54 protein-coding genes and 2 pseudogenes (2 of these 56 cut by a window edge) are annotated in these 54,962 nt (G+C 71.8%); 26 read left to right on the top strand and 30 right to left on the bottom strand.

The annotated features are described in order from the left end of the window. A protein-coding gene (locus RFN52_RS17230; protein ID WP_184847501.1) for a FadD3 family acyl-CoA ligase crosses the window boundary here: on the top strand, positions 1-36 show its final stretch. Its footprint begins 1,572 nt before the window's first position; the window shows 36 of its 1,608 coding nt (coding positions 1,573-1,608); its start codon lies off the left edge, out of view; the stop codon is at positions 34-36. Here the strand turns inward: RFN52_RS17230 and RFN52_RS17225 are convergent. Continuing rightward, positions 26-952 (bottom strand): SMP-30/gluconolactonase/LRE family protein, encoded by a 927-nt coding sequence (locus RFN52_RS17225; protein ID WP_184847499.1) that lies wholly within the window; start codon positions 950-952, stop codon positions 26-28. The two genes, RFN52_RS17230 and RFN52_RS17225, sit on opposite strands and share 11 nt — an antisense overlap. Positions 953-1,061: 109 nt before the next feature. On the opposite strand from RFN52_RS17225, the gene RFN52_RS17220 reads away from it, so the two are divergent. Continuing rightward, entirely contained in the window at positions 1,062-1,343 is a 282-nt protein-coding gene (locus RFN52_RS17220) for a hypothetical protein (RefSeq protein WP_107457184.1), read from the top strand. 2 nt (positions 1,344-1,345) lie between these two features. Beyond that, a complete protein-coding gene (locus RFN52_RS17215; protein WP_345615237.1) occupies positions 1,346-1,738 on the top strand; it encodes a PIN domain-containing protein in 393 nt (130 codons plus the stop codon). Positions 1,739-1,823: 85 nt separating this feature from the next. On the opposite strand, the gene RFN52_RS17210 is transcribed toward RFN52_RS17215, so the two are convergent. After that, on the bottom strand, positions 1,824-2,000 hold the full coding sequence (locus RFN52_RS17210) for a hypothetical protein (RefSeq protein ID WP_158756538.1): 177 nt from the start codon (positions 1,998-2,000) through the stop codon (positions 1,824-1,826). Positions 2,001-2,218: 218 nt separating this feature from the next. Further along, the gene (gene afsR, locus RFN52_RS17205; RefSeq protein ID WP_184847495.1) at positions 2,219-5,230 is read right to left on the bottom strand and encodes an SARP-family global regulator AfsR; all 3,012 of its coding nucleotides are present in this window, start codon (positions 5,228-5,230) and stop codon (positions 2,219-2,221) included. Between the two features lie 226 nt (positions 5,231-5,456). On the opposite strand from afsR, the gene RFN52_RS17200 reads away from it, so the two are divergent. The 6 genes from RFN52_RS17200 to RFN52_RS17175 all read left to right on the top strand — a co-directional run bounded on the left by RFN52_RS17200 (position 5,457) and on the right by RFN52_RS17175 (position 12,903). Then, the gene (locus tag RFN52_RS17200) at positions 5,457-6,704 is read left to right on the top strand and encodes an amidohydrolase family protein (RefSeq protein WP_184847493.1); all 1,248 of its coding nucleotides are present in this window, start codon (positions 5,457-5,459) and stop codon (positions 6,702-6,704) included. 14 nt (positions 6,705-6,718) lie between these two features. Beyond that, on the top strand, positions 6,719-7,621 hold the full coding sequence (locus RFN52_RS17195) for a TIGR03619 family F420-dependent LLM class oxidoreductase (protein ID WP_184853926.1): 903 nt from the start codon (positions 6,719-6,721) through the stop codon (positions 7,619-7,621). Positions 7,622-7,630: 9 nt separating this feature from the next. After that, the gene (locus RFN52_RS17190; protein WP_184847491.1) at positions 7,631-8,401 is read left to right on the top strand and encodes an SDR family NAD(P)-dependent oxidoreductase; all 771 of its coding nucleotides are present in this window, start codon (positions 7,631-7,633) and stop codon (positions 8,399-8,401) included. A gap of 110 nt (positions 8,402-8,511) precedes the next feature. Next, positions 8,512-9,630, top strand: a complete 1,119-nt coding sequence (locus tag RFN52_RS17185) for an LLM class flavin-dependent oxidoreductase (RefSeq protein WP_184847489.1) — start codon at positions 8,512-8,514, stop codon at positions 9,628-9,630. A 94-nt stretch (positions 9,631-9,724) separates the two neighbouring features. Continuing rightward, on the top strand, positions 9,725-11,455 hold the full coding sequence (locus RFN52_RS17180) for an N-acyl-D-amino-acid deacylase family protein (RefSeq protein ID WP_184847488.1): 1,731 nt from the start codon (positions 9,725-9,727) through the stop codon (positions 11,453-11,455). Then, positions 11,452-12,903, top strand: coding sequence for an aldehyde dehydrogenase family protein (locus tag RFN52_RS17175; RefSeq protein ID WP_184847486.1), 1,452 nt, complete (start codon positions 11,452-11,454; stop codon positions 12,901-12,903). The genes RFN52_RS17180 and RFN52_RS17175 overlap by 4 nt, the downstream gene beginning before the upstream one ends. A gap of 57 nt (positions 12,904-12,960) precedes the next feature. Here the strand turns inward: RFN52_RS17175 and RFN52_RS17170 are convergent, their stop codons facing one another. Then, positions 12,961-13,353 carry a nitroreductase/quinone reductase family protein gene (locus RFN52_RS17170; RefSeq protein WP_033312871.1) on the bottom strand — a complete coding sequence of 131 codons (393 nt, stop codon included), beginning with the start codon at positions 13,351-13,353 and terminating at the stop codon, positions 12,961-12,963. Between the two features lie 99 nt (positions 13,354-13,452). On the opposite strand from RFN52_RS17170, the gene RFN52_RS17165 reads away from it, so the two are divergent. Continuing rightward, positions 13,453-14,277 carry an endonuclease/exonuclease/phosphatase family protein gene (locus RFN52_RS17165; RefSeq protein ID WP_184847484.1) on the top strand — a complete coding sequence of 275 codons (825 nt, stop codon included), beginning with the start codon at positions 13,453-13,455 and terminating at the stop codon, positions 14,275-14,277. On the opposite strand, the gene RFN52_RS17160 is transcribed toward RFN52_RS17165, so the two are convergent. Further along, positions 14,274-15,782, bottom strand: a complete 1,509-nt coding sequence (locus RFN52_RS17160) for a CehA/McbA family metallohydrolase (protein WP_184847482.1) — start codon at positions 15,780-15,782, stop codon at positions 14,274-14,276. The genes RFN52_RS17165 and RFN52_RS17160 overlap by 4 nt on opposite strands. Positions 15,783-15,957: 175 nt before the next feature. On the opposite strand from RFN52_RS17160, the gene RFN52_RS17155 reads away from it, so the two are divergent. The 3 genes from RFN52_RS17155 (at position 15,958) to RFN52_RS17145 (ending at position 19,716) form a co-directional block, all read left to right on the top strand. Next, complete coding sequence (locus RFN52_RS17155) at positions 15,958-16,803, top strand: LLM class F420-dependent oxidoreductase (protein ID WP_184847480.1); 846 nt, start codon at positions 15,958-15,960, stop codon at positions 16,801-16,803. A gap of 73 nt (positions 16,804-16,876) precedes the next feature. Further along, positions 16,877-17,086, top strand: a complete 210-nt coding sequence (locus RFN52_RS17150; protein WP_229856731.1) for a hypothetical protein — start codon at positions 16,877-16,879, stop codon at positions 17,084-17,086. Between the two features lie 44 nt (positions 17,087-17,130). Continuing rightward, a complete protein-coding gene (locus RFN52_RS17145; protein WP_184847478.1) occupies positions 17,131-19,716 on the top strand; it encodes a bifunctional FO biosynthesis protein CofGH in 2,586 nt (861 codons plus the stop codon). Between the two features lie 4 nt (positions 19,717-19,720). On the opposite strand, the gene RFN52_RS17140 is transcribed toward RFN52_RS17145, so the two are convergent. Together RFN52_RS17140 and RFN52_RS17135 are read right to left on the bottom strand one after the other, a co-directional pair. Further along, entirely contained in the window at positions 19,721-21,130 is a 1,410-nt protein-coding gene (locus tag RFN52_RS17140; RefSeq protein ID WP_184847476.1) for a hypothetical protein, read from the bottom strand. Positions 21,131-21,148: 18 nt separating this feature from the next. Continuing rightward, positions 21,149-21,619 (bottom strand): GtrA family protein, encoded by a 471-nt coding sequence (locus RFN52_RS17135; protein ID WP_184847474.1) that lies wholly within the window; start codon positions 21,617-21,619, stop codon positions 21,149-21,151. 149 nt (positions 21,620-21,768) lie between these two features. Between RFN52_RS17135 and RFN52_RS17130 the strand changes: the two genes are divergently transcribed. Beyond that, a complete protein-coding gene (locus RFN52_RS17130) occupies positions 21,769-22,770 on the top strand; it encodes a glycosyltransferase family 2 protein (RefSeq protein WP_184847472.1) in 1,002 nt (333 codons plus the stop codon). Between the two features lie 85 nt (positions 22,771-22,855). Next, on the top strand, positions 22,856-23,410 hold the full coding sequence (locus RFN52_RS17125) for a hypothetical protein (RefSeq protein WP_184847471.1): 555 nt from the start codon (positions 22,856-22,858) through the stop codon (positions 23,408-23,410). A gap of 109 nt (positions 23,411-23,519) precedes the next feature. Here RFN52_RS17125 and RFN52_RS17120 read toward each other — a convergent pair whose 3' ends face one another. Beyond that, the gene (locus tag RFN52_RS17120; protein ID WP_184847469.1) at positions 23,520-24,431 is read right to left on the bottom strand and encodes an alpha/beta fold hydrolase; all 912 of its coding nucleotides are present in this window, start codon (positions 24,429-24,431) and stop codon (positions 23,520-23,522) included. Between the two features lie 113 nt (positions 24,432-24,544). Here RFN52_RS17120 and RFN52_RS17115 point away from each other — a divergent pair, with 113 nt between their 5' ends. Beyond that, entirely contained in the window at positions 24,545-25,165 is a 621-nt protein-coding gene (locus tag RFN52_RS17115; protein WP_184847467.1) for a TetR/AcrR family transcriptional regulator, read from the top strand. Next, positions 25,162-25,710 carry a GNAT family N-acetyltransferase gene (locus RFN52_RS17110; protein ID WP_184847465.1) on the top strand — a complete coding sequence of 183 codons (549 nt, stop codon included), beginning with the start codon at positions 25,162-25,164 and terminating at the stop codon, positions 25,708-25,710. Before RFN52_RS17115 ends, RFN52_RS17110 begins: the two co-directional genes overlap by 4 nt. A 19-nt stretch (positions 25,711-25,729) precedes the next feature. Here RFN52_RS17110 and RFN52_RS17105 read toward each other — a convergent pair whose 3' ends face one another. Both RFN52_RS17105 and RFN52_RS40070 read right to left on the bottom strand, forming a co-directional pair. Further along, positions 25,730-26,248 carry a DUF2165 domain-containing protein gene (locus tag RFN52_RS17105; protein ID WP_184847463.1) on the bottom strand — a complete coding sequence of 173 codons (519 nt, stop codon included), beginning with the start codon at positions 26,246-26,248 and terminating at the stop codon, positions 25,730-25,732. Positions 26,249-26,293: 45 nt separating this feature from the next. Next, positions 26,294-26,536 (bottom strand): DUF397 domain-containing protein, encoded by a 243-nt coding sequence (locus RFN52_RS40070; protein WP_184847462.1) that lies wholly within the window; start codon positions 26,534-26,536, stop codon positions 26,294-26,296. 104 nt (positions 26,537-26,640) lie between these two features. Here RFN52_RS40070 and RFN52_RS17095 point away from each other — a divergent pair, with 104 nt between their 5' ends. Next, positions 26,641-27,249, top strand: coding sequence for a hypothetical protein (locus tag RFN52_RS17095; protein WP_184847460.1), 609 nt, complete (start codon positions 26,641-26,643; stop codon positions 27,247-27,249). A 29-nt stretch (positions 27,250-27,278) separates the two neighbouring features. Here RFN52_RS17095 and RFN52_RS17090 read toward each other — a convergent pair whose 3' ends face one another. Beyond that, positions 27,279-28,118: a hypothetical protein gene (locus tag RFN52_RS17090; RefSeq protein ID WP_184847458.1), complete on the bottom strand. Its 840-nt coding sequence runs from the start codon at positions 28,116-28,118 to the stop codon at positions 27,279-27,281. An 85-nt stretch (positions 28,119-28,203) separates the two neighbouring features. Between RFN52_RS17090 and RFN52_RS17085 the strand changes: the two genes are divergently transcribed. Continuing rightward, positions 28,204-28,989 (top strand): SDR family oxidoreductase, encoded by a 786-nt coding sequence (locus tag RFN52_RS17085; RefSeq protein ID WP_184847456.1) that lies wholly within the window; start codon positions 28,204-28,206, stop codon positions 28,987-28,989. A gap of 172 nt (positions 28,990-29,161) precedes the next feature. Next, complete coding sequence (locus RFN52_RS17080; protein WP_184847455.1) at positions 29,162-30,736, top strand: sodium:solute symporter family protein; 1,575 nt, start codon at positions 29,162-29,164, stop codon at positions 30,734-30,736. A 63-nt stretch (positions 30,737-30,799) separates the two neighbouring features. Here RFN52_RS17080 and RFN52_RS17075 read toward each other — a convergent pair whose 3' ends face one another. From RFN52_RS17075 to RFN52_RS17060, 4 genes and pseudogenes are all read right to left on the bottom strand, one after another. Continuing rightward, entirely contained in the window at positions 30,800-32,098 is a 1,299-nt protein-coding gene (locus RFN52_RS17075) for a phytase (protein WP_184853924.1), read from the bottom strand. A gap of 171 nt (positions 32,099-32,269) precedes the next feature. Beyond that, a pseudogene (locus tag RFN52_RS17070) lies at positions 32,270-33,390 on the bottom strand (ADP-ribosylglycohydrolase family protein). 100 nt (positions 33,391-33,490) lie between these two features. Continuing rightward, complete coding sequence (locus RFN52_RS17065; RefSeq protein WP_184847451.1) at positions 33,491-35,446, bottom strand: DUF8823 domain-containing protein; 1,956 nt, start codon at positions 35,444-35,446, stop codon at positions 33,491-33,493. A 132-nt stretch (positions 35,447-35,578) separates the two neighbouring features. Continuing rightward, positions 35,579-38,242 (bottom strand): D-alanyl-D-alanine carboxypeptidase, encoded by a 2,664-nt coding sequence (locus tag RFN52_RS17060; RefSeq protein ID WP_311240978.1) that lies wholly within the window; start codon positions 38,240-38,242, stop codon positions 35,579-35,581. 235 nt (positions 38,243-38,477) lie between these two features. Between RFN52_RS17060 and RFN52_RS17055 the strand changes: the two genes are divergently transcribed. From RFN52_RS17055 to RFN52_RS17045, 3 genes are all read left to right on the top strand, one after another. Next, positions 38,478-39,233, top strand: coding sequence for a GOLPH3/VPS74 family protein (locus tag RFN52_RS17055; RefSeq protein WP_184847447.1), 756 nt, complete (start codon positions 38,478-38,480; stop codon positions 39,231-39,233). A 265-nt stretch (positions 39,234-39,498) separates the two neighbouring features. Next, complete coding sequence (locus RFN52_RS17050; protein ID WP_184847445.1) at positions 39,499-40,356, top strand: helix-turn-helix domain-containing protein; 858 nt, start codon at positions 39,499-39,501, stop codon at positions 40,354-40,356. 195 nt (positions 40,357-40,551) lie between these two features. Continuing rightward, positions 40,552-40,743: a DUF397 domain-containing protein gene (locus RFN52_RS17045; protein WP_033312893.1), complete on the top strand. Its 192-nt coding sequence runs from the start codon at positions 40,552-40,554 to the stop codon at positions 40,741-40,743. 115 nt (positions 40,744-40,858) lie between these two features. Here RFN52_RS17045 and RFN52_RS17040 read toward each other — a convergent pair whose 3' ends face one another. The 3 genes from RFN52_RS17040 to RFN52_RS17030 all read right to left on the bottom strand — a co-directional run bounded on the left by RFN52_RS17040 (position 40,859) and on the right by RFN52_RS17030 (position 43,336). After that, positions 40,859-41,743 (bottom strand): MerR family transcriptional regulator, encoded by an 885-nt coding sequence (locus tag RFN52_RS17040; RefSeq protein ID WP_184847442.1) that lies wholly within the window; start codon positions 41,741-41,743, stop codon positions 40,859-40,861. 69 nt (positions 41,744-41,812) lie between these two features. After that, the gene (locus RFN52_RS17035) at positions 41,813-42,316 is read right to left on the bottom strand and encodes a glutathione peroxidase (protein ID WP_229856735.1); all 504 of its coding nucleotides are present in this window, start codon (positions 42,314-42,316) and stop codon (positions 41,813-41,815) included. Between the two features lie 3 nt (positions 42,317-42,319). Beyond that, positions 42,320-43,336 carry an ArsR/SmtB family transcription factor gene (locus RFN52_RS17030; protein WP_184847440.1) on the bottom strand — a complete coding sequence of 339 codons (1,017 nt, stop codon included), beginning with the start codon at positions 43,334-43,336 and terminating at the stop codon, positions 42,320-42,322. A 76-nt stretch (positions 43,337-43,412) separates the two neighbouring features. On the opposite strand from RFN52_RS17030, the gene RFN52_RS17025 reads away from it, so the two are divergent. Further along, on the top strand, positions 43,413-44,591 hold the full coding sequence (locus tag RFN52_RS17025; protein ID WP_184847438.1) for an MFS transporter: 1,179 nt from the start codon (positions 43,413-43,415) through the stop codon (positions 44,589-44,591). A 7-nt stretch (positions 44,592-44,598) separates the two neighbouring features. Here RFN52_RS17025 and RFN52_RS17020 read toward each other — a convergent pair whose 3' ends face one another. From RFN52_RS17020 to RFN52_RS17005, 4 genes are all read right to left on the bottom strand, one after another. Next, positions 44,599-45,090, bottom strand: coding sequence for a MarR family winged helix-turn-helix transcriptional regulator (locus RFN52_RS17020; protein WP_184847436.1), 492 nt, complete (start codon positions 45,088-45,090; stop codon positions 44,599-44,601). 38 nt (positions 45,091-45,128) lie between these two features. Further along, entirely contained in the window at positions 45,129-45,812 is a 684-nt protein-coding gene (locus RFN52_RS17015) for a hypothetical protein (protein ID WP_184847434.1), read from the bottom strand. Between the two features lie 209 nt (positions 45,813-46,021). Continuing rightward, a complete protein-coding gene (locus RFN52_RS17010; RefSeq protein WP_184847432.1) occupies positions 46,022-46,825 on the bottom strand; it encodes an SAM-dependent methyltransferase in 804 nt (267 codons plus the stop codon). A gap of 177 nt (positions 46,826-47,002) precedes the next feature. Further along, positions 47,003-47,485, bottom strand: a complete 483-nt coding sequence (locus RFN52_RS17005; protein WP_184847430.1) for a hypothetical protein — start codon at positions 47,483-47,485, stop codon at positions 47,003-47,005. 124 nt (positions 47,486-47,609) lie between these two features. Here RFN52_RS17005 and RFN52_RS17000 point away from each other — a divergent pair, with 124 nt between their 5' ends. Continuing rightward, entirely contained in the window at positions 47,610-48,851 is a 1,242-nt protein-coding gene (locus RFN52_RS17000) for an HNH endonuclease (RefSeq protein ID WP_184847428.1), read from the top strand. 47 nt (positions 48,852-48,898) lie between these two features. Here RFN52_RS17000 and RFN52_RS16995 read toward each other — a convergent pair whose 3' ends face one another. The 3 genes from RFN52_RS16995 to RFN52_RS16985 all read right to left on the bottom strand — a co-directional run bounded on the left by RFN52_RS16995 (position 48,899) and on the right by RFN52_RS16985 (position 51,072). Beyond that, positions 48,899-49,582 (bottom strand): polysaccharide deacetylase family protein, encoded by a 684-nt coding sequence (locus RFN52_RS16995; protein ID WP_184853922.1) that lies wholly within the window; start codon positions 49,580-49,582, stop codon positions 48,899-48,901. After that, complete coding sequence (xynA, locus tag RFN52_RS16990; protein WP_184847426.1) at positions 49,576-50,253, bottom strand: endo-1,4-beta-xylanase XynA; 678 nt, start codon at positions 50,251-50,253, stop codon at positions 49,576-49,578. The genes RFN52_RS16995 and xynA overlap by 7 nt, the downstream gene beginning before the upstream one ends. Positions 50,254-50,691: 438 nt before the next feature. Next, entirely contained in the window at positions 50,692-51,072 is a 381-nt protein-coding gene (locus tag RFN52_RS16985) for an outer membrane protein assembly factor BamB family protein (RefSeq protein WP_184847424.1), read from the bottom strand. Positions 51,073-51,107: 35 nt separating this feature from the next. On the opposite strand from RFN52_RS16985, the gene RFN52_RS16980 reads away from it, so the two are divergent. Beyond that, the gene (locus tag RFN52_RS16980; protein WP_184847422.1) at positions 51,108-51,509 is read left to right on the top strand and encodes a DUF6336 family protein; all 402 of its coding nucleotides are present in this window, start codon (positions 51,108-51,110) and stop codon (positions 51,507-51,509) included. 26 nt (positions 51,510-51,535) lie between these two features. Here the strand turns inward: RFN52_RS16980 and RFN52_RS16975 are convergent, their stop codons facing one another. The 5 genes and pseudogenes from RFN52_RS16975 to RFN52_RS16955 all read right to left on the bottom strand — a co-directional run. Further along, positions 51,536-52,009 carry a hypothetical protein gene (locus tag RFN52_RS16975; RefSeq protein WP_184847420.1) on the bottom strand — a complete coding sequence of 158 codons (474 nt, stop codon included), beginning with the start codon at positions 52,007-52,009 and terminating at the stop codon, positions 51,536-51,538. 121 nt (positions 52,010-52,130) lie between these two features. Then, positions 52,131-52,383 (bottom strand): annotated as a pseudogene (locus tag RFN52_RS16970) (GNAT family N-acetyltransferase); the annotation flags it as partial. A gap of 142 nt (positions 52,384-52,525) precedes the next feature. After that, positions 52,526-52,870, bottom strand: a complete 345-nt coding sequence (locus RFN52_RS16965; RefSeq protein WP_184847418.1) for a deoxyxylulose-5-phosphate synthase — start codon at positions 52,868-52,870, stop codon at positions 52,526-52,528. 380 nt (positions 52,871-53,250) lie between these two features. Then, positions 53,251-54,012, bottom strand: coding sequence for a hypothetical protein (locus tag RFN52_RS16960; RefSeq protein WP_184847416.1), 762 nt, complete (start codon positions 54,010-54,012; stop codon positions 53,251-53,253). A gap of 391 nt (positions 54,013-54,403) precedes the next feature. Further along, positions 54,404-54,962, bottom strand: the 3' portion of a protein-coding gene (locus RFN52_RS16955) for a response regulator (RefSeq protein ID WP_184847414.1). It continues 83 nt past the right edge of the window; 559 of the gene's 642 nt are visible here — the last part of the coding sequence; its start codon lies off the right edge, out of view; it ends in the stop codon at positions 54,404-54,406.

Below are 54,962 nucleotides of genomic sequence, written 5' to 3'. Positions count from 1 at the left end.
GTGAAGGGCGCCCTTCGGGATCCGGTCACCGGCTGACCGGCAGGGCCGGGGTGCCGGTGACCGACATCATCAGGGAGTACAGGGTGGTGTCGGCCGCGATGAACAGGCGATTGCGCCGGGCGCCGCCGAAGCGGACGTTGGCGACCGTGCCGGGCACCAGGATGCGGCCGATCAGCGTGCCGTCGGGGTCGTAGCAGTGCACGCCGCCGGCCATCGCGGCGGCCCAGAGCCGCCCCCGGTCGTCGAACCGGATGTTGTCGAAGTTGCCGTTCGCGCACGCGACGAAGACATCGCCGCCGGACAGGCCGGTGCCGTCCTCGCCGACGTCGAAGACGCGGATGTGGTTGGCGACGCTGTCCGACACGTACAACTGCCGCTCGTCCGGCGAGAAGACCAGCCCGTTGGGCCCCTGGAACCCGTCGGCGACCAGCCGCACCTCGCCGGTCGCGGGGTCGACGCGGTAGACGTTCCGGGCGCCGATCTCGCTCTCGGCGCGATGCCCCTCGTAGTCGGTGGCGATCCCGAACTCGGGGTCGGAGAACCACACCGAGCCGTCCGACTTCACGACGGCGTCGTTCGGGCTGTTGAGCCGTTTGCCCCGGAACCGCTCGGCCAGCACGGTGACCGAGCCGTCGTGCTCGGTCCGGGTCACCCGCCGGTTGCCCTGCTCGCAGGTGACGAGACGGCCCTGGCCGTCCAGGGTGCTGCCGTTCGGGTACCCGGCGGGGGAGCGGAACACCCCGACGGCCCCGGTGGTCTCGTCCCACCGCAGCAGCCGGTCGTTCGGGATGTCGCTCCACAGGAGGTACCGCCCGGCGGGCACGTACACCGGCCCCTCGGCCCACCGGCACCCCTCGTACAACGTCTCCAGCCGCGAATCCCCCGCCTGACACCTGCCCGTGCGGAACCGCTCGTCGAGGGTCTCGTAGAGATGGGGCTGCTCGCCGGGCATGGGGGCCGCCTTCGGGCTCGGGAGGGTGATCTCGGACCCACTATGGCGCGCCGCGGCCGGCGGCGCACACGCCGGGCCGACGACGCTCAGGGCCGGTATGGTAGGTGGTATGGCAACGAAGAAGTACACCGTGACGCTGCCGGAGGAGCTCGCCGAGGAGATCCGGCATGAGGTCGGGTCTGGCGGCTTCAGCGCCTACGTAACGCGGGCCATAGAGCGCCAGCGCGAGCAGGACCGGCTGGGAGAGCTGGTCACCTGGCTGGAAGAGGAGCACGGCCCCGTCACCGAGGACGAGCTCGCCTCCGCTGAGGCCGAGCGCAGGGAGTTCGAGCGCCACTTCGCGGAGCAGGGCCCCGGGGCGGCCGGCGAGCGGCATCGGAGGGCGAGCTAGTGGTGCCGTCCTGCTACGTGCTGGACTGCGAGGCGCTGTCCCGGGCCGTTCTCGGTGACCGGGTGATGCTCGCTCGTCTCAAGGACGCACACCGCTCCGGCATCCGCGTCGTGACCAGCTCGATGACGCTGATCGAGGCCTACCACGGCCGGGTGAGGCGCGCGGCCTGGGCGTGGGCGATGTCGCGTGTCGTGGTGGAACCCGTGACCCGCGAGGTCGCCGATGCCGCCGTCACCTTGCTCCAGGAAACGGGTCTGCACGGCCACAAGTACGCGATCGACGCTGCCCTGGCCGTGATCGCGGGCCGGCAGCCCGCAGGCGTGGTGCTCTTCACGTCCGACGAGGACGACATGGGAAAGCTGTGCGGGCCGGGCGTACAGGTCGTGCCGCTGTGACATGACGGCACCTGCCCGCGGACACACCTCGGCCGCGACGGCTCCCCCTCCGCGCCGCCGCGGCCGAACCCCGTGTAACGGTGGCTTACTTCGTCGGCTTGAACGGCTCCGACGTGGCGTGCAGGTCCTTGGTCTCCAGCGGCTCGTCCGTGGCGTGCAGGTCCTGCTTCTTGACGGCGCCCTCGTCCGTGGCGTGCAGGTCCTTGGTCTCCAGCGGCTCGTCCGTGGCGTGCAGGTCCTGCGGCTTGAGCTCGTCGCCCATGATCGTCAACTCCCCTTGGCGTGGAACAGGCAGTGAGGCCGGCGGGCCCGCCCGGTCACTCCCCCGAGGATGGCCGGGCAGGCCCACCCGGGCCGCTCGCCCCGAAACGACCGGAGCGAGGCCCGTGCGGCGACCCGTCTGCCCCCCGACGCGACGGATCGACTGCGTCCATCATGGCGTGGGGGGATAAACGAATGATGAACGCCCCCGACGGCGTCTCAGGCCGCCTGCACCGGGGACAGCAGCGCACGCACCTCGGCGGCCTCGGGCGAGCCCAGCTCCTCGTAGATGCCGGCCGCTTCCTGCCAGCAGACCTGGGCCCGGCCGGTCTGGCCGATGCCGCTGAGCGCGCGCCCGAGGACCGTGAGGACGTTGCCCCGCCGCCACTCCCCGCCGATCCCGCGCAGCACCGTGAGCGCCATCTCGGCGTTGGCGGCCGCCCGTGCCGCACGCCGGGCGGCGAGATCCACCTCGGCCAGCCGGAACAGGCTCATGCCCTCCCAGAGGCGCTGCCTGCTGTCGCGGAACACCTCCAGGGCCTCCTGGAGCCGGGCGGCCGCGTTGCCCAGTTCGCCGCTCTGGGTGAGGGCGAGCCCGAGGGCGTAGCGGGCGTTCGCCCCGCGCATCGAGTTGCCCATGCCGTCGTAGATGTCGATGCCTTCCTCGGCCAGGGCGACCGCACTCTGGGTCCGCCCGGTCGCCAGGTGGATGCGCGAGAGGTTGCAGAGCGCGGCGGCCTCGCCCGGGCGGTCGCCCAGGGCCCGGAAGTGCTCGATGGCCCGGGAGAGGTGTTCCTCGCCGTCCGTGTGGCGGTTCTGGTACAGCGCGATGATGCCGCGCGCGTTGCGCGCCCAGCAGACGGGGAGCAGGTCGTCGGCCTCCTGCGCGAGGCGGATGGCCCGTTCCGCCTCCTCCTCGGCCCGTTCGAAACGGCCGCTCACATGGTGGACGTTGACGAGCGTCATCAGCGCCCGGGCCTCCGCCCGCCCCAGGCCGTGCGACCGGGCCGCGCCGACGAGCGCCTGGGCGGTGGCCTCGTACTCCTTGGAGTTGGCCCCCGACTCGGAGAGGTCGTGCGCCGCCCACAGCATGTCGATCGCCCGGGGGAGGGTCTCCGGCCGCCCCGCGGACTGCCGTACGCAGGCGAGGAGGCAGATGGCCTCCGCGTACAGCCAGTCCTGCGCGACGTGCCGGTCGTCGAACCGCAGCCCCGGGTACGACGTGGGCTCCAGATGATCCACCAGCCGGTCCCCCGGCCGTTCGATCGCGTACACCCCGGCCGCGGACGCCAGGTAGAAGTCCAGCAGCCGGGACAGCGCCGATCCCCGTTCGCTCGGGGGCAGTTCGTCCCGTTCGGCGCAGGCACGCGCGTAGAGCCGGACCAGGTCGTGGAAGCGGTAGCGGCCCGGGGCGGCCGATTCGAGGAGGGAGGTGTCCACGAGGGACTCCAGCAGGTCCTCCGTGTCCTCGGCCGGGAGGTCCAGGACCGCCGCCGCCGCGGCGAGGGAGATGTCGGGGCCGTCCGCAAGGCCCAGCAGGCGGAACGCGCGGGCCTGGGCGGGTTCCAGCTGGCCGTAGCCGAGTTCGAAGGTGGCCTTGACGGCCAGGTCGCCGGCCTGGAGTTCGTCCAGGCGGCGGCGCTCGTCGGCGAGCTTCGCCGCGAGGACGGACACCGTCCAGGTGCGGCGGGCCGCCAGGCGGGACGCCGCGATGCGGATGGCCAGCGGGAGGAATCCGCAGGCCGCCACCACGTCCAGGGCGGCCTTCCGCTCGGACGCCACCCGCTCCTCGCCCACGATCTTCGTGAACAGCGCCAGCGCCTCGTCGGGGGACATCACGTCCAGGTCGATCAGGTGGGCGCCCGCCAGGTCCACCATCCGCGTGCGGGAGGTGACGAGCGCGGCGCAGCCGTCCGTGCCGGGCAGCAGGGGCCGCACCTGGGCGGCGTCCCGGGCGTTGTCCAGCAGGACCAGCACCCGGCGCCCGGCCAGGACCGAGCGGTAGAGGGCCGCGCGCTCCTCCAGGGAGTCGGGGATCGCCGAGTCGGCCGTGCCGAGGGCGCGCAGGAAGGAGCCCAGGACCGTCTCCGGCTCCGCCGCCCGGGCGCCCGCGCCCTGGAGGTCGACGTACAGCTGCCCGTCCGGGAACGCCGTGCGTGCCTGATGGGCCACGTGCACCGCGAGGGTCGTCTTGCCGACGCCGCCGATCCCGGCCAGGGCCGAGACGGCCATGACCCGGCCCTCGGCGGAGGCGAGGATGTCGCCGAGTTCGCGGACGAACGCCGAGCGGCCGGTGAAGTCAGGGACGGTGGCAGGCAGTTGGGCGGGGCGTACCGGGACCGCGGCCGGCTCGGGGGCCGGGGAGGAGGGCTCCGCGAGCCCCGGGTCCGCCTGGAGGATCCGCTGCTGCAGCTCGCTCAGGCCGGGGCGCGGGTCCACGCCGAGTTCGTCGGCGAGCAGGCGGCGGGTGTCGGCGTACACGGCCAGCGCCTCGGCCTGGCGGCCGCTGCGGTAGAGCGCCAGCATCAGCAGCTCGCGCAGCCGCTCGCGCAGCGGATGCGCCGCGGTGAGGGCCGTGAGCTCGGAGACGGCCTCGGCGTGGCAGCCCTGCTCCAGGTCCATGTCCAGGCGGGATTCGAGGAGTTGCAGCCGCCACTCCTCCAGGCGCACCCGCTGGGCCTCCGCGTAGGGGCCGGGCACCGCGGCCAGGGTCTCCCCGTCCCACAGGGCGAGGGCGCGGCGCAGGGTGTCGCGGGCATGGCAGAGGTCGCCGGCGGAGCGGGCCTTCTCCGCCTCGGTCGCCAGGTCCTGCGCGACGGTGAGGTCCAGGGCGTCCTCGGCGAGACCGCGGACCGCGTAGCCGCCGGACTCGCTGACCAGGACGGCGCCGGTGCCGCCCGGCCGGCGCCCCTCGCCGCCCGGGTCCAGCACCTTGCGCAGGCGTGAGGCGTACGTCCGTACCGCCGCCAGCGCCTGTGAGGGCGGTTCCTCGCCCCACAGGGCGTCGATCAGCTCCGCGGCCGTGGCCGTCCGGCCCTCGCGCAGCAGCAGGGCGCCGAGCAGGGCGCGTTGCTGGGGGGATCCGGTGGCGACCTGCTCGTCACCGCGCCAGGCACGCACGGGGCCGAGCACACTGAAGCGCAGGGTCACGGGCTCGGCCGGCCTCTCCGGCGTGGAGTCGGAACGCCGCTGCTCCGGTACGCGCGGCACACCGTCCGGTACACCGTCCATGCAGTCCCCCTAGACATCCTGAGCAACCACGCCAGTTTGCCTTGTTGACGGCGGATACGTCAGCCGTGGGAGACACCGATCACAGGGCGGCGCACGGGAGTCCACCAGGTCTGCACACTCTCTCCGCACCCACCCGGCCGAGTCGAGTGCATCAGGCCATCGCGGCCGGAATCGACCTCCGCAGACATAGCTGACGGGTCGTCAGATCAGCGCTACCGTGAGCGCCATGGACACCCACGACAGCACGTTTCCGCTGATCATCTCCGTGGACGACCACACCGTGGAGCCCGCGGGCGTCTGGCAGGACCGGCTTCCGGGGAAGTACCGGGGTACCGGGCCACGGATCGTCCGGGCCCCCGTGAAGGACATGACGTTCCTCGGAGGCCGCTTCAAGCCGGTCATGGGGCAGCCCGGGGACGACGGGCCCGTCGGGGACTGGTGGGTCTACGAGGATCTGCGGCGGCCCCTGACCCGGCTCGACACCGCCGTCGGGTACGGCAGGGACGAGATCCGGCTGGAGGTCATCACCTACGAGCAGATGCGGCCCGGGTCCTACGACGTCGCCGAGCGGCTCGCCGACATGGACGTCAACCACGTCCAGTCCGCGCTCTGTTTCCCGACGTTCCCGCGCTTCTGCGGCCAGACCTTCACCGAGGCGAAGGACCACGAGCTGGGCCTGCTCTGCGTACGGGCCTACAACGACTGGATGGTCGAGGAGTGGTGCGGCCCGGACGCGCACGGGCGGCTCATCCCCCTGCCCATCGTCCCGCTGTGGGATGCCGGGCTGGCGGCGGCCGAGGTCCGGCGCAACGCCGCCCGCGGGGTCCGTGCCGTCGCCTTCTCCGAGATACCGCCGTTCCTCGGGCTGCCCTCGATCCACACCGACGAGTGGGATCCGTTCCTCGCCGCGTGCGACGAGACCGGGACCGTCGTCGCCATGCACATCGGCTCCAGCAGCCGCATGCCGTCCACCTCCGCGGACGCCCCGCCCGCCGTCGGCTCCACCATCACGTACGCCAACTGCTGCTTCTCCATGGTCGACTGGCTGATGAGCGGCAAGTTCGAGCGGTTCCCGAACCTCAAGGTCATGTACGCCGAGGGGCAGATCGGCTGGATCCCCTACATCCTGGAGCGGGCCGACGTGGTGTGGGAGGAGAACCGCGGCTGGGGCGGAGTCGCCGACAAGGTGCACCGGCCACCGTCCGAGCTGTTCGCCGAGCATGTCTACGGCTGCTTCTTCGACGACGCCTTCGGCCTGCGCAACCTCGACTCCATCGGCGTCGGCAACGTCCTCTACGAGACCGACTACCCGCACTCCGACTCCACCTGGCCCAAGTCCCGCGAGGTCGGCGAGGCGCAGATGGGGCACCTGGAGGCAGAGGTCGTCGAGCGGATCGTGCGCGGCAACGCCATCGAGTTGCTCGGGCTCACCGCCGAGGGCCTGTGGCCGGGCGGCGGCGGTGGTGCGCGGTGAGCCTGCGGTACGGGATGCAGCTCCCCGTCCAGTCGCAGAGCACCCTCTACGCCGAGGCGTGGGAGGCGGCGGCCGGACCGGACGACCTGCTGGAGATCGCCCGCGCGGCCGACCGGGCCGGATTCGGCTATCTGGCCGGTTGTGATCACGTCGGCATCCCGCGCCGGCTCGCCGCCGCGATGAGCACGGTCTGGTACGACCCCGTCGCCACGCTCGCCTTCCTCGCCGCCGCCACCGAGCGCGTCCGGCTGCTCAGCCACGTCGCGATCGTCGCTCTGCGGCACCCCCTGCTCACCGCCAAGCAGTACGCCACCCTCGACCACCTCAGCGGGGGCCGGCTGGTCCTCGGGGTCGGCGCCGGGCACGTCCAGGAGGAGTTCGAGGCCCTGGGCGTCGACTTCCGCGGGCGCGGGGCCGTGCTGGACGAGTGCCTGGACGCCCTGCGCGCCGCCCTGGGGCCCGAGGAGTTCCCCGAGCACCACGGCAAGCTGTACGACTTCGAGGGGCTCGGGCAGCGGCCCCGGCCGGCCCAGGACCGGGTCCCCGTCTGGGTCGGTGGCAGTTCCCCCGCCGCCGTACGCCGGGCCGCGCTCAAGGGCGACGGCTGGCTGCCGCAGGGGGACCCGAGGGACCGGCTGCCCGGGCAGATCGCCCGGATCAGGGAACTGCGCGAGAAGGCCGGGGCGCGGGGCCCGTTCACCGTGGGCGCCATCGCCGAGCCGCTGTACGTCGGCACGCCCCGGTGGGAGGTGGGGCGCCGCACCCTCACCGGCGGGCCGCAGGAGCTGGCCGAGTCGCTGCGGGCGTACCGGGCGATGGGCGTGCACCAGATCCAGGTGCGGTTCCGCAGCCGGAGCCGCAGCGAACTGACCGACCAGATCGCGGCGTTCGGCGCCGAGGTCGCCCCCGAGCTGTGAGGAGACCCCATGGGCAAGCTCGACGGACGGGTCGTCATCGTCACCGGCGCCGCACGCGGCCAGGGCGAGCAGGAGGCCCGGCTGTTCGCGGCCGAGGGGGCCCGGGTGGTCCTCACGGACGTGCTCGACGACCAGGGCGAGGCCCTCGCGAAGGAGATCGGCGCCCGGTACGTCCATCTGGACGTGGGGCGGGAGGACGACTGGCAGGCCGCCGTCACGGCCACCAAGGACGCGTACGGCCACGTCGACGGGCTCGTCAACAACGCCGGCATCCTGCGCTTCAACTCCCTCCTCGACACACCCCTCGACGAGTTCATGCAGGTCGTGCAGGTCAACCAGGTGGGCTGCTTCCTCGGCATGAAGACGGTCGCCCCGGAGATGGCCGACGGGGGCACGATCGTCAACACCGCCTCCTACACGGGTCTGACCGGGATGGCCGCGGTGGGGGCCTACGCGGCGACCAAGCACGCCGTGGTCGGCCTGACCAGGGTCGCCGCCCTGGAACTGGCCGGGCGGGGGATACGCGTCAACGCCGTCTGCCCGGGGGCCGTCGACACGGCGATGTCCAACCCGGCCCGGCTCGACCCGGACGCCGACCCGGAGGAGACGGGGCGGGGCCTCGACCGGCTGTACCGCAGGCTCGTGCCGCTGGGCAGGGTCGGGCGGCCCGAGGAGGTGGCCCGGCTCGCGCTGTTCCTGACCTCGGAGGACTCGTCGTACATCACGGGGCAGCCGTTCGTGATCGACGGCGGGTGGCTGGCCGGCGTCAGCGTCGTCTGACCGCGACAGCTGACGGAGTATCAGCTATTGACGGCCCCGGAGGCCGGTGGAACAGTCGGAGCCATAAATCTGACGGTTCGTCAGAACTGACCGTGGGGCGGTGAACCTCCTTGGAATTCGGCATTTTCGTTCAGGGATACGTCGGCAAACGGGCCGAGACCGACCCGCTCGCCGAGCACAAGGCGCTGATGGAGGAGACCGAGTACGTCATCCAGGCCGACAAGTCCGGCTTCAAGTACGCCTGGGCCTCCGAGCACCACTTCCTGGACGAGTACTCGCACCTGTCCGCCAACGACGTCTTCCTCGGGTACCTGGCCCACGCGACCGAGCGGATCCACCTGGGCTCCGGCATCTTCAACCCGCTCGCCCCGGTCAACCACCCGGTGAAGGTCGCCGAGAAGGTCGCCATGCTCGACCATCTCAGCGGCAACCGCTTCGAGTTCGGCAGCGGACGGGGCGCCGGGTCCCACGAGATCCTCGGATTCATGCCGGGGGTCACCGACATGAACCACACCAAGGAACTCTGGGAGGAGACCATCGCCGAGTTCCCCAGGATGTGGCTCCAGGACGAGTACCAGGGCTTCCAGGGCAAGCACTGGTCGCTGCCGCCGAGGAAGGTCCTGCCGAAGCCGTACGGCGGCTCGCACCCGGCCATGTGGTACGCGGCCGGATCGCCGCCGTCGTACGCCATGGCCGCGAAGAAGGGGCTCGGCGTGCTCGGCTTCAGCGTGCAGAAGGTCTCCGACATGGAGTGGGTGCTGGAGCAGTACAAGACGGCGATCGTGGACGCGGAGCCGGTCGGCGCCTTCGTCAACGACAACGTCATGGTGACGACCACGGCGATCTGCGCGCCGACCCATGCGGAAGCCGTGCGGATCGCGGCGAGCGGAGGGCTGCACTATCTGCCCTCGCTGGTGTTCAGGTACCACGACACCTTCCCGCGGCCCGAGGGGTTCCCGGTGTGGCCGGAGACGCTGCCGGAGTACACCGAGGAGTTCGTGGAGGTGCTGATCGAGGAGGAGTTGCTGATCTGCGGGGATCCGGACGAGGTGCTGCGCCAGTGCAAGCGGTGGGAGCAGGCCGGGGCGGATCAGCTGAGTTTCGGGCTGCCGGTGGGGGTGCCGAAGGAGGAGACGATGCAGACGATCCGGCTGGTCGGGGAGTACGTGATTCCCAAGATCGATACGGATCCTGTGCACCGGACTTCCCGTTTCCGGAGTGCCGCTTGATCGCCGTTGGCGGGTGCGGGCGCGCTGTGGCTGGTCGCGCAGTTCCCCGCGCCCCTAGGTGGGACATCCCGCTGCCCATCAGGAGGTGAACCCCATGCTCGATCACGTCATCAAAGGGGCGACCGTCGTCGACGGGTCCGGTGCGCCCGGCTTCATCGCCGACGTCGGCATCAGGGACGGCCGTATCTCCGTCGTCGGGACGGTCACCGAGGAGGCACGGTCGGTCGAGGACGCCACCGGCCTCGTCCTCACCCCCGGCTTCGTCGACCCCCACACCCACTACGACGCCCAGCTCTTCTGGGATCCGTACGCCACGCCCTCGCTCAACCACGGCGTCACCACCGTCGCCGGCGGGAACTGCGGGTTCACGCTGGCGCCGCTGCACCCCGACCGGCCCGAGGACGCCGACTACACGCGGCGGATGATGTCCAGGGTCGAGGGCATGGCGCTGGTGGCGCTGGAGGAGGGGGCGCCCTGGAACTGGCACTCCTTCGGGGAGTACCTGGACGCCCTGGAAGGGCGGATCGCCGTCAACGCCGGGTTCATGGTGGGCCACTGTGCGCTGCGGCGGTACGTGATGGGGCCGGACGCGGTCGGCGGGCAGCCGAGCCAGGAGCAGCTCGCCGCGATGGTGCGGCTGCTGCGGGAGGCCATGGACGCCGGGGCCTGGGGGCTGTCCACGACCCAGTCGAGCAGTCACTCCGACGGCGACGGGCAGCCCGTCGCCTCACGGCACGCCCAGCCGGCCGAACTGCTGGCGCTGTCGCGGGCCGTGGGGGAGTGCGAGGGCACGCAGATCGAGGCGATCGTCGCGGGCTGTCTGGACCAGTTCAGCGACGCGGAGATCGACCTGTTCGTGGAAATGAGCGCGGTGGCGGGGCGGCCGCTGAACTGGAACGTGCTGACCATCGACGCGGCCGTCCCCGAGCGCGTGCCCCGGCAGTTGCTCGCGAGCGAGCAGGCGCGGAAGGCCGGCGGCAGGGTCGTCGCCCTCACCATGCCGATCCTCACCCCCATGAACATGTCGCTGGGGACGTTCTGCGCGCTGAACCTCATCCCCGGGTGGGGGCCGGTCCTCGGACTGCCCGTCCCCGAGCGGATCGAGAAGCTGCGCGACCCTGACGTGCGGACCGAGCTGCTGCGGCGAGCCCGGTCCAAGGAGGCGGGCGTCTTCCGGCGGCTGTCGAACTTCGGGCGCTACGTCATCGGCGACACCTACAGCGAGGCGAACGCCGGGCTCACCGGGCGCGTGGTGAACGACATCGCCGAGGAGCGCGGGCAGGAGCCCTTCGCCTGTCTGGTGGAGATCTGCGCCAACGACGGGCTGCGCACGGTGCTGTGGCCGATGCCGACCGACAACGACCCGGCGTCCTGGGCGCTGCGGGCCGAGACGTGGCAGCACGAGGACGTGCTGCTGGGCGGGTCCGACGCGGGCGCCCATCTGGACCGGATGTGCGGGGCGCCGTACACCACCCGGTTCCTCGGGGACTGCCTGCGGGGCCGGAAGCTGGTCGGTCTGGAGCAGGCCGTGAAGATGCTGACCGACGACCCGGCCCGGCTCTTCGGGCTGCGCGAGCGGGGACAGGTGCGGGAGGGCTGGCACGCCGACCTGGTCCTGCTCGACCCGGAGCGGATCGACGCCGGCCCGGCCACCCTCGTGCACGACCTGCCCGGCGACAGCCCCCGACTGGACTCGCGGGCGCTCGGCGTGCGGGCCGTGTGGGTCAACGGCGTCGAGGCGATCCGGGACGACGTGGTGACGGGGGCCGTTCCGGGCCGGGTGCTCCGCTCGGGGCGGGACACGGAGACGGTGAGCACGAGGTGACGGCACGGCAGCCGCTGTTCGTCGGCGGCTCCTGGGTGGAGCCGGACGGCGGGCACTACGAGGTGACCGACCCGGCGAGCGAGGAGACCGTCGGCTGGGCGCCGGAGGCCTCGCGGGACCAGGTGCTCGCGGCCTGTGCGGCGGCCCGCGAGGCCTTCGGGCCCTGGTCGCGCACCGCACCGGAGGAACGGGCCGCGATCCTCGGCCGGGCGGCGGGGATCATCGCCGCCCGGCTGAAGGAGTACGCGTCACTGGCGGGGGCCGAGACCGGGGCGACCCTCGGCACCGCACGCGCCATGCAGGTCGGGGTCGCAGCCGCCCGCTTCCGGCGCTACGCGCGCGTGGAGCCCGCCGAGTGGCCGATCCCGCCGCAGATCAACGAGGCCGGGCCGATGGGGAAGGCCGGGGTGATGGGCGCTCTGGCCGTCCGGCAGCCCGTCGGGGTCGTCACCTGCGTCACCTCGTACAACAACCCCTGGGCCAACCCGGCCGGAAAGGTCGCCCCCGCTCTGGCGATGGGCAACACGGTCGTGGTGAAACCCGCCCCGCAGGACCCGCTGTCGGTGTACCGGATGGTGGAGGCCCTGGAGGAGGCGGGCGTGCCGCCGGGCGTCGTGAACGTCGTCAGCGGCTCCCGTACGGAGGTCGGCGAGGCGGCCGTGGCGTCGCCCGACGTCGACATGGTGAGCTTCACCGGCTCCACGGCGGTCGGGCAGCGCATCGCCGAGGTGTGCGGGCGCGACATGAAACGGCAGTTGATGGAGCTGGGCGGGAAGGGCGCCGCGGTCGTCTTCGACGACGCCGACCTCCGCTCGGCCGTCGCCGGGATCGGCACCACCTTCTCCTTCTACAGCGGCCAGATCTGCACCGCACCGACGCGGGTGCTGGCGCAGCGCGGCATCCACGACCGGCTGGTGGAACAACTCGCCGCCTACGCCGACCGGTTGAAGGTCGGTGACCCGCGCGAGCCGGACACCGTGGTCGGACCGGTGATCTCTGCGGCCCACCGGGACCGGGTGGAGTCGTACGTCGAACTGGGCCGGAAAGAAGGCGCGGTGGTGGTGACGGGCGGCGAACGCCCGGACCTGTCCGCGGGCTTCTACGTCGCCCCGACCCTGCTCGCCGACTGCACCAACGACATGCGGGCGGTCCGTGAGGAGATCTTCGGGCCGGTGGTGGCCGTCGTCCCCTTCGACGACGAGGAGGAGGGCATCGCGCTCGCCAACGACACCGACTACGGCCTCATCGACTACGTCTGGTCGGGCGACGTGGCCCGGGCCTTCCGGGTGGCGCGGCGGCTGCGGGCCGGGGGTGTCGGCGTCAACACCGTCGGGCGGAACATGGAGGCGCCCTTCGGCGGATTCAAGCGCAGCGGCGTCGGCAGGGACGTGGGCAGCTACGCGCTGCACGCCTACAGCGAGGTGCAGGCGATCGTCTGGCCGGGGTGACGCCTCTCAGGGGTCCTTTCACGATGCCCGTCCGGGTCCTCACAGTGAAAGGACCCTTCAGCCGTCCAGGTCCACCCGAACCGTCAGCAGGTTCGTCCCGAGCGCCCGCACCCCCAGGCTGTTGACCCGGGGCAGCCCCCGCAGCCGCGCCACCGGGTCGTCCTGCGGCATCAGATGGGCGGTGCCCTCGTGCCAGCGCCCGCGGATCCGTACCCGCACCCGCGGATCCGCCTTGATGTTGCGCACGTACTGCGAGCGTTCGCCGAACTCCGACACCAGCCAGAAGGAGCCGCCGACGCGGCGCCCGCCCACCGGCGTCCGGCGGGGCTGCCCCGAGACGCGGCCCGTCGTCTCCAGGACCGTCTGGAGGGGCAGGCGGCGCAGGAGCGGGTTGAGGCGGCGCTGGACGGCGGTGGTCGCGCGGAACCTCAGGTCGGTGCGGCGGGACATCGGCTGCGGGTCTCCTTCGCACGAAGCGCTCACGGTTTCCGCAAGGGATCCTGCTTCAATGATCCCCCACGCGGCAACGAGGAGAGCGGGTGGCTGCGGATGCGGATCGTGACCTGGAATGTGTGGTGGCGCTTCGGGCCGTGGCAGACACGGCAGAAGGCGATCCTCACGGCTCTGCGGGAGCTGCGGCCCGACGTCGTCGGACTACAGGAGGTGTGGGCGGCCGGCGGCGAGAACCTCGCCGAGTGGCTCGCCGGTGAGCTGGGCCTGCACTGCGCCTGGGGCGCCTCGCCCGCCCCCGAGCGCTGGCAGCGGCGGATCGGGGACCCCACCGTCGGCATAGGCAACGCCGTGCTCAGCAGATGGCCGGTCCTCGACCAGGACGTGCTGCCGCTGCCCGCCCCGGCCGACACGGACGACGGCCGCCTCGCCCTCTACGCCCGGCTGGCCGCCCCCGGTCACGAAGTCCCCTTCTTCACCGCCCACTTCACCTCCGTCCCGGCCGCCTCGGCGGTCCGCTGCGACCAGGCCGCCGCGCTCGCCGCCTTCGTCGCCCGGCACCGCGGCGACACCCTCTTCCCGCCCGTCGTCACCGGCGACCTCAACGCCTGGCCCGACTCCGACGAGGTCCGCCTCCTCGGCGGCTACAAGACCGCCCCGGCCGTGCCCGGCCAGGTCCTCCTCGACGCGTGGGAGTACGCCGCCCCGGCCGCCCCCGCCGCCACCTGGGACACGGCCAATCCGTACGTGGCACGCACCCTGGAGCCCAGCGCGCGCATCGACTACATCCACGTGGGCCCGCCCGGCCCCGGCGGACTCGGCCACGTCCGGGCCGTACGGCGGGCCTGCGACGGCCCGGTCGACGGGGTGTGGCCCTCCGACCACGCGGCGGTCGTCGCGGACCTGCGGACCGACACCGCCTAGTCGCGCCCCAGGAAGACCGGGTTGGTGAACGCCGCCAGCGGGCCGGGGAGCGGCCCCGCCGCCGCCTCGTGGCGCAGTTCGGCCCGGACGTACGCCGCGTACGACGGTGTCGTCCGCCACTCGACGACGCCCGATCCGGCCACCGGCAGCGGGGCGCCGGTGTGGACGACGCCCTGGTCGGTGACGAGGCGGACCGTGCAGCGCGGGGCGCCGGTGACCTCCAGGCGGACGGTGACGGGGGTGTCGCGGCCGACCGTGAGCCGCTCGCCGATGCCCGCGTGCTCGCCGCGTCCGCCGGACGCCCGCAGCGACAGCGTGACCCTCGCGGACTCGGCGACGTAGGAGCGTCCCGCCCGGATGCCCTCCTGGACGGCCTCCCGGGTCAGGTCGTCGGCCAGGACGACCGTCTGGGGGCTGCCCACCGCGTCCGGGGAGCGGTGCGCGTCGCTGCTGCCCATGGCCGGGATCCAGTCCCGCCCGTCCCGCACGGACGCCACCAGCATGCTGTCCCAGTCGGCCAGCGCCACCTCGTCGTCGGGCGTGTAGGGGCCGTTCCACACCTCGACCGCGTCGGCCTCGCCGAAGCCGAACTTCCAGTTGCAGCCGATGCAGGTGGCGTGCGGGTGGGCCGGGACGACCAGGCCGCCGGCCCGCCGGATCTGCCGGGCGAACCGGCCGAAGCGGTTGTCGCGGGCCCGGTAGCGCCAGTCGACGAAGGTGCCCGGGTCGGTGCCGAGCGCGACCACGTGCCCGTTCCGGGTCGTGACCTCCTCGCCCAGCATGACCAGCAGGTCGTCCCCGGCCACGTCCGCCCAGTGCGCGTGCGCCGAGTGCGTGTTGTGCTCGGAGGAGTTGATGAAGTCCAGGCCCGCGGCCCGGGCCAGTTCCCCGATCTCGGCGGGGGTGCGGCGGCCGTCGGAGTGCCAGGAGTGCAGATGGCAGTCGCCCCGGTACCAGGCCCGCCCCCGCCCCTTGGCCCGCTCCGGCGGATACACCGGCCGCACGGCCTCGCCCGGCGCCCCGTACGTCAGCGTGATCGTGATCTCGTACGACAGGCCCTGCGGGGCGACCGTGTACGGGCCGAGCGCGATGTGCCAGGTGCCCTCGCGCACCGGGCCGGGAAGGTAGCCGGGCGTCGCGTCGTCCGCGCGGAGGAAGAACTCCGTGCGCGCCCCGCCCGACCAGCCCCGGAAGCCCCGGCCGCCCAGCTCGGTGCCACGGTCGTCGAAGACGCCGATGTCGAGGGCGTTGCCGAGCGTCCCGGCCGGGACGGCCGGCCGGTCGTAGGTGTAGGCGACCTTCAGCTCCCGGACCCCGGCCGGGACCTCGACGGGCACGTACACGAAGTCCGGGGAGCCGGGCGGCAGCGTGCCGCGCACGGTCCTGCTCTCCTGGTCCCCGTCGCCCGCTGAAGCGAAGCTCACGCTTCCCACCGTAAGCGCGGCCGCCGCTCCCGTCACGAACAGAGCGCGCCGGCCGAGCCCGCCGTGGCTGTCCTCGCACATGCTGCTGCTCCCCAGGTGTCGTCGGTGACAAGGCATGGGTGGTGCGGGGGTGGTGCGTGCACCCCTTGTATTCAGTCGCGAACTTGTGCGCAAGGGAGGGGAATCGGACGACAGCCGATGGGAAGTCCGACCGGTCGGTATGGACAGTTCGCCCTCTTTCGGGTAGAGAGAGGTCATGCGCATCGCCGTGACGATCTTCCTCACCGACGAGACGATCACTCCGACCCGGCTGGCCCGGGAGCTGGAGGACCGCGGATTCGCCGGGTTGTACCTGCCCGAGCACACCCACATCCCCGTGGAGCGGGCCACGCCGTACCCGGCGGGCGGTGAGCTGCCGCCCGAGTACGGCCGCACCCTCGACCCGTTCGTGGCCCTCGGCCAGGCCGCCGCCGTCACCGAGCGGCTCGGGCTCGGCACGGGCATCACGCTCGTCGCCCAGCACGACCCGATCGACCTGGCCAAGCAGGTCGCGACCCTCGACCATCTCTCCGGCGGCCGGTTCACGCTCGGGCTCGGCTTCGGCTGGAACGTCGAGGAGGCCGCAGATCATGGCGTGCGGTGGAGCAGCCGGCGTGAGCTGGTCCGGGACCGGATGGCGCTGATGCGGGCCCTGTGGTCGGAGGAGCCGGTCGCGTACGACGGGGAGTTCGGGGGTGTCCGGGCCAGTCACGCGTATCCGAAGCCCGTGCAGAAGCCGCGCGGTCCGGTCGTGGGCCCGCGCACGCTCGTCGGCGGGGCCGCCGGACCCAAGCTGTTCGCGCACATCAGCGAGTACGCCGACGGCTGGCTGCCGATCGGCGGGCGTGGTCTCGGCGAGGCACTGCCCGTCCTGCGGGCCGTCTGGGCCGATGCCGGCCGCGACCCCCAGGCCCTCCAGGTCGTCCCCTACGCCGTCCACCCGAGCCCGGGCAAGCTTGCCCACTACGCCGACCTCGGCATCGAGGAGGTCGTGGCGCAGCTGCCTCCGGCGGGGGAGGCGGAGGTGCTGAAGACACTGGACGGCCTCGCCGCCCTTCTCTGACAACTCCCCTGCTGGGCAGATCGGTTGGCTCCCTCTACTAAACTACCGGTCAGTTCGCCACGGGGGAGAGAACATGATGAGGCTCAGCTGGCTTTCCTGGCTCCTGCGCCATTTCACCGAGTACGGCTACAGCCAGGGGCTGCTGCGTGCCGCGATCGGCACGACGGCCGTGCTGGTGACCGCCGCGCTGGTCTGGTTCACCCTGCACCGCAACAGACCGGCCGCCGTCGCCGCTGCCGGCCTCATCTCGGCCCTGGGCATCGGGTGGCTGGCGTTCCACTGACAGGGCTGCCCCGAGCCTGATCAGCGCACTCGTATGCTCGAAGGATGACGACTTCCGCGACCTCCGGAACCGGACCCACCGACAACTCCATGCGTCGCGCCCTGAAACGGGCCAGGGACGGTGTCTCGCTCGACGTCGCCGAGGCGGCGGTGCTGCTCCAGGCCCGGGGTGAGCAGCTGGAGGACCTGTCGGCCTCGGCCGCCCGGGTCCGGGACGCGGGCCTGGCGGCGGCCGGGCGGCCCGGCGTCATCACGTACTCCAAGTCCGTCTTCATCCCGCTGACCCGGCTGTGCCGGGACAAGTGCCACTACTGCACGTTCGTCACCGTCCCCGGCAAGCTGCGCCGGGACGGGCACGGGATGTTCATGTCGCCGGACGAGGTGCTGGACATCGCCCGCAAGGGCGCCGCCCTCGGCTGCAAGGAAGCCCTCATCACCCTCGGTGACAAGCCCGAGGACCGCTGGCCGGAGGCGCGCGAGTGGCTCGACGCGCACGGCTACGACGACACCCTCGCCTACGTCCGGGCCGTCTCCATCCGCATCCTGGAGGAGACGGGCCTGCTGCCGCACCTCAATCCGGGCGTCATGAGCTGGACGGACTTCCAGCGCCTCAAGCCCGTCGCGCCCAGCATGGGCATGATGCTGGAGACCACCGCGACCCGCCTCTGGTCGGAGCCGGGCGGTCCTCACCACGGATCCCCCGACAAGGAACCGGCCGTGCGTCTGCGGGTGCTGGAGGACGCCGGGCGGTCCTCCGTGCCCTTCACCTCGGGCGTCCTCATAGGCATCGGCGAGACCTACGAGGAGCGCGCCGAGTCGCTGTTCGCACTGCGGAAGGTGTCGCGGGCGTACCACGGCGTCCAAGAGCTGATCATCCAGAACTTCCGCGCCAAGCCGGACACCGCCATGCGCGGCATGCCCGACGCGGAACTGGACGAACTGGTCGCCACGGTGGCCGTCGCCCGGCTCCTCATGGGCCCGAGCGGCAACATCCAGGCCCCGCCCAACCTCGTCGACGACGAGTACGAGCGGCTGATCGGCGCCGGCATCGACGACTGGGGCGGGGTCTCCCCGCTCACCATCGACCACGTCAACCCCGAGCGCCCCTGGCCGCAGATCGAGCAGCTCGCCGAGAAGTCCCGCGCCGCCGGTTTCGAGCTGCGCGAACGCCTCTGCGTCTACCCGGAGTTCGTGCGCCGCGGCGAGCCCTGGCTGGACCCGCGGCTGCGCCCGCACGTGGCCGCCCTGGCCGACCCGGAGACCGGCCTGGCCCGCCCCGAGGCCCTCCCGCGGGGCCTGCCCTGGCAGGAGCCGGAGGAGGTCTTCGTCGCGTCGGGCCGTACCGATCTGCACACCTCCATCGACACGGACGGCCGCAGCTCCGACCGCCGGGACGACTTCGACGAGGTGTACGGCGACTGGGGAGCCCTGCGCGAGGCCGCCGCCCCGGGCATGGCACCCGAGCGCATCGACACCGACGTGCGCGAGGCCCTGCGCACGGCCGCCGACGACCCGACGAAGCTCACCGACGACGAGGCCCTCGCCCTGCTGCACGCGGACGGCCCGGCGCTGGACGCGCTCGCCCAGGTCGCCGACGACGTACGCAAGTCGGCCGTCGGTGACGACGTCACCTACATCGTCACGCGGAACATCAACTTCACCAACGTCTGCTACACCGGCTGCCGCTTCTGCGCCTTCGCCCAGCGCCGCACGGACGCCGACGCCTACACCCTCTCCCTGGACCAGGTCGCCGACCGGGCCCAGCAGGCCTGGGACGTCGGCGCGGTGGAGGTCTGCATGCAGGGCGGCATCCACCCCGACCTGCCCGGCACGGCCTACTTCGACATCGCGCGGGCCGTGAAGGAACGCGTCCCGGGCATGCATGTGCACGCCTTCTCGCCGATGGAGGTCGTCAACGGCGCGACCCGTACGGGCCTCTCGGTCCGCGAGTGGCTGGCCGCCGCCAAGGAGGCCGGCCTGGACACCATCCCCGGGACGGCCGCCGAGATCCTCGACGACGAGGTCCGCTGGATCCTCACCAAGGGCAAACTGCCCGCCGCCGACTGGATCGACGTCGTGACGACGGCCCACGAGCTGGGCATCCGCTCGTCCTCGACGATGATGTACGGCCATGTCGACCAGCCCCGGCACTGGCTCGGGCACCTGCGCACCCTCGCGGGCATCCAGCAGCGCACGGGCGGCTTCACCGAGTTCGTGACGCTGCCGTTCGTGCACACCAACGCGCCGGTGTACCTGGCGGGGATCGCCCGCCCGGGCCCGACCATGCGGGACAACCGGGCGGTCACGGCCATGGCCCGGCTGCTGCTGCACCCGTACATCCCCAACATCCAGACCAGCTGGGTGAAGCTGGGCACGGAGGGCGCGGCCGAGATGCTCCGCTCGGGCGCGAACGACGTCGGCGGGACCCTCATGGAGGAGACCATCTCCCGCATGGCGGGCTCGTCGTACGGGTCGTACAAGTCGGTGAAGGACCTCATCGCGGTGGCGGAGGCCGCGGGCCGTCCGGCCCGGGCCCGCACCACCCTGTACGGGGACGTCCCCGAGGAGCGGCAGCGGGCGGCGGCCGCGTCGGACGGGCATCTGCCCCAGCTGCTGCCGGTGCTGGACTGACGCGCTACTGGCCCCCGGCGTCCGCCGGCTGATGCACCGGCAGGGTGCGGCCGGCCGTGGCGCCGGGGGCCGCAGGGGGCGGTGCGGTCCTGCCGCGGCCGAGCCAGAGCAGCAGCAGGCCGAGGGTGCAGGCGAGTGCGGGCCAGTAGACGTAACGGAAGTCCGTCGCGGGCATGATCGGCAGGTAGCCGAGGATGTAGGCCGCCGAGCTGATGCCCAGCGCCCGCACGGGCAGGGCGAACAGGCCCCGGCCGGGGCGGACGGCCAGGACCAGCGCGACGGTGAGCCAGAACCAGCCGCGGAACAGCCAGGGCAGGTCCTCGATCATGCCCTTGACGTATGTGCCGAGCGCGTCCTCCAGCCGGGGGTGCGCCACCTCGATGCCCAGGTCGTTGCGGGTGATCCCCGCCTTGTACGCGTAGTCGGTCTCGAACAGCAGGGTCGTGAAGAGCAGCAGGCGGTACTGGAGATAGCCCGGCACATGCCCGCCCATCTCGCGCAGCCACAGCGATGTGATGGCGCCGGAGTCCCCGCGCAGCCCGTCGGCCGGGCGCTGGTAGCAGGCCCAGTAGGCGTCCGAGAGGGCGCCGGTCCGCTCGCACTCCCGGGCGGAGTCCACGAGCCGGTCCCGCAGGGCGGGCGGCACATCCGCCGACCGCAGCTCCTCCACGCTCAGCACGTGCACGAGGTCGTCGAGCATGATCTGGGCGCCCTGCTTGGTCTGGAGCGGCGCGGCGAACAGGGAGATGGCGGCGGCGGGCACGGCGAGCGCCGCCAGGAGGGCCGCCGTGCACGTCACCCACGTACGGCGTCCGGGCCTGCCCCACAGGGCGAGGACCAGCATGACGAAGACGGGGACCGCGGCCACGACGGCGTTCTTGCGCACCAGGATCGCGTAGGCGAGGAACAGCACGCCCAGCCAGAGCAGGCCCCAGCGCAGGGCCGGGCGAGGCGCGCTGTCCCGCAGCAGCAGGCCCGTGAAGGCGACCGCGCACGCGGCGAGCAGCGCGAACGCCGCGTGCACGTCCTTCCACACCACCCCGGCGAAGTTCAGCACGAAGGGCGCGAGCCCCACGCCGAGCACGGCGAGTGACCCGCCGCGGCTCCGGGTCAGCTCCCACACGCACCGGGCCAGCACCCACAGCGCGCCCCAGAGGACGGCGGACTGGAGGACGAGCATCGACGTGACCGACCCGGTCAGGGCGATGAGTGCCCGCCACACCAGGCTCAGCACCGGCGGATGCCAGTCGGTCAGGGGTGCCTTGCCCTGGGCCTGCCGGAGCTGGTCGAGACTGTCGGGACTCAGGAACCCGGGGGCGAAGACGAGGACCGTGGCCAGGCAGCAGAGCGCGGCGACGGCGGCCAGACCCCAGACCCAGCGCTGTGTACGCGCCACCAGTGGCTTTTGTCCCATATGCCGGATGTTAGCGGCTCAGGATGCGACGAAGACGTAGCGCCGGTAGGCGTAGAAGCGGAACAGGGTCGCGAGGATCCAGCCGAGGATGCGGGCGGTGTTGTCGCTGAGCGGAGAGTCCAGTCCGAGCAGGTGCCGGGAGGCGAAGACCGTGCCCGCGGTGATGGCGAGCCCGACCCCGTTCGCCACGAGGAACAGCACGAGCTCGTGGGTCACCTTGTCGCGGTGCCGGCCGCGGTAGGTCCAGTAGCGGTTCCCGACCCAGCTGAAGAGCGCGGCCGCGGTCGTCGCGATGACGGACGCCTGCACGGGAGTGGTCCGCATCACCCCGCCCTCCGCGCCGCCGGGCAGGCCGAAGACGAGCAGGTTGTAGCCGCCGTTGTCGACGACGAAGGCCAGGGCCCCGACGACGCCGAACTTGGCGGCCTCGCGCCAGATGCCCTTGATGGCGTCACGCGCACGCAGCGTCACAGAGTCGAGGACCGGCACACGGCGAGCGTAACGACCCGGCGTGCCCCATCCGGTCAGGCGCGCTCATATCGCACTATGTCCGACTGTGTGAGGTGCTGACTGTACGAGGTGCTGACGGTGTGAGGTGCCGACCGTGTGAGGAACCGGCCGGGTGAGCCGAGTGAGGAGTGGTCGTGGAACCGACGATCGCGTGTGTCGTGCCGTGCCACAACGAGGAGGCGGCCGTCGGCAAGGTGGTGCGCGACCTGCGCGCGGCCCTCCCCGAGGCCGTCGTCTACGTGTACGACAACGCCTCCACCGACCGCACCGTGGAGGTCGCCCGGGAGGCCGGCGCGATCGTCCGTCGGGAGACCCGCAAGGGCAAGGGCAACGTCATCCGCCGCGCCTTCGCCGACGTCGACGCCGACGCGCTGCTCATCATCGACGGCGACGACACCTACGACGCCTCCCGCGCCCGCGACCTGGTGGACCTGCTCTTCGAAGGCCCCTACGACCAGGTCGTCGGCGCCCGCCGGGTGACGGTCGACGGGGCCTACCGGGCCGGGCACGCGGTCGGCAACAAACTGCTCACCGGGGCCGTGCGCTCCCTGTTCGGCAACGACGTGACCGACATGCTCAGCGGCTACCGGGTCTTCTCGCGGCGCTTCGTGAAGTCCTTCCCCGCGCTCGCCCGCGAGTTCGAGACCGAGACCGAGATGACCATCCACGCGCTGCACCTGCGGCTGCCCACCGCGGAGGTCCTGACGGACTACCGGGTCCGGCCCGCCGGCGGCGAGAGCAAGCTGCGCACCTACCGGGACGGCTGGCGCATCCTGCGGGTCATCCTCGACCTGGCGCGGCGCGAACGCCCCTCGCTGGTCCACACCGTCCTCGCGGGCGTCCTCGCCCTGGTCTCCCTCATCCTCGGCATCCCCGTCATCGCCGACTTCATCGAGACGGGCACCGTGCCCCGGGTCCCCACGGCGATCCTCGCCGCCGCGATCATGACCATCGCGGCGCTCGTGCTGCTCGTGGGCTACATCCTCGAATCGCTCATGCACATGCGCCAGGAGCAGACCCGCCTGGTGCACCTCTCCTACCCGGCCCCGGTGCGTACCCCGCGCTACACCGCCCGCGGCGCCGGCACGGGCCCGGTCCCGGTCCGCAAGACCGCCCGGGACACCCCCTGAGGGAGCCGAGGGGCCGCGGGTGCGCAGTACGATGATCGGAACCCCGTTTCGAAGCGGGGTCCCGTGACTGAGGAGATGCGTGCCGGTGCCTGCCCGACTTCCTTCGTGGGCCTGGGTGACCGGGCTGACCGTGGGAGCGATAGCCGCGGTGACGGTCCTGGGCGTACAGGCGGACCGGGGCTCCCACCCCACCGCCGCCTCGGCCAAGCCGAGCAGCACGGCCTCGGCGCAGCCCACCCCCACGGCGTCGGCCCCGGCGCGGGTGCCCGACGGCTCCGGCACCGGCCGGCGCGTCGTCTACTCCCTCAGCGAGAAGCGGGTGTGGCTCGTCGACGCGAGCGAGGCGACCCGCCGCACGTTCACCGTCTGGCCGGGCTCGGTCGGCCCCGACCCGGGCACCTACACCGTGTCGTCGCGCAATGCGGCCACGACCGGCTCGGACGGCGTCCAGATCGAGCACATCATGTACTTCGCCGCGAAGGAGGGGGTGTCCGTCGCCTTCTCCAACGCGGTCGACGGAGCCTCACCGCCGCCCGCCGCCTCCGGCACCAAGACGGGCGGAGTCAGGATGCGGAAGGCGGACGGCACGGCACTGTGGGCGTTCGGCACGGTCGGCACGACCGTGACCGTGGTCAAGTGACGTGCACCTCGGGCTGAGGCCCGAGGAATCCGGCCTTCTCGATCGTTGCCCTGCCCTCCCCCGAGCTCTCGACCACGGCGCCGTCCGGGCTCGTCGGCGTGGGCGGTTGTCAGTCGACGGAGGCCATGAAGTCCAGCATCCTGCGGTTGATCTCCTCCGCGTGGTCGATCTGCGGCCCGTGGCCCGTGCTGGAGATGATCTCGGCCCGGGCGCCGGGGATCAGGCGCGGCACGCGCTCCGCCTGCCGCTGCGGGTGCACGAGAAGGCTCCGCTTGCCGAGCACCAGATAGAGCGGCGTCCGGATGGTTGACAGCTCCTCCTCGGACAGGGGCAGCGGCGCCGGGCGACGTATGCGGTAGGCGCGGACCGCCGTTCGGATCATCGCGCGCAGTTCCGGCACGACGAGGACCGGCTGTTCGAGCCAGGCGGCCAGTCGCGGGCGGAGCGCCTTGGGCGCGAAGGTCGCGAAGAGGCTGGCGAAGATCCAGACGAAGAAGCGCAGTCCTACTTTCTCCAGGCCGCCGGGGTCGAGCAGGGTGACCGAGGCGAGGCGGCCGGGCCCGCGGTGCGCCTGGTTCAGGGCGAGCCAGCCACCGTAGGAGGAGCCGACGAGGTGGACACGGTCGAGTCCGAGCCCGGCGAGCGTCTCGTCCAGCCACTGCGCAGCCCGTTCGGGCTGGTGGATGGGTTCGCGCTGGACGCTGCGGCCGGGATCGCCCGGGGTGTCGATCGCGTAGACCGGGCGGTCCGCGCTGAGGGCGGGGGTGTTCGGGTACCACATGGCGGAGCAGGAGCCCGCTCCGTGTACCAGGACGACGGGGGTGCGGGATCGGCCAGCGTGGTGCGCGGGGCCGTAGCGGTAGACGTGCGTGGTACCGAAGGACGTCTCCACGTCCTCTTCCGAGAGCGGGGACGCCCCCAGTGCGTAGACCGCATCGCAGGCCGTGAAGTAGCGCTCCCGCCAGGCATCGCTCACATAGCGGCCGACATCGGCCCGGGTGCGGGCAGCGGTCTCGGACATGACACCTCCGGCGTTCGGTTTTGTGATACGAACGTACCACGATGTTGGTACAGCTGTATCATCAAAGGGAACCATGAGGGCCGTAGCGGGAACGACGAGCGGAGAACCGGCCGATGCCCAAGCGCGTGGACCACGCAGAACGGCGCACCGAGATCGCCGAGGCCCTCGTACGGGTCGCCGGCCGACGCGGGCTGCATGCCGTCGGGATGCGCGAGGTGGCAGCGGAGGCGGGCGTATCGCTGCGGCTGGTGCAGTACTACTTCCAGACCAAGGAAAAGTTGCTGCTCTTCGGGCTCGAGCTGCTGGCGGAGAGATTCGGGGAGCGGGTCTCCGCCCGGGTACGGGCCGCCGGGGACGGTCCAGGTCCGCGCGCGATGGTCGAGGCGCTGCTGATGGCGGCGCTGCCGACGGACGACGAGAGCCGCACCTTCCACCACCTCTACACGTCCTACGCGGTTCTGGCCGTGAACGACCCGGCGCTCGCAGCCCAGCCCTTCATCAAGAACCCCGACGCCGCAGAGGACGCCCTGACCGAACTCCTCCGGCAGGCGCAGGAAGCGGCACTGCTCGAGCCCGGTGTGGACGCACGGCTGGAGGCAGCCGGCTTGCTTGCCATGTCTGCGGGACTCGGCACCGGCGTCCTCGTAGGCCAGCGCAGCCCGGAGTCCGCGACCACAGTCCTGAGCCACCACCTGGACCGAATCTTCCGCACCGGTGATGCGGTCCTGACATGAGTGACCGGAGTCCGGCAGCCGTGGAACTGAAGACCGCCCGGCTGTTGCTGAGACGCCCCACCACAGCCGATGTCGACGCGATCTTCGCCGTCCACCGTGATCCGGAGACCTGCACCCACAACCCGTCCGATGCGCTCGCCCGGCTCGAGGAAGCGGAGGCGCTCTACCGGCGGTGGGACGACCAGTGGCAGCAGTACGGATACGGGTACTGGGTCGTCCGGCACCACGGCTCCGCTCGGCAGCTGGGATTCTGCGGAATCAAGCCCATGGAACTGCACGGGGCCCCGGTCCTGAACCTCTTCTACCGTTTCGCCACCTCAGCCTGGGGCCAAGGCTTCGCCGGTGAAGCCGCAAGCGCGGTTGCCGCCTGGGCATCCCGTCACCTGCCCGGCCTCCCGCTGATCGCCCGCGTTCGACCGGCCAACGTCGCGTCTCAACGCGTGGCGGTACGCGCCGGGCTCAGCCGAGCACGGCATCTCGACACGGAGGGATATGACGGCTTCGACTGGATCTACATCGCCCGGCACGCGAACAGCGCCGAATGAATTCCGGTAGCGGCAGCGCTCAGTTGGCGGGCGCCTCCGCCCGCGGGGCCGGCAGCTGGTTGACGATCAGCACGACCCCGCTGAACAGGAAGACGCGCGTCGCGGCGTCCAGCCCGTTCCAGTCCTCCGACTGCCACATCGAGAACCACTCGCCGCCGATGCCGATGAACCCGGCCCCGAACAGCAACATCACCATCAGCAGCCCGTACGTGGACATGCGCCGGGCGCGCGGGTCATCGCGTCTGGCCCACAGCCAGCTCCCGTATATGAGGATCAGCGCGGCGACGGTCTCCCAGACGATGATCGCGACGTAGGCGGCGTCCTGCAGCCCCCGGCTCGTGACGGCCCGCCACATCAGGTCCTCGTCCTTGAACGTGGTGTCCATGGCCAGCACGTGCCGGACGAACTGCTGGTTGGTCCCGAAGTCGGTGATGTTCCCGAAGGCGACGAGCGCCATGTACAGCGCGATGGTCGCGGTGAGCAGGGTGGCGGCGAGTGACAGGGTGCCGCGTGGTGTGGAGGGTGTGGAGGTGGCCATGCCGATCATTCTCCCCACGCACGGCCGTCCGGTGTACCCCGCCGGTCAGTGCCCCGCCGTGAACTCCAGGAAATCGGCCCAGACTTCAGCGGCGAATGCCAGCCGGGCACCGTCCTTGTTCTTGGAGTCGCGGATGTGGATGGTGGGGGCGTGCGCCGGGGATATGGCGACCTCGACGCAATCGGGCCCGTCGTTGCTGCTAGGGCGACCGGATCCCCCGGCTCCCGGAGCCGGCCGCGGACGACGCGGAGGCCGGCCGCGGGCTGCGGATCGCCGCGGCGTACGCACAGCGCTGGGGTGTGGTGGAGGCGACGGCCCACGGCAAGACGGTGTGGGCGGAACTGGTCCTGGCGGGCCGGGACTTGCCCGGGCGGGCGGACTAGGGTGATCCGATGGACGTGGGGGCGGTCTTGATTGCCGTGGCCGGTGTGGCGGGGACGCTGGGGGGTGCTCTGCTCACCCAGCGCGGGGCCGAGAAGGCCAAGCGGCGTGAGCTGGAGATGGCGCAGGCGCTCCAGGAGGCGCGCGAGAGCCGTGAGCTGCGGCGCCGGTGCTACTCGGAGCTGCACCGCGACGCACGGCAGTTCAGCACGGCGCTCCGCCGGCATCTGTACGTCATGCGCGACCGTACGCCCGGTGACGAGGACGTCCAGGCGCTGGAATCCGCGAAGGGCGCGTACCGCGACCGCTGGTCCGAGGCGCTGATGATCGCGCCGGATGGCGTGGTCGCCCCCGCGCAAGAGGTGAACCGGGCCCTGAACAAGGTCTACGGGCACGTCAAGCGCCTGGAGCAGGGAAACCCGCGGCCCGGTGAGGACCTGCACGCGGCGGCTGTGGCGCAGCACGGCATCTGGTCCCTCGTGGCGGACATGAGGGACCAGATGCGGCGTGACCTGGGGGTGACCGGGGAGGCCGGGGTGCGGTTGCGGTCCTCCTCCGAGGACGCCGACGCCCTGCTCCGCGACTTCGGGGAGCAGGACCCCGGAACGCGCCCTGCCTGACCGACCCGCCGCCGTGCGGTGCGCCGGCCTCAGCGCAGCCGGTCCACGTACGTGTCCGTCCCCGGCACCGTAGGGATGAACGGGGCAACCAGCTCCACCCTGCCCAGGCCCGACTCCGTCACGGCCACGTCGAGGGCCGTGAAGTGGGGGTCCCAGCACTCCCTCGGGTCGGTCTGGAGGAACCACAGGAGCGTCAGGCGGGTTTCGACGCCCTCGACCTGTTTCACGTAGGTCATGCGGTCGCCCGGGAGGGGCGTCGGGCTGAAGACCGTCACCAGGGCGGCCGGGGAGCCCGCCAGGCGCTTGGGGAGGTGGCGGGTGCGCAGCCACTGGAGGAGCGGGGCGCGCTGCTCGGGGGTGTCCGCCTCGACGACCTGGAGGACCAGGCCCGCGTAGGGGTGGTCGAGGGCGTGGACGTCCCGGGGGCCGGCCGCCCCGTCGCGGTACACCGTCGCCTCGTGGTTCTGGAACGCCGTGAGGACGTGCGTGCGGTCGTGGTAGACGCGGGCGTCCCGGTTGAGGCGCTTGTTGACGGCGACGGTCCAGCGCATGTGGTCGTCGTAGCGGCCGGCGGTGATCCAGTACGTGGAGAGGTAGCAGCCGGCGGTGACGGGCTGGGCGATCGCCGACTTCTCGGGGTAGCGCAGGAGCTGGAGGTCGCGCGTCGCCACCCAGCGGCGGCCCGCCTGCATCCAGGGCATGGCCATCGCGCCGGCGTAGTAGTGGTCGTCCTCGTACCAGCGGTTGTAGGCGTACTCGTGGCCGGGATGCGGCTCGACCATGGTGATGAGGGCGTGCCCGGGGTGGGTGCCGTAGGGGCCGACGGCGGCCAGTTCGGCGTACAGCTCGCTGCGGGTGTCCTCGCTCATGCCCTTCCCCTTCGTCGGAGGCTGACCCATACTCTGACGCTCCGTCAGATATAGCGCCAGGGTTCCGGTCCGGGGAGGTCCTGCCATGTCACTGCTCGCGGGGAAGACGGTCGTCGTGTCGGGGGTCGGGGCCGGGCTCGGACGGCAGGTCGCGGCGGCCGTCGTACGGGACGGCGGGCGGGCCGTGCTCGGGGCCCGTACGGAGGCGAGCCTGGCCAAGACGGCCGCCGAGGTCGATCCCGGCGGGGCGTGTACGGCGTACCGGGCCACGGACATCCGCGACGAGGCGCAGTGCGAGGCGCTGGCGGAGCTGGCGCGGGAGCGGTTCGGCGGGATCGACGCGGTCGTGCACGTGGCCGCGCTCGACGGCTACTTCGGCGGGCTGGAGGACGCCGACTTCGAGTCCTGGCGGTCCGTTATCGACGTGAATCTGCTGGGCACGCTGCGGATGACCCGGGCGTGTCTGCCGTCGCTCAAACAGGGCGGCGGTTCCGTGGTGTTCGTCGGGACGCAGTCGGCGGTGGCGGCCCCGTCGCAGGTGCGGCAGGCGGCGTACGCGGCGTCGAAGGGGGCGCTGACGAGTGCGATGTACTCGCTCGCGCGCGAGCTCGGGCCCCACCGGATCCGGGTCAACACCGTGCTGCCGGGCTGGATGTGGGGGCCGCCGGTGCAGGCGTACGTGCAGTTCGCGGCCCGGTCGGAGGGTGTGTCGGAGGCGGCGGTACTGGGCAGGCTGACGGACCGGATGGCGCTGCCCGCGCTGGCGACGGACGGGGACGTGGCGGACGCGGCGGTGTTCCTCGCGTCGGACCGGGCGCGGGCGATCACGGGGCAGTCGCTGCTGGTGAACGCGGGCGAGCTGATGCGCTGAGGGCGATTTCCAGCCACACCCCGGCCCCTGCGTGGGTTCATGTACATAAACTGAGGTCACCTCAGCGAACTATTTTACGGTCTCTTGACCTTCCCCTTGCTTGCCGTGCGCACGTCACCGAACCCAGAGTTCACATGCCTGACCCTGGCGGCAGCACCGTGGAAGGGGATTCATGAACGGTCTCGACTGGGCCGTGCTCATCGGCTACTTCGCCGTGATGGTCGCGATCGGCGTCTGGTCGCACAAACGCGTCGACAACGTCAGCGACTTCTTCACCGCCGGCGGCAAGATGCCGTGGTGGCTCTCCGGCATCTCGCACCACATGTCGGGCTACAGCGCGGTGATGTTCACCGGGTACGCGGGCATCGCCTACACCTACGGCGTCACCTCCTTCGTCACCTGGTCCTTCCCCATCGCCCTCGGTATCGCCATCGGGTCGAAGCTGTTCGCCCCGCGCATCAACCGGCTGCGCTCCCGGCTCCATGTGGCCTCCCCACTGGAGTACTTGAAGAACCGCTACGACCTCAAGACGCAGCAGGCGCTGGCCTGGTCGGGCATGCTGCTGAAGATCGTGGATGTGGGAGCCAAGTGGGCGGCGATCGCCACGCTGCTGTCCGTCTTCACGGGCATCTCCCTCAACCAGGGCATCCTCATCACCGGCACCATCACCGCCGTCTACTGCACCATCGGCGGCCTCTGGGCGGACGCGCTGACCGAACTCGGCCAGTTCGTCATCCAGTTGCTGGCCGGCATCGCGATGTTCGTCGCGGTCTTCGTGCGCCTCGACGACCACGGCGGCTTCTTCGGCGTCTGGGACTCGCCCGAACTCCAGGGCCACGAGAAGCCCCTGGTCGGCGACTACGGCACGGTGTTCCTGCTCGCGTTCCTCTTCATCAAGCTCTTCGAGTACAACGGCGGCATGCTCAACCAGGCCCAGCGGTACATGGCCACGCCGAACGCCAAGGAGGCCGAGCGGTCGGCCCGCCTCTCGGCGATCCTCTGGCTGGTCTGGCCGCTGGTGCTGTTCTTCCCCATGTGGATGTCGCCGCTGCTGGTCGAGTCGCAGAAGCCCGACGGCTCGGACTCCTACGCCCTGATGACCGAACAGCTCCTGCCGCACGGCCTGCTGGGCCTGGTGATCGTCGGCTTCTTCTCGCACACCATGGCCATGTGCTCCTCGGACGCCAACGCCATCGCGGCGGTGTTCACCCGGGACTGCGCGCCGGTGATCTGGGCGCGGGCCCGGGCCTGGAACCAGAGCCAGGGCCTGCGGGTCGCCCGCATCGCCACGGTCGTCTTCCTCGGCCTGTCCATGGCGGCGGCGACGCAGGTCAACTCCCCAGCCTTCAAGGACATCATCACGGTCGTCATCAAGTGGGTGGCCGGTCTGATGGGCCCGATGGCGATCCCGATGATGCTGGGCCTGCTGCGGGCGTTCCGCCGCTCCGGCCCGACGGCGGCCCTCGTCAGCTGGTCGATGGGCCTGCTCGCCTTCTGGCTGGTGAACTACCCGATCAACTGGAACGTCGAGGGCGGCGTGCCGCTCCAGTACCAGGTGTCGATCCCGCTGGCGGTCTCGCTGGTCCTCTACATCCTCGTCGGCTACATCCGGCCGGAGGACACCCCGGAACGGCTGGCGATCATCGAGAAGATCAACACGGACGGGGACGGGGCCGCCGCGGCCGCCGTTGTGGCGCCGGCGGGCGGTGTCGAGGACACCACCGTGCGTGCGACGGTGAAGGACTAGCTACGCCGCGGCCGTGACGACGATGTGCCCTCCGCCCGAACGGGGCGGAGGGCACACGGCTGTTCAGTCGTCCTCGTGCAGCGCGCCGGTGACCTTGCGCAGGTCGACGAACTTGAAGTCGGTGTTGTCGCGGACCTCTCCGTCCTCGTCCGTCTCGTCCGGTGTGTTGTGCCCGTCCTGCACCACGAGCAGGCCGTTCGGGTAGCGGGAACCGAGGGGGGCGTTCAGTACGGCGGCGCCGTCGCACTCCTCGGAGCCGTCGACGGTCCCGGCCGTGATCCGGAAGCCGCTCTCGTACTCGTTGTCGTCGGAGACCTCGCGGTCGTAGGCGGCGAAGGTGTCGTCGCCCTGGCTGGAGGCGAACAGGTAGCCGTCGCCGTCACCCTCGTCGAGGATCGTCAGGCCCTCGACGTCGGCGGACAGGTGCGTGCCGCCGTAGCCCGGGTCGGCGCCCGCGACGCACTCCTCGGTCGCCTCGTCGTAAGCGGCGGGGACGCCGTACTCCCGGACCTTGTCGATCAGCTTCGGCCTGCCGCCGAGGTCGGCGGGCAGCCGCCAGATGCCGACGTCCTCCTGACCGGCGTAGAGCACCTTGTTGGCCGGGTCCACGACCATGCCCTCGACCTGCGGGAGGTCACCGGGGTCGGTGCAGGGGGTCCAGGACGTGCCATTCGGGAGGGCGAAGGAGGCGGGCAGGTCGTAGGTGCGCACCTGCCGGTAGGTGACCGCTCCGCCGGAGGTCGTCTTCAGCTCCAGCAGGGCGAGCCGGGTGCGGCTGCGCTGGCTGACCACGGCGTAGGAGCGGCCGGTGGCCTTGTCCTTCCAGGCGGCCAGACCGTAGGGGGTGGCCTGCTCGTTGACCTCGTCCTGGGTCGTGGAGAAGACCAGCGGGGCGTTCGGGTCGGTGACGTCGGTCAGCGGCCGGGCGGCACCGGGGTTGATGCGGTAGATCCGCAGGTGGTCGCGGCCGCGGTCGGTGACGACGGCGACGTCGGCGCGGCCGGTCGGCAGCGGGAACCCGGAGATCAGGTCCACGTTGTTGAAGCGGCCCGGCTTGTCGTCGGGGGTGGGGGCGGGCGGCGCCGGGATCGACTGCACCTCCTTGCCGGCGAGGTCGTACACGCGCAGGCCGCCCTCCTTGGCGGTGGCGATCACCAGGCTGGCGTCGGGGTCGGCGGCGTTGCGCCAGATCGCCGGGTCGTCGGCGTCGGCATTGCCGCCGGCATCGTCGCCGTACAGGGCCGGGGTCTCGGTGGTGGCGGTCACCCCCGGGAGCCCTGAGTCGGCGGCCCGGGCCGGGGTGGGCAGAACCGCCATGGCCGCCAGAGCCGCGGCGATCGCGGCCGTCTGTGTCCCGCGCAGGTTGCGCACAGTGCCTCCACGAAGGGGGATGAACGGACGAGCCCGGTGCAGCAGTCGCAGGACGGTGGTCCCGCGCCGGGCCGTGCAGATCCTGTGGACCGAAGGTGACGGGACGACCACTGTACGGTGACGTGCCCATGCCACGGGAGTGAGCAATGGGCAGGGGGCGTCCTACACGCCGCGCGGGTAGCGGGCGAGCCAGCCGGGGGAGGAGCCGGCCGGGCCGTGCAGGGCCGGGCCCTGGGTCATCTCCATGGCGAAGTCGTCGGCGAGTTCCAGGATGGTCGGGCGGCCCTCCAGCTCGGCCAGCCAGGCGGCGGCGGCAGCGCGGTCTCCCCGTGCAGCGCGCCGAGCAGGCCGCCGGTCAGCGCGCCGGTGGCGGCGGACGGGCCGTCGTGGTTCACGGCGAGACACAGCCCGTGCCGGACGTCGGCCGCGACCAGCGCGCAGTACACGGCGGCGGCGACCAGCCCCTCCGCCGTACCCGCGCCGCTCAGCTCGGCCACCCGCTCCGGGCCGGGCATACCCTGCCGCACGGCACCCAGCGCATGCTGCAACGCGTCCGACACCGGCTGGTGCCCGGGCCGGGCGGCCAGCAGCCCGAAGGTCCGCTGCACGGCGGCGTCGAGGCTCTCGCCCAGCGCCAGCGCATGCACGATCACGGCGTACGCGCCCGCCGCCAGGGCGGCCGTGGGATGGCCGTGGGTCTGCGCCGCGCACTCGACGGCGAGCTGGGCGACCAGCTGCGGCTCCCAGCCCACCAGCAACCCGAAGGGGGCCGACCGGGCGGCGGCCTCGGGCCCGGCCTCACCGGGGTTCTTGGGCGCCTCCGGCGTCCCCATGGTCTCGTCGCCGAGCCCCAGCAGCAGCGCGCGGCTGGGTTCCCGCCGCGCGTACAGCCACTCCTCCCGCGCCAGCCACCCGTCTTCCTTGCGGCGTTCGTCGGGCCCCCAGTCACGCTGGGTGGCGGCCCAGCGCAGATACGCCCGGTGCAGATCGGTCGGCGGATGCCAGGCGCCGGTGTCCCGCCTGACCTGGGCCCGGATCAGTCCGTCGACGGAGAACAGGGTGAGCTGGGTGAGGTGCGTGACGGCGCCGCGTCTGCCGAAGGCGGGGGCCAGGTCCACCAGGCCCTCCGCCCCGTGCGCCTCCCGTATCCCGTCGATGGTCAGCCGGTCGACCGGCGTCCCCAGCGCGTCTCCGACGGCCACGCCGAGCAGGGTCCCGCGCACCCGGCTGCGGAAGTCCTGCTGCTCTGTACGGCCCCAGACGGCGCCGGCAGTCGCACCCACCTAGACCTCCCCAGGGCACCGTCCATACGTACGACAGCTCAGCACTGTAATCGAACGGGAAAGGCGGGTCAGAGGGGTGCGGCGGACCGGGCCGACCGGCTCAGCGCAGCTCCTCCGGGCACGGCGTCCCCCGCGGGAGCTGGTACGGCGCCGCCAGACGGTACGTGCCGGCCTTCGGGGCCAGCAGCTCCGTCCACTTGTCGCCCTGCGCGTCCTCCTCCGTCTCCGTGAGGCAGCCGTTGACGTTCAGGTACGTCTTCGGCTCGCCCTCGGGGCGGTTCCTGGACTCCTCCGTCTCCTGCGGCGGCTTCAGGCTCTTGCCCTCCGCGTCGACGATGCTCAGCCACGGCGAGTACGGGATGCGGACCAGGATCCGGCCCGCCTTCTTCACCTGGAGGATCATCTCGCCCTGCTCGGCCCGGTCGACCACCGCGTTCGGCTCGGCCAGCGGGGTCGGGGCGGTCACCCTGAACAGCTGCCAGGTGTCGTTGCCCCAGATCTGGGTCAGGTACGGCAGCCCGCGCCGCACCAGCGCCCGCTCCCGCTGCCCCCCGTCGCCGTCCGGCTCGCCCTTCGGCAGCACGACGTAGTGCACCGCCCAGCGCTTCAGCCACTCGTGGTAGTTCGCCGAGTTGAGGGTGTCGTCGTAGAAGAGGGGGTTGCGCTCCATGTCGGCCTGGCGGTTCCAGCCGCGGGCCAGATTGACGTACGGGGCGAGCGCGGAGGCCTCGCGGTGGGAGCGGGCCGGGACGACCTCGACCCGGCCCTTCTCGGCGCCGACCTCCTGCAGCTCGTTGACGAGCGGCGCGAGCTCACGCGACCAGGACGCCGCCGGGGCGGTGTGCACGATGTCGTCGACCGTCTTGAAGCCGATCCACACGCCGAAACCGCACAGCGCCACGACGGCCGCGTACCACTTGCGGCTGCGCGGCACCGTGAACGGCAGCGCGGCGACCAGCGCGACCCCGGCGAACAGCATCGCCAGCCGGGTGATGTTCGACCCGATCTGGGAGCTGATCAGCCACACCAGCACGACCCCCAGGCCGTACACCGCGGCCGTGAGCCGGACCGTCTTCCACTCCCGCGGGACCAGCACGTAGGCGAGGACCGAGAACGCGAGCGGCAGCAGCACCGAGCCGATCATCATCGGCTGCGTGCCCGAGAACGGGAACAGCCACGCCGACACCGCCACCACCGCTGTCGGCGCCAGACCCAGCGCCCACGCGCCCGGCCGCCGCTTCTGCAGGAACAACGCCACCGCCACCAGGCCCACGAACAGGCCCGCGACCGGCGACGACATGGTGGCCAGCGCGGCCAGCGGCGCCGCGCTCAGGGCCTTCGCCCAGCGCTTGTAGCGCCACCGGTAGGGCCAGCAGAACACGACGGCGACCGCGCCGAGCGCGAACATCATGCCGAGACCGAACGTCACGCGCCCGGACACCGCGTTGCAGAACAGCCCGAACACACCGGCCAGCGACGCCCACAGCGGGTTGAGGACGGAGCGGCTGCGCAGGAGGAGCAGCGTCAGCAGACCGGCCGAGACCGTGCCCGCGATCATCATCGTCGTCCGCACGCCGAGCAGCGACATCAGATACGGCGACACCATGCTGTACGACACGGGGTGCATCCCGCCGTACCAGGCGAGGTTGTACGCCGAGTCCGGGTGCCGGCCGACGAACTCGGCCCACGCGTCCTGCGCGGCCAGGTCGCCACCGCTGTTCGCGAACGTGAAGAACCAGAGGATGTGCAGCGCCGCGGCGAGGCCCGTGACGGACAGGACCGGGTGCCGCAGCATGCGCTCACGCAGCGCCAGGACGGGGGCGGGCCACTCGAACTCCGCCTTGCGGCCCCCGGGTGCGCTGCCGTCGGGCGCGCTGCCGTCGGGCGCGCTGGCGTCAGAGGCGCGGACTTCCGGCGCGTGGACTTCCGGCGCGTGGACTTCCGGGGTGCCGGCTTCCGGTGCGTCGGCTTCCGGCGCTTCGGGCAGGCGTATTCGCGGGCCTGATACCGCGCCCGGCCCGGTGTCGTCTGCGCGTGTCGGCTCCGCAGTGGCCACTCGAAGGCACTCCCCGTGTCCCGTCTTCTGTTCTCGGCCTGTCCCGGTTCGGGACGCTAGCACGCACCCCGCCGGGCGGCGCCCGGACGGGCCGTTACCGGCGGAGTGCGGTGGTGCGGGTGGCGCCCCGGGTCAGCCGAGGCGCGTGAGCTTGGCCCCGAAGCCCGGCTCCACCAGGTCCTTCTGGAGGGCCACCGGGACCTTCACGGCGCTGGTGGTGCCGTCGCCGACGGTGAGCGTGCCCACCTTCGTGCCGGCCTTCGCCGTGTGCGGCAGGTCGTCTGCGGCGAACGTCAGCTTGACGGACAGGCCCGCCCAGCCGACGGCCGTGACGTCCTCGGTGACGGCGACCGGCGTACGGCCGCCGAGACCGTCGTCCGCGTACCCGACGACGTCGCCCTTCTTCAGGATCGTCGCCGACTCCAGCGCGCCCTGCGCGGCCCGGATCAGCTTGTCGCCCTCGTGGAGAGCAGCGCCCAGGATCGTGTTGTCCGGGCCGCCGGCGGGCTGGCGCACGACCGCGCCGATGATCCGGTGCACCTCGCCGTTCACGTCCTTCCTGGCGGAGAAGACGAGGTTGCCGAGCGCCGAGGTGGTGGTGCCGGTCTTGATGCCGGTGACGTCGTTGTAGCCGACCAGGCGGTTCCAGTTGTCGTGCTTCTTCTGCTTGTAGTCGACGTACGACATCATCGTCGCGACCTCGCGGAAGGCCGGCTGCAGCATGGCGGCCTTGGCGAGCTTCACCTGGTCCACGGCCGTGGAGACGGTCGTGTTGTTCAGGCCCGACGGGTCGGTGTACGTCGTGTTCTTCATGCCGAGGTCCTTGGCGGCGTCGTTCATCTTCTGCACGAACGCCTTCTCGGACCCCGCGTCCCAGCGGGCGAGCAGCCGCGCCACATTGTTCGCGGACGCGATCAGGATGCTCTCCAGGGCCTCCCGCTCGGTGATCCTGTCGCCCTTGGTGACGTCGACGGTGGACTCCTGGCCGGCGTCGGACTGGTCCTGCGCGGCCTGGTCGATCAGGATCTTCGGGCCGTCCGCGCCGCTCTTGAGCGGGTGGTCGCGCAGGATGACGTAGGCGGTCATGACCTTGGCGACACTCGCGATCGGAACGGGCTTCTGCTCGCCGGAGGAGCCGAACGTGCCGATGCCCTGGACGTCCAGCGCGGCCTGGCCGTCGGCGGGCCACGGGATGTCGACCTTGCCGCCCTCGAAGGTGTAGCTGTCCTTCGCGGTCAGCTCCAGGGTGGGCGAGGGGAGCGGGCGCACGCTCTGCACGACCGCGAAGACGACGACCAGCAGCAGCACCAGCGGCGTCCAGATCTTCACCCGCCGGGCCGCCGTCCGCAGCGGGGTCTCCGGGGGCGGCGGGGTGTTCGTCAGCTCGGCCAGCAGATCCAGCGGCGGCCTGGGCGGCAGCGGCTGCTGCGTGGTCCGCTCGGGGCCGACGGTGGGGACGGGCGCGGTGGCTTCGGCCGGGGCGGCAGGGGCCGCCGGAGCGGCCGGAGCGGCCGGCTTCCTGGCCGACGGGTCGTCCAGCGGCTTGAGCGCGACGAACTTGCTGGTCCGCTCGGCGTCCCTCTCCGGGACGTCCTTCTTCGGGGCGTCCGTTTTCGGGAGGTCCGACTTCGGGAGGTCCTTGGCCGCGCCCCCGAGCTTCAGCATGGTGGTGGGCTGATCCACCGGCGGCCGTACGGTCTTGAAGACGGCGGTGGGCTGGTCGACGGGGGGTTTGGCGGGTGAGCCGTCGGTGTCGTCGGTGTCGGCGTCCGACTCGCCGGTGACGTCGTCGGCTTTGCCGGGCTTGTCCTCGGCGGCGTCGGCCGGGGTCGTGCTCTCGGCGGCGGCGTCGTCCTTGGTGTCGGCGTCGGTGCCGGTGGCTCCGCCGGACTTCGGGGTCGTGTCGGGGCGGGGCTTGTCCTCGGCGGCGTCGTCCTTGGGGGCGGCGTCGGTGCCGGCGTCCTCGGTGGCGTCGTCCTCGGTGTCGGTGGCCTTCGGGCCCTTGACGTCGTTGTCGGCACCGGGCTCCGAGGGCTCGGAGTCCTCGTCGTCGGTCCGCTCGTCCGCCTCGGCCTCGGTCTCCGCCTCGGCCGTGCCCTCGTCGTCGGCGGAACGGTCCGCCTCGGGCTCGGCGACGTCACCGCGGCCCGCCCCGGAGCCCTCGGACGCCGTCTCCGCGGCTTCCTGGGCATCCTCGGCGTCCGTGCCGGCCTCCGCAGGCTCGTCCGCGCGGTCGTCCGCGTGGTCGTCCTCGGCGTCCGCGCCGGGCTTCGCGGCCCCGGTGGCCTCCCCTGCCTCCTGAGCGCCCGCGTCGGCCTCCTCGGCCTTCCCAGTCTCGTTGGCCTTCTCGCCCTTCCCCGCGCCCTCGACGGCAGCCGACTCGCCCTCGTCCGCCGACGCGACCCACGCGGCGACGGCATCCCGCAGCCGTCCGTCACTGCCTGCGGACCCCTCGGGCGCATCGGCGTCCTCGGACCCCTCGGGTCCCTTCGCGCCCTCGGAAGAGCCGGAAGTACCCCGCCCGGCGTCCGCGACCGCGTCCTCGGTGTCCGAGTCGCCGTCGGCCCGCTCGGCGTCGTCCTCGGTGTTCTCCGGTTCCTCCGCCGTCCGCGTGGACAGCACGCGGGTCGCCGTGTCGGCACCGCCTCGCGTGGCGGACCTCTCCGGGTCCCGGGCCACCGCGAGCCGCGGGTCGGCGACTTCGCTCCTGGCCTCCGGAACCGGACTCGCGCTCCCCGACGTCTCTCGTGCCGACGACTCGCGCTGCTTCGACCTGTCGGGGGACTCGCCCGCCACCGATGCCTCCTCCTCGCGCCGCATGCCCCGCGTGCGCGTACCGAACCGTGAACCGCCGCCCGTGACACCGCTCCGGCGCTGTCCGAACCATGTACCAGTGTCCTGTGTGCGGGCCAAACCCAACCGGTAGACGAGAACGACATACCTACTGGTTCCACTACGAACCGGTCACGCACCCTCGACAGACCAATGTGAGAGGGGTCACCCTGTCTTTCATCCACGCGGGGAGGCATGGATGGGCAGGAGCCGCAGAACACTTCCGGAGGAGCTTCTGCTGCTGGCGCTGGACCCGACCACGGGTACCACCGCACAGCCGCAGTCGCTCGACCTCGGTCTGGCCGGAGCACAGCTAGTAGAGCTGGCGCTGGCCGGACGGATAGCCCCAGACGGGGATCGTATCGCCGTGGTGGCACCACGGCCGACTGGAGACCCAACGTTGGACTGCGCGTTGGAGTTGCTGCGAAGGCGTGGCGCTCCCGTGCGGGCAGTGAACTGGATTGGCGGGCCGCGACTGGGGCTGCGCCAGACCTACCTCTCGCATCTGGAGCGGTGCGGCATGGTGCATGCCGTGGCCGGCCAGATGTGCGGAGTGCTGCCGACGACTCGCTACCAGGCGACGGACACCGAGATCAGCCGGGAGATCAGGGCCCGGCTGGACTCCGCGATCCGCACCGGCGTACCGCCGGACCCGCGGACCGCGGCACTCGCTGCCCTCGCCCACGCGGTCGGCCTCGGCAAGCACCTGTACCCGGGCAACGAGGGACGCTCCTCTCGCTCCCGGCTCAGGGACCTGATCAGGCACGACCCCATGGGCGGTCTCGTCGCGCACGCGGTGATGGACGTCCAGAACGGCGTCGCGGCGCAGCCGCGCCGCAGCCCGGCACCGTCCGGCCGTCCGGCCGCCGGCGCGGCCAGGCCCGCACCGGAACCCGCCCGCGGCGTTCCGATGCAACCGCGCCACGGGAGCATGGCCCGCGCCGTGGCCCACTGAGCCGCGCCGCACCGGCCGGACCCGGCACCGGCACGACCTACGACCGGCACACGCACCACGGGACCCACGACCCGGTCACGGGAGCCGCTGTCCGAGCGGGGCGGAGAGAGCGCACACTCTCTCCGCCCCGCTCGGCGTGCCGTGTCCGAACTGGCGTGTACCCGTCGCATATCCACCGTTTCCCAGCGGTAGTAAGCACCTTGGTGGCAGTCTGCTCAAGAGTAGATACGCAAAGTAGAGGCACGCAGCCGGAGGTGCACGTCCCGTGGCGTCCAATGTCAATCCCACCGTCAGGCGGCGCCGGCTGGGCCAGGAGCTCCGCAGGCTCCGAGAGCTCAAGGGCATGACGGCCGAAGAGGTGGCCGAGCGGCTGCTGGTGTCGCAGTCGAAGATCAGCCGCCTGGAGAACGGGCGGCGCAGCATCAGCCAGCGTGACGTGCGCGACCTGTGCGGGGTCTACGAGGTCGAGGACCAGCGGATCGTCGACTCGCTGATGCAGATGGCCAAGGACTCCCGGCAGCAGGGCTGGTGGCACGCCTTCGGGGACATCCCCTACAGCGTCTACATCGGCCTGGAGACGGACGCCGAGTCGCTCCGGGTCTACGAACCCCAGATCATCACCGGCCTGTTGCAGACCCGTGCGTACGCCGAGGCCATCATCCGGGGCGGCTCGCCCGAGGCGTCGGAGGCGGACAACGACAAGCGCGTCGAGGTCCGGCTGCGCCGGCAGGGCCGGATCACCGCCGAGTCGGAACCGCTGCGGCTGTGGGTGGTCCTGGACGAGGCGTCCCTGCACCGGATCGTCGGCAGCCGGCCGGTGATGCGCGAGCAGCTGGAGCACCTCGTCGAGATGTCGCAGCTGCCCCACATCACCGTGCAGGTCCTGCCGTTCGAGGTCGGGGCGCACGCCGGCATCAACGGCCAGTACTCGATCCTGGAGTTCGCCGACGCGGCCGACTCCAGCGTCGTCTACATCGAGGGCGTCACCAGCGACCTGTACCTGGAGAAGCCGCTCGACGTGCAGAAGTACACGGTGATGTACGAGCACCTGCGGGCCCAGTCGCTGAACGTGGACCAGTCGCGGCAGCTCATCGAGCGCGTGGCGAAGGAGTACGCGCGCTGAGCAGCAGCCGGAGGATGACTTCCGTCGGGCAAAGCGCGGGATGTTACACCCCTGACACGCCTGACTGAAGTCTCCCCTGGAATATGCCATCCAGTCGAGTGAATGACTGCTCCGATCGAGGATGTTGGCGAGTAGCGTCGATCACGCCAACCACCAGCACGGGTTGGCGTAAACGCAACTGGCAACGGAGCGAACATGGCAATTCGTCTGGGCGCCACGGAAACGTGGACGACGTCCTCCTACACCAACAACAACGGCGCGTGCGTGATGGTCAGGTCGACCGTCGACGAGGCCCTGGAGCTCGGCGACACCAAGATCCCCGAGGGCCCCAAGCTGGCGTTCCCCGCCGCCGCGTGGAACGCCTTCGTGGACTCGGTCAAGGCCTGACCCCCGAGACCGACCGCACCACGAGCACCACCGACAGAGCCCTCTCGACCAGCATCGCCGTCCTTGCCGAGAGGGCTCCCTGGTGCCCGCGGACCTGAGCAGGCCCGAGGGGGGATCAGCTCACCGGGAACGCCACGTCACACACCGGGTCCTCCGGCCCGGCCGCCTCCCAGTCCGCGAAGTACAGCTCCCGGCAGGGGCCGGTCGCCGTCAGCCCGCGCACCGCCATCCACTCCTCCACCGCCTCGAACGCGGCCAGGATCTGAGGGTGCGCCACCTGCGCCTTGGTGATCCTGGTGTACGCCAGCCGCCGGGCCGGCTCCACCCGTACCGTCGTCTCCCACGCGCGGCCCCGCCGCTCGGCCCAGGCCCGGGCCGCAGCCTCGTCGGCCACCGGCACGCACGCCTCCGCGGGGCCGTCGCTCTCCGTCGACACCTCCGCGTGATAGGCGACGTACGGCACCCCGGCCACACCCCCGCACTCCCGGGCGGCCTCCTCCAGCCGGCCCAGCGCCGCCCCGATCCACGACGGCAGCTCGTCCGCGAGCGTGTGCCGCTTCTCGGAGATCACCACCTGCGCGGGTGTCTGAACCATCCCGACCGTGAACTTCCCGTACATCTCGGAGCTCCTCCCCGACAGCCGTCCACGGAGGTACTCGGCGAGCGTCCGCTGCCCCGCCACCCGCGCCTCGACATCCGCCCAGTAGGCGCCGAGCAGCCCGGCCGCCGCGGGCCCGTCGCCCGCCGAGACCACCTCGGCGATCCGGGCGAGCGGCATGTCCAGCTGCCGCAGCATCGCCACGAGCCGGGCCCGTTCGACCTGGCTGGCGCGGTAGTAGCGGTAGCCGGTGGCCTCGTCGACATGCGCCGGGGCCAGCAGGCCCAGCCGGTCGTACAGCCGCAGGGCCTTCGCCGAGAGGCGGGCGCGCGCGGCGAACGCACCGATGGTGAGCAGCTCCAGGTTCGGTTCCGGTCCGTCCACCACGGCATCCTCCGTCATCGGGCGGCTCTTCCGCCCGATGACGAGGACGCTCGGGCCTGACCCAGGGGCAAGGTCAAGCAGCGGCCGTCAGGCCAGCTGGGCCTCGATCGCCGCCACGACCTCCGCCGCGTCCGGCTCGGTCTGCGGCGAGAAGCGGGCCACGACCTGCCCGTCGCGGCCGATGAGGAACTTCTCGAAGTTCCAGCGGATGTCACCGCTGTGCCCCTCGGCGTCCGCGAAACCGGTCAGGCGGTCGTACAGCGGGTGCCGGCCCTCGCCGTTCACCTCGACCTTCTCGGTCATCGGGAACGTCACGCCGTACGTCGCCGAGCAGAACTCGGCGATCTCGTCGGCGCTGCCGGGCTCCTGCCCGAGGAACTGGTTGCAGGGCACGCCGAGGACGGAGAAGCCGCGCGCGGCGTACTGCTCGTGGAGCTTCTCCAGGCCCGTGTACTGCGGGGTCAGACCGCACTTGGAGGCGACGTTCACCACGAGCACCGCCTTGCCCGCGTACTGGGACAGGTCGGCCGGGCCGCCCTGCAGCGCACCGATCTCGACGTCGAGGGGAGAGGAACCGTTGGTAGTCGTCATGCCTCAGACCCTAGCCCCGGCGGATTCCGGGCCGGGGCCGGGCCGGTTCCGGGGCCGGGCCTCGGTGGCCTCCACCAGGACCTGCCCCGCCGCCGTCCGCGAATACAGCACCGACCTGCCCGCCCGCCGCCGCTCCACCAGACCGGCGTCCAGCAGCACCCGCAGATGCCGCCCGACCGAGCCGAGCCCCTGCCCGGTCACGGCGACCAGCTGGCTGGTGCTCAGCGGCGAGCCGAGCCGGACCAGCACACCGGCGCGGGCCGTGCCCAGCAGTGCGCTGAGGCTCGCGGGCACGGGCCTGCCGCCCGGGTCGGCGAGTGCCCCGGCGCACGGGTAGACCAGCGCGTACCGGTCCGTGCCCTCCCAGGCCACCCAGCCGATGCGCTGGGTGGTGATCGGCACGAACACCAGCTCGGCGCCGGACAGCTCACGCGGCGGGTATTCGTGCGCGTTCACCTGGAGCCGGTTCTCCCCGAGCCACTGCGTCCCCGGCCGCAGTGTGTCCAGCGCGCTCGCCCAGCCGCCCCGGCTGACCCGCGCGGTCCGCGCGACCACATCGGCTTCGAGGATGTGCCGGCGCTGGGACCAGTACGGCCGCACCGCCGTCGTCCAGACGTACGTCAGCAGGTCCGCGGCGCGCTCCGGGAGGTCGTCCCGGTGCAGCACCGCCGGGACCGGGCCGCGCAGGGAGACGGTGAGGTCGGCGCGGGCCGCCTCCGGGTCGGCCGCCCGCACCCGCGCGACCTCCTGCTCGAAGGGCTCCCCGGCACGCGGGGCGGGGGAGAGGAAGTCCGCCGTCCACTCCCGTCCGATCCCGGCGCGGATCAGCTGCGCGGTCACCGGGTCGCGGGCCAGCCGCCGCCGGTAGGCCGGCAGATGGGCGTCGAGCCACCGCCGTTCGCCGGGATGCGCCGCGTCGGCCGCGTGCAGCAGCCGCAGACTCGCGAAGGCCTCGGCGAACGGCGAGATCACGAACCGGCTCCCGGCCAGGGTGTCCGCGCTGATCTGCCACCAGCCCATGAGCCGCCCCCTTCGCGAGGTTTCGCGTCCGCGCGAAACAATAACCACGCGATCAAGGGCGTCGAAGACTCCGCGTATGCGCAGCTACCGCGAACTGTTCCGCACGCCCGAGTTCACCCCGTTCTTCCTGGCCGCGTCGGCGCAGACGGTCGCCCAGACCATGGGCGGACTGGCCCTGGGCACCCTGGTCTACCGGGCGACCGGCTCACCGCTGCTGTCGGCGGTCAGCATGTTCGGCTCGTCGCTGGTGCAGGTGCTGGGGGCGACTTGCCTGCTCTCCGCCGCCGACCGGCTGCCCCCGCGCGCCGCCCTGACGGCCCTGCCGCTGCTCTTCGCCGCGGCCACCGCCGCCCTGGCCCTGCCCGGCCTGCCCGTCCGGTGGCTCTTCGCGATCGTCCTCGCCAAGGGGCTGGTGGAGTCGGTGGGCGGGGGAGTGCGCTGGGGCCTGCTCAACGAGATCCTCTCCAAGGACGGCTATCTGCTCGGCCGCTCGGTGTTCAACATGATGAGCGGCCTCATGCAGATCGCCGGCTACGCCACCGGCGGCGCCCTCGTGGCCCTGCTCTCCCCGCGGCCGGCCCTGCTGGCCGCCGCCGGGCTGTACGGCACGGCGGCCGTCGTCGTCCGCCTCGGCCTGACCCGCCGCCCGCCCCGTACGACGGGCCGCCCCTCGGTGGCGGCGACCTGGCGCGCCAATGCGCTGCTCTGGTCCTCCCCGGCCCGCCGCGAGGTCTATCTGGCCCTGTGGATCCCCAACGGCCTGGTCGTCGGCTGCGAATCCCTCTACGTCTCCTACGCCCCCGACTCCGCCGGCACGCTCTTCGCCTGCGCCGCGCTGGGCATGCTCGCCGGGGACGTGCTGGTGGGCCGCGTGCTCCCACCGGGCCCGCGCTCCCGCCTGGGGTTTCCGCTCCTGCTGCTCCTGGCGGTTCCGTACGTGGTGTTCCTGCTGCGTCCGGCGCTGCCGCTCGCCGCGGCCGCGGTCACGCTGGCCTCCGTGGGGTTCGGCGCGAGCCTCGTGCAGCAGGAGCGACTGGTGGCGTCGACCCCCGACGGGCTCACGGGGCATGCCCTGGGGCTGCACTCGGCGGGGATGCTCACGATGCAGGGAGTGGCGGCGGCGCTCGCGGGGTCGGTGGCCCAACTGACCTCCCCGGCAACGGCGATGGCGGCGATGGCCGTGACGTCGGCGGGAGTGACGCTGCTGCTGATGGGCGCGGCGAAGCGGGAGGAGCCGAGGGCGGTGAGCCGCTGAGGGGCTCTCAGGACGGGGAGTCGCCGGGGACGGAAACGGGGACGGCCGGGGCCTCCACGAACACCTCGGGAACCTCGTTGTCCACGACGACCCTCGACAGCAGAACGGCCAGCCGCTCCCGCTCGGAGCCGCTCAGCCCGGACGGCAGGGCCTCCATGCGGCGGCAGGTCTCGACGTAGAACTTCTCGGCGAGCGCGGCTCCTTGGTCCGTCAGCCCCACGCGCACGGCCCGTCCGTCGCGCGGGTCGGCCTCCCGAAGTACCAGCCCTCGCCGCACCGTCCGGTCCACCAGCCCGGTCAGGCTCGACTTCGCCAGCCCGAGCGTCTCGCCGAGTTCGCTCATGCCGTACGGCCGGGCCAGCAGCACACACAGCAACTGCCCCTGCTGCGGCGTCAGTCCGTACGCCCGGCTGGCCTCCGCGTACACACCGTCGACCAGGAACGCCGCACGCACCAGCGCGGCGACGACCCCCACCTGTCCGGCTGCCCCGTTCCCCATCGGGTCAGGGTACCGACCGGTCTGTCGCGGTGCCGGGGTCACTCCTCGTCCGGGGCCTCGCCCTCGATGAGGCGCTCGGCGATGTCGTCGGCCCACTCCTGGGCCCAGCGGCGCAGCCCGGCGACGGCCGGGGCGTCGAGGCCGGCCCCGGTGAACGCCCTGTCGTCGAGCCAGTCCGTGCCGGTCAGCCGGGCCTGGAGGTCGGTGAGGTCGAAGGCGTCGGGGGCGTGTCGGCGGCCGAGTTCTTCGAGTTCGGGGTGGCTCCAGCGGGCCGAGGCGGCGTGTACGTCGACCAGGTCGCGCGCGAGTCCGCGGTCGGCCAGGTCCCGCACTCGGGTACCGACGAGGTCGTCGAGGGAGAGCGCCGGACCGAGCTCCGTCTCCACGGCCGGGCGCCACAGCACCTCCTTGTGGAGGGCGACCTCGCACTCCACGCCGCTCGGCGCGTCCGTCACGAGGAACTGGGCGGACAGCGGCCCGGCCTCCAGGGTCTGCACCAGCCAGCCGCGCTCCACCAGCCCGCTGCGGACCGCGTCCGCGACGGCCTCCAGCGCGGCCGGGTGCTCGGTCGCCAGGTCCACGTCCGGCCCGGTCCGCTCCACCAGCCCGTGCGCCTGAGTCGCGTACCCGCCGGCGAGGACGAGGGAGTAGGCCTCACCCACCGCCAGCAGATCACCGAGAAGCCGGCCGGTGGGCTCGGGGACGGGGAGGGGGTCGGGCATGCCCTGATTATCGCGTGGAGGTGGTGGAGAGCCGGGATGACCGGCCCGGACGGGTGACGGGGGACGGGGGACGGGCCGGGGGTGCCGTGTCCGGGGGTGCGGAGTACTGCGCGACGGGGCTTGTGCGGCGAGGCGCCTTCTGGGGGGCGCGGGGAACTGCGCGACCGGCCCCCACCCCGCCGCACCGGGCCACGGCCCACGCGCCGCGCCTACGCCTTCCGCCCCACCCCGCAGTACGCATCCACGGAGCTGTCACCGGAACCGGCGTCACCGCCAGCCTCCGGTCGCCACTCGGGAACCCGCACCACCCCCGGCTCCACCAGCTCCAGCCCGTCGAAGAACCCGGCGATCTCGGCGACCGGCCGGACGTAGTACGGCACCGCACCGCTCGCGTTGTACGCCTCCGACGCGGCGATCATGCCCTCGCTGGTCGCGGTGCTGTCGCTGATCACCAGGTGACTGCCGGACGGCAGCCCGGCCATGAGCCGCCGTACCAGCTCACGTGCCTGCTCGTAGTCGGCGACGTGGCCGAGGGTGTTGAGGACCATCAGGCCGACCGGCCGGGAGAGGTCGAGCGTGCCGGCGGCGGCCTTCAGGACGGCCTCGGGGTCGTACAGGTCGGCGTCCAGGTACGCGGTCCTGCCCTCGGCGGTGCTGGTGAGGCGGGCGTTGGCGTGGGCCAGCACGATGGGGTCGTTGTCGACGTAGACGATCCGGGCGTCCGGAGCGACGCGCTGGGCCACTTCGTGGGTGTTGTCGGCGGTGGGCAGCCCGGTGCCGACGTCCAGGAACTGCCGTACGCCCTGCTCACCGGCCAGGTACTCGACGGCCCGCCCCAGGAAGCGGCGGCTCGTGACCGCCACGTCGACGAGGCCCGGGAAGATCGACTTGATCTGGTCGCCGATCTCGCGGTCGACCTCGTAGTTGTCCTTGCCGCCGACGAAGTAGTTCCAGAAGCGGGCCGAGTGCGGCTTGGAGGTGTCGATGCGGTCGCGCAGACGGTCGTCGGACACGGCGGGGCCTCCTGGGGGGCGGGGAAGGGGGACCGGCTCACCAACCTAGGCGAACTTCCAGGTGGGGTATGGGTGTTGTCCCTCCCGCCGCCGCCCGGCCGTGGAGTTTCGGCCACGGCCCGCACGGCCGCCGTCCCCGCGGGCGTTGCACCCCGCGGTCGCTGCACCCCGCGGTCGCTACATCCCGCGGGAGGCGACACCCCACTCCGCGCCGCCCTCGCGTCCGCGGCCCTGGGTGACGAGCCAGAACGCCCACGCCAGGGACCACAGCAGCAGCCCGGCGGCGATCGGTGTACCGAAGATGATCAGCAGCCCGGCTCCGATGTTGGCTCCGATGCCCCCCGCGGTCAGGATCCGCCACCCCACACCGGCCATGAGCCCGAGCGCCACCAGCGGCCCGAGCACCCCCCACCAACGCTGGTCCATCGCCCCGCGCAGGGAGCGCCGCACGAGCACCACCGCACCGGCCACCGCCAGCACCAGCGCGAGCCCCCCGGCGACCGCGGCCACGCCGTCCCCGATGTCCCACGGCTGGAACGCGTAGTCCAGCTCGCTTGCCGGCAGCCCGGCGTAGTTCTGCTGCCCCATCAGCCCCCAGGCGGCCACAGGCACCCCGCCGACGAGCGCTGCCCCGGCCGCCACGATTCCCCGATTCGTCATACGCCCAGCATCGGGGGCGGCGCGGGGAGCGTCATGAGCACGCGTACTCAAGTACGACATGCCCTCAAGTGCCCGCATCCCGGCTGTCCCTGCGCTGTCGGTCCCGTCCCGTAGGGTGCCCGTCATGGCTCTCTCGGACATATCGCGCGTCGAGATCGAGAAGGCGATCGAGGAGTGCGACCGGCTCGGGCGTGAGGCCTTTCTGAAGGCGTACGGGTTCCGGCCTGCGCGTCGCTACCTGCTGGTGCACGAGGGCGGGCAGTACGACTCGAAGGCGATCGTCGGCGCGGCACACGGCTTCCTGCCCGGTGAACTCCCCCTGACCCCCAGCACACCCGGGTTCTCCGGCGGGGCGGACCACGCTGCCCGCTTCCTCCAGCGCCTCGGTTTCGACGTCGTCGCGGAGGGGCCGGCGGAGGACGGGCCGGACCATCCGGACCACGACGAGCTGATCCATCGCATCACCCACCTGAAGGTCAACCGCTCCGCGAACCACCGGGCCCTGTACAAGCCGATCGCGCTGCTGTGGGCCATGGGACGAGCACACCGCGGCGAACCCCGCCTCCTGCCCTGGACCGAGACCGAGGCCGCCCTCAAGCTGCTGTTGCAGCGGCACGGTCTGCGGGGGGAACGCCCGCGCCCGGACTACCCGATCGCGTCCCTCCACCACGACGGCGTCTGGGAGTTGCGCGACTTCACCGAACCGGTGACCACCGCCCACGGCGACGCGAGGGTGAAGCGCTGGTTCGACACCAACCAACCCCGCGGCGGCCTCGCCGAGCCCGTGCACGAGCTGTTCCGGCACTCCGCCGTGACCCGTCTCGCCGTCCTCGACGAACTCCTGGGCACCTTCTTCGAGGGCCTCGACCCGACCCCGCTGCTCACCGAGGTGGGCCTGGCCGGCATCGATCCGGCCGAGCCGGACACCGGGGCCGGTCGCACGCCGGAGCGGTGGCTCCTCACGGCCGCCGAGTACGAACGCGGCTGCGCGTTGGTCGAGGAGCGGGAAGCGCGGACCCACGGCCGCCGCGGCACCGGCACCACCCGCCGCCCGATCCGTTCCCGGACCGCCCGCTTCCTGGTCCTGAGCCGCAGCCGGGGCCGTTGCGAGAACCCCGACTGCACCGGCCAGCCAGCCGATGTGACCGACGACGACCATCCGATCCTCGAGGTCGACCACGTCGTGGACCTCACCCGGGGCGGCCGCGACCACCCGAGTCAGATGGTGGCCCTCTGCCCCAACTGCCATGCGGTGAAGACCCGGGGGCGCACCCGGGAGGCGCTGCGGGAGATTCTGCTCAGGGTGGCGTCGGAACGGCATGCGGACAGCGGTGGCGGAGCCGCGGGCCCCGGGCCGTCCCGCTAGCACCGCCTGCGGCGCGACGGCAGATGGGGTGCCGTCGCGCCGGGCTTTCAGGGGGCCACCGCGCGGCCCGTCTGCGGGGAGATCGTTCCCGCGCACAGGCCTCGGGACGCCAGGGTCTGGGCGATGCGGGGGACCGCCGCCAGGGTGTTGGCCGGCCAGTCGTGCATGAGGATGATCTGGCCGTTGGTGAGGCGGGCGACGGACTGGACGATCGACTCGGTGCTCGCGCCGTTCCAGTCCTGCGAGTCGACGTGCCAGATGATCTCGGTCAGGCCGTACCGGGCCGCGACCGACTTCACCGTCGCGTTCGTCTCGCCGTACGGCGGGCGGAACAGTCTCGGTGTGCCGCCTCCCGCGTTGGCGATGGCCTGCTGGGTGCGGGAGATCTCGGAGTCGATCTGCGCCTGGCTCAGCCGGGTCAGGTGCGGATGGGTGTAGCTGTGGTTGGCGACCCACATGCCGGCCGTCACCTGGGCCCGGACCAGGGATGGGTTGGCTGCCGCGTACTGCCCCTGGTTGAACATGGTGGCCCGCAGGCCGTTCTGCCGGAGCGCGCCGAGCAGTTTCGTCGTGTTGCCGGACGGGCCGTCGTCGAAGGTGAGTCCGACGTAGCCGGCCCCGCACGCGGCGGCCCGGGCCGGAGCGGCGGTCGAGGTCGTGGTGGCCGTGACCGTGAGGGCCGCGGCCGCCGTCGCCGCGAGGGCGGTCAGCACGCGCTTCGCCGTCACGATCCCACCCTGATGTTGGAGCTGCCGCTGCTCCGGTACCCCTCGGTCGCCATGATCATGTAGTACTTGAAGTTGCCCAGGGGCATCCCGGCCCGGGCCCACGCGTCGAAGTGGTTGCCGGCCGTGATGGTGCCGCCCGTCCGCTTCGACTGGCGCACGCTCCAGTACTGGTCGAAGGTCTTCGTGCCCTCGACGGACGGGGCGTTGTACCGCGTCGTCTTGTAGATGTCGTACGTGCCGCCGTCGCTGGTGACGGTGCCCTTGTACGTGCCCGTGGGCCGGTAGGTGCCCCAGTTGTCGACGATGTAGTACTCGACGAGCGGGTTCGCCGTCCAGCCGTAGAGGGTCAGATAGGCGTTGCCGGACGGGTTGAACGAGCCCGAGTACGTCACGGTGCGGCGGGCGCCGGTGCTCCAGCCCTTGCCGGCGACGAAGTTCCCGGTGTTCCGCCAGGACGTGCTGTAACTGCCGCCGGAGGACAGCGTCATGGAGACCGTGCCCGGCGCGTCCGTCCAGAACGAGTAGTAGTAGCCGTTGTCGGTGCCCGTCTGGTTCCTGGTGACGACGGTGTCGGCGTGGGCGGTGCCCGGCATGGTGAGGGCCGCCGCCGCGACCAGCAGCATGGTGCAGGTGCTGCTGATGAGCAGCCGGAAACGGCCGGATGACTTCTTCATGGGGTGCTTCCTCCTCGTCCTCGTGGGGTGGGTCGATGGGGGAGCTCTGTCATCCGGGAGTGTTGGCCGGGCCCTGTCAACTGTCAAGAGTTTCGGCGGTCGTTGCGAAATGTTCGGCACCGGGGCCGCTGTCGGGCGTGGTGAATTTCTGCTGTTTGAGGGTGGTTATTCCCTCCGAGGGCTCAAGTTCCTCTCATTCACGCGCGGAGGGCAGGGTTCCGCTCATCGAATGTTTCGGAGTGTTTCCGGATGGATCAAGCCGGGACCACACTGCGGCCCGTCTCGCCCGCAGCTCGTCCGGGTGACGGCGACCGTCGGCCGCTCCCCGCCGGACGGCTCCGCCGAGTGTCGCCAACGCAAACCCCGGGCCGGGGAGGAAGCGCCACTCCCTCCCCGGCCCGGGATCCTTGGACCGGTCGCCTGGGCCAGTCGCCCGGGTCAGCCGCCGGTCCGCGGCAGCAGGGAGACGAGCTTGCTGCCGTTCCGGGCGACCAGTACATCCTCGTAGAGCAGGAGTTGGGGCCTGTCCGCGATCCCGGGCCGCGGCTTGCCGAGGTCGGCGTGACCGCGCCAGACCTGCTTCCCCGTACGCAGGTCGAGTCCGGACAGCTCTCCGTCCGAGCCGAGGAAGTACACGACCCCCTGCCTCTTCGACGCCACGGGCGAGGCGAACTCCTGCATCGTGTCCTGGTCGGGCATCTCGACGCCCGCCGGGCGGGTCCACAAGGTCTTTCCCGTGGTCAGCGAGTGGGCCGAGGCCTTGCCCTGCCAGGACACGGAGATCAGACGCGTGGCGGGGGGTGCGTGGCTATCCCTCATGGGGCGAGTTTTCGCCCAGAGATAGTGTGCTGGCCATGGGTGTGGATCAAGACGGCGTGCTGCTGCCGCGGCTGCGGCCGGTCCACGTCGCGCGGCGAGCGGTGACGTTCGGCCTGCTGGGCGTGGTACCGCTCATGGTGGTGACCTTGAGTATCGATGGTCACAGCGATCGAGAGGAATTCCTGGCCGTCTTCAGTGCTGTGGGCCTCTTCGGTGCGTTCTTTCTTGTGGTCGGTGCCGGTTTCTGGTGGGCCAGTGCGGGAGACGTCCGGCGTCTGCGGGACTGGGGCACCGTCACGACGCAGGGCGCTGCATTGACCCTTGCGGGGCCGCTGTTCCTGCGCTCCGGGCTGTTCCTGCTTGTCCTGGGCGCTGCCGCATTCGGCTTGTACCACCTCGTGGATGCCGCACCTTACGACAGCTGGTTGCACGGCTAGAGCGCCCAGGGCCTTCCCGCCGGCGGCTACTCCAAGTGGTCGCGCACGACGTCGAGGAACGCCCTGCGGCTGGGGCGGATATAGGCCCAGACCTTCTCGTCCTGCGGCTCTTCCGGGTCGTCGGGGCCCTTTCTGATCACGTCCTGGACGTCGTAGGCCAGACGGCGTGCCGACTCGTTCACCTCGGACGCGCACAGCATGTGGATGGTCTTCTGCGCCACCCACATCCTGTCGATGGACTGTTTCGCCCGGGCCTGCCACTGCTCGTCGGCCAGGTGGTGGTGGTAGCGGTCCACGGCGACGCGCTCGGCTTCCTGCACCGCGGACAGGAAGTCGACGAGGTGGGCGACGCGTTCATTGCGACGCGCCTCGGCGCGTTCACGAGAGCTCCGCCGCACTTCGGCCCGCTCCGAAGCACGGCCCAACGAGTACTGGGCCAGGGTCGACACGAGGCCACCGAGCACAACGCCGAGGAACGGCAGGAACGTTGTCGAGGTCACGGCTCACTGTGGCACTCGCACGGCAGGTGTCGCGGTTCTTCGGGATATGTCATGCGAAGCGCTCGCACATGGTGTAGCGCCCATGGCGTGGTCAGCTGGCATCACCTGAACGGTGTCGCAGTTATCGCCCGACGCTCAGGTGCCGTCGGAGCTCACCGTCGTGCCATTCGTCGGTGGGTGTGAGCCCGGCGGACGGCTGCGGACTCCCGATGCTCGGGGTGGATATGAGCGACGACGGCGTCCACCGGCTGCCGGCCGAGCCAGTTCAGCCACGAGACGGCCGGATCGGGAGAGCCCGCGGTGATGCGCCGGTGGCGCGAGCGCAGGGCCTGCGGGGTGTCCGGAGTACCGCCGATGAAGGTGTGCAGGGCCGGAGGCCTCGGCTTCCCCGAGGTCCCGGTCCCCGCCGTTCCGCAGACCGGTACGCAAACGCACCGGGCCCGGTCCGGGCCGCAACACAGGGACGATCGACGACGTCAACGCCACTGCGGCGGCGCTGCGCAACGCCCCCTGCTTTCAGGGCTGCCAGGGCAGGTCGCGGCGGACCAGCGCCTGAGCGAATGGTTCTCCGGTGGTCCGGGCGTACGCCATCCGCTCGCGCACCTCGCCGAGGGTCCGTGGGCGGTAGCCGGGGCCGCCGCAGCAGCTCTTGTGGAAGCGCACACCGGCGTGCAGCAGTACGGACAGGGTGCGCCAGCCGGCGGTGTCCCGCCTCTTGGGTGCCGCGAAGGCGGAGCCGACGTGGATCAGTGGTTCGGCGCAGCGTGGACAGACCCTGTCGTTGTCGTGGTGGCCGGGGTAGGGCTGCTTGTACGAGGCCCGGCAGGGCAGGCAAACGTACGAGGTCTTTCCGTGCATCATGCGGGAAGGGTAGAGCTGCCGCAGGGTCGGGCTCGACGGATTTACGGCAGGCTGCGCGGGCTCTTCAGCACAGGTGGTGCCGCACATGCGCTGCGACTACCAGGGCCTCCGCCCGATGAACGAAAGCCCTTTTGGCCAGGTCTTTCTCTGTTTCCGCGCGACAGAATTCGAACCTGCGATCGGATCTGTGACACCCGCTTGCGGAGTTCGTTCGGATGCCAGGGATCGTCACGACGGCTGTCGGTGCTCCGTCCCCAAAAAGCGCGATCGATCGGCAGGGGTCCGAGACACCCTCCCGCGAAGACAGGAGGCAGGCCGCGCCGCAGAGGTGTGGGTGTCAACGGCAAGGGGGGAGGCCCAACCCCGTCTCTCTCTGCCGTTCACATGAGCAGCGGGTCGACCGGTGGCCATGGGTAGCCCAGTTGCTCGGCATCATGCGAACCTCCCCAGACCTCGGCGGTGGCACGGGGATCGCCTGCGGTCAGCCGCGCTTCAAGGAGCTCGGCTTGGACCGATGGGGCGTCCGCGGAGATCGGGAGCGTCATCCCGAACTGAAGCCAGGGCAGATCTGCGTCGGCCCGGTTACGGGGATGCATCAGGACGACGTGGATGCGATCGGGTTCCTTGCGGGAGGCCCAGACGCCTTCCAACGCGCAGTCCCACCTGACGAGCCAGTCCTCGCGTCTCCTCAGCCCCGCCTCAAGGAGCCGGGCAACCGCTCCTGCCGGCCACTCCCAACTGCGGTCCTCTCCGGCTCGCAGGACCTCGGCCTCGTACTGACCTGTGGTGAACCGAAGCTCCGGCAGGTCGAAGTCCTGATTGGCCAGGTCACGCCAGCCCGCCCAGACAACATGATCCCCGTCACGCGTGACGGTCATGTACAGCGCGCCACAGCACTCCTCCACGCCGCACCCGGACCAAGCGAGACGCACCTCGTGGGGCATCGCCGTGGCATGCAACGGCCCGTTGTGGTCCAGCAGATCCCTGGGGCCTACTCCCAGGTAACGGGAGCCTCCCACACCACCGGGGACCACCTCGGCCAGAAAATCCCGGCCATTGACGATCGGGCGGACCTCCAGGACGCCCTCGTCGGGTGGAGGGCACGCGATGCTCAGAGTGAGAAGGTCCGGTCTCGGGGTCATCGGCCAATGATCGCGGAGCTGGCTCGCAACTGTCCTGTGAATTCACGTGGCCCCCGCCCAGGGCGGCGGTCCGGGCCGCCTTCAGGCACGTGGGCCCCGGACATCCCGCCGGAACGTCGGGATGGCAGCCCGGGGAATTACGTGACCGTACCCATGGGGATGGAAGAGTGAGCGATACCGCGTGCCAACCTGACGCCGATTTGCTCCAAGCAATCCCCGACAAAGCCGCGTTGGTACGCTTCGCCGATCACTGCACCACCTGCCGGACGTGCTGTGCCAGGGACGACGAGGGCGCGAAGCTGGACCTCCCCTGCGCGGACCAGGACCGGCTGCACGAGGAGTACCGGCACTTCACGGGCCGCAGCCGATAGCCCCCGGTGGCCGGGCCGGTCTAACCCGCGTCACGGACGAGGAGTGCGATCTGCACGCGGTTGTTCAACCCGAGTTTGGCGAGCGAGCGGCTGACATGGGCCTTCACTGTGGTCTCGCTCATGCCGAGCTCTCGGGCGATATCAGCATTGGCCAGCCCGCGGGCCACCGCTCGGACGACATCCTGTTCGCGAGCGGTAAGGGCAGCCAGCCGTTCCTGCGCGGCCCGGGCATCTGGAGGCTGCCGGTCGGCGAAAGCCTCGATCACCCGCTTGGTGACCGTGGGTGACAGTACGGCGCTGCCGTCAGCCGCCGTACGGACAGCGGCGATCAGATCGCGCGGCGCGGTGTCCTTCAACAGGAACCCGACAGCCCTGGAACGCAGGGCGCTGTAGACGTACTCATCGCGGTCGAAGGTGGTGAGCATGAGCACCTTCGGTGGACTCGGCGACCGGTGGATCTCCCTGAGCGCGGACACGCCGTCCATACCCGGCATCTGCACGTCCATCAGCACGACGTGGGGGCGGTAGCGGGCTACGGCGGTGACGGCCTCCGCGCCGTTCGCCGCTTCGGCGACCACA

It is taken from the genome of Streptomyces collinus (genome assembly GCF_031348265.1).
Lineage (GTDB): Bacteria > Actinomycetota > Actinomycetes > Streptomycetales > Streptomycetaceae > Streptomyces > Streptomyces collinus.
This window is presented reverse-complemented; position numbering and strand designations above follow the sequence as displayed.

Bases quoted from the DNA above. Each gene is read 5' to 3' on its own strand.
- RFN52_RS17225 (WP_184847499.1), bottom strand. From the start codon at position 952: ATGCCCGGCGAGCAGCCCCATCTCTACGAGACCCTCGACGAGCGGTTC.
- RFN52_RS17220 (WP_107457184.1), top strand. From the start codon at position 1,062: ATGGCAACGAAGAAGTACACCGTGACGCTGCCGGAGGAGCTCGCCGAG.
- RFN52_RS17210 (WP_158756538.1), bottom strand. From the start codon at position 2,000: ATGGGCGACGAGCTCAAGCCGCAGGACCTGCACGCCACGGACGAGCCG.
- afsR (WP_184847495.1), bottom strand. From the start codon at position 5,230: ATGGACGGTGTACCGGACGGTGTGCCGCGCGTACCGGAGCAGCGGCGT.
- RFN52_RS17200 (WP_184847493.1), top strand. From the start codon at position 5,457: ATGGACACCCACGACAGCACGTTTCCGCTGATCATCTCCGTGGACGAC.
- RFN52_RS17195 (WP_184853926.1), top strand. From the start codon at position 6,719: ATGCAGCTCCCCGTCCAGTCGCAGAGCACCCTCTACGCCGAGGCGTGG.
- RFN52_RS17190 (WP_184847491.1), top strand. From the start codon at position 7,631: ATGGGCAAGCTCGACGGACGGGTCGTCATCGTCACCGGCGCCGCACGC.
- RFN52_RS17180 (WP_184847488.1), top strand. From the start codon at position 9,725: ATGCTCGATCACGTCATCAAAGGGGCGACCGTCGTCGACGGGTCCGGT.
- RFN52_RS17170 (WP_033312871.1), bottom strand. From the start codon at position 13,353: ATGTCCCGCCGCACCGACCTGAGGTTCCGCGCGACCACCGCCGTCCAG.
- RFN52_RS17165 (WP_184847484.1), top strand. From the start codon at position 13,453: ATGCGGATCGTGACCTGGAATGTGTGGTGGCGCTTCGGGCCGTGGCAG.
- RFN52_RS17160 (WP_184847482.1), bottom strand. From the start codon at position 15,782: ATGTGCGAGGACAGCCACGGCGGGCTCGGCCGGCGCGCTCTGTTCGTG.
- RFN52_RS17155 (WP_184847480.1), top strand. From the start codon at position 15,958: ATGCGCATCGCCGTGACGATCTTCCTCACCGACGAGACGATCACTCCG.
- RFN52_RS17150 (WP_229856731.1), top strand. From the start codon at position 16,877: ATGATGAGGCTCAGCTGGCTTTCCTGGCTCCTGCGCCATTTCACCGAG.
- RFN52_RS17145 (WP_184847478.1), top strand. From the start codon at position 17,131: ATGACGACTTCCGCGACCTCCGGAACCGGACCCACCGACAACTCCATG.
- RFN52_RS17140 (WP_184847476.1), bottom strand. From the start codon at position 21,130: ATGGGACAAAAGCCACTGGTGGCGCGTACACAGCGCTGGGTCTGGGGT.
- RFN52_RS17120 (WP_184847469.1), bottom strand. From the start codon at position 24,431: ATGTCCGAGACCGCTGCCCGCACCCGGGCCGATGTCGGCCGCTATGTG.
- RFN52_RS17115 (WP_184847467.1), top strand. From the start codon at position 24,545: ATGCCCAAGCGCGTGGACCACGCAGAACGGCGCACCGAGATCGCCGAG.
- RFN52_RS17110 (WP_184847465.1), top strand. From the start codon at position 25,162: ATGAGTGACCGGAGTCCGGCAGCCGTGGAACTGAAGACCGCCCGGCTG.
- RFN52_RS17105 (WP_184847463.1), bottom strand. From the start codon at position 26,248: ATGGCCACCTCCACACCCTCCACACCACGCGGCACCCTGTCACTCGCC.
- RFN52_RS17095 (WP_184847460.1), top strand. From the start codon at position 26,641: ATGGACGTGGGGGCGGTCTTGATTGCCGTGGCCGGTGTGGCGGGGACG.
- RFN52_RS17090 (WP_184847458.1), bottom strand. From the start codon at position 28,118: ATGAGCGAGGACACCCGCAGCGAGCTGTACGCCGAACTGGCCGCCGTC.
- RFN52_RS17085 (WP_184847456.1), top strand. From the start codon at position 28,204: ATGTCACTGCTCGCGGGGAAGACGGTCGTCGTGTCGGGGGTCGGGGCC.
- RFN52_RS17080 (WP_184847455.1), top strand. From the start codon at position 29,162: ATGAACGGTCTCGACTGGGCCGTGCTCATCGGCTACTTCGCCGTGATG.
- RFN52_RS17055 (WP_184847447.1), top strand. From the start codon at position 38,478: ATGGGCAGGAGCCGCAGAACACTTCCGGAGGAGCTTCTGCTGCTGGCG.
- RFN52_RS17045 (WP_033312893.1), top strand. From the start codon at position 40,552: ATGGCAATTCGTCTGGGCGCCACGGAAACGTGGACGACGTCCTCCTAC.
- RFN52_RS17040 (WP_184847442.1), bottom strand. From the start codon at position 41,743: ATGACGGAGGATGCCGTGGTGGACGGACCGGAACCGAACCTGGAGCTG.
- RFN52_RS17035 (WP_229856735.1), bottom strand. From the start codon at position 42,316: ATGACGACTACCAACGGTTCCTCTCCCCTCGACGTCGAGATCGGTGCG.
- RFN52_RS17030 (WP_184847440.1), bottom strand. From the start codon at position 43,336: ATGGGCTGGTGGCAGATCAGCGCGGACACCCTGGCCGGGAGCCGGTTC.
- RFN52_RS17025 (WP_184847438.1), top strand. From the start codon at position 43,413: ATGCGCAGCTACCGCGAACTGTTCCGCACGCCCGAGTTCACCCCGTTC.
- RFN52_RS17020 (WP_184847436.1), bottom strand. From the start codon at position 45,090: ATGGGGAACGGGGCAGCCGGACAGGTGGGGGTCGTCGCCGCGCTGGTG.
- RFN52_RS17015 (WP_184847434.1), bottom strand. From the start codon at position 45,812: ATGCCCGACCCCCTCCCCGTCCCCGAGCCCACCGGCCGGCTTCTCGGT.
- RFN52_RS17005 (WP_184847430.1), bottom strand. From the start codon at position 47,485: ATGACGAATCGGGGAATCGTGGCGGCCGGGGCAGCGCTCGTCGGCGGG.
- RFN52_RS17000 (WP_184847428.1), top strand. From the start codon at position 47,610: ATGGCTCTCTCGGACATATCGCGCGTCGAGATCGAGAAGGCGATCGAG.
- xynA (WP_184847426.1), bottom strand. From the start codon at position 50,253: ATGAAGAAGTCATCCGGCCGTTTCCGGCTGCTCATCAGCAGCACCTGC.
- RFN52_RS16985 (WP_184847424.1), bottom strand. From the start codon at position 51,072: ATGAGGGATAGCCACGCACCCCCCGCCACGCGTCTGATCTCCGTGTCC.
- RFN52_RS16980 (WP_184847422.1), top strand. From the start codon at position 51,108: ATGGGTGTGGATCAAGACGGCGTGCTGCTGCCGCGGCTGCGGCCGGTC.
- RFN52_RS16965 (WP_184847418.1), bottom strand. From the start codon at position 52,870: ATGATGCACGGAAAGACCTCGTACGTTTGCCTGCCCTGCCGGGCCTCG.
- RFN52_RS16960 (WP_184847416.1), bottom strand. From the start codon at position 54,012: ATGACCCCGAGACCGGACCTTCTCACTCTGAGCATCGCGTGCCCTCCA.